Source organism: Duganella rivi (assembly GCF_009857435.1).
Taxonomy (GTDB): Bacteria; Pseudomonadota; Gammaproteobacteria; order Burkholderiales; family Burkholderiaceae_D; genus Rugamonas; species Rugamonas rivi.
The window spans coordinates 56,937-114,607 of sequence record NZ_WWCK01000009.1 but is presented as its reverse complement, the minus strand read 5'-3'; the positions used below and the strand labels follow the sequence as shown (position 1 = coordinate 114,607).

The 57,671-nt window shown below is 63.5% G+C and carries 29 protein-coding genes (2 of these 29 cut by a window edge); 10 read left to right on the top strand and 19 right to left on the bottom strand.

What is annotated here, in order from left to right; all coding sequences use genetic code 11:
- From GTP45_RS26890 to GTP45_RS26865, 6 genes are all read left to right on the top strand, one after another.
- A protein-coding gene (locus tag GTP45_RS26890; RefSeq protein WP_161016905.1) for an SPM autocatalytic domain-containing protein crosses the window boundary here: on the top strand, positions 1 to 1,098 show its final stretch. Its footprint begins 11,982 nt before the window's first position; 1,098 of the gene's 13,080 nt are visible here — the last part of the coding sequence; the start codon falls outside the window, past its left edge; its stop codon occupies positions 1,096 to 1,098.
- 438 nt (positions 1,099 to 1,536) lie between these two features.
- A complete protein-coding gene (locus GTP45_RS26885) occupies positions 1,537 to 10,767 on the top strand; it encodes an SPM autocatalytic domain-containing protein (RefSeq protein WP_161016904.1) in 9,231 nt (3,076 codons plus the stop codon).
- Between the two features lie 234 nt (positions 10,768 to 11,001).
- On the top strand, positions 11,002 to 11,919 hold the full coding sequence (locus tag GTP45_RS26880) for an RpnC/YadD family protein (RefSeq protein WP_161016903.1): 918 nt from the start codon (positions 11,002 to 11,004) through the stop codon (positions 11,917 to 11,919).
- 123 nt (positions 11,920 to 12,042) lie between these two features.
- Complete coding sequence (locus GTP45_RS26875) at positions 12,043 to 14,193, top strand: peptidase domain-containing ABC transporter (protein ID WP_161016902.1); 2,151 nt, start codon at positions 12,043 to 12,045, stop codon at positions 14,191 to 14,193.
- A complete protein-coding gene (locus GTP45_RS26870; RefSeq protein WP_161016901.1) occupies positions 14,166 to 15,536 on the top strand; it encodes an HlyD family type I secretion periplasmic adaptor subunit in 1,371 nt (456 codons plus the stop codon). Before GTP45_RS26875 ends, GTP45_RS26870 begins: the two co-directional genes overlap by 28 nt.
- A gap of 13 nt (positions 15,537 to 15,549) precedes the next feature.
- Positions 15,550 to 16,335, top strand: coding sequence for a glycosyltransferase family 2 protein (locus tag GTP45_RS26865; RefSeq protein WP_161016900.1), 786 nt, complete (start codon positions 15,550 to 15,552; stop codon positions 16,333 to 16,335).
- Between the two features lie 201 nt (positions 16,336 to 16,536).
- Here the strand turns inward: GTP45_RS26865 and GTP45_RS26860 are convergent, their stop codons facing one another.
- From GTP45_RS26860 to GTP45_RS26820, 9 genes are all read right to left on the bottom strand, one after another.
- Entirely contained in the window at positions 16,537 to 17,589 is a 1,053-nt protein-coding gene (locus GTP45_RS26860; protein WP_161016899.1) for a putative sugar O-methyltransferase, read from the bottom strand.
- 28 nt (positions 17,590 to 17,617) lie between these two features.
- On the bottom strand, positions 17,618 to 19,156 hold the full coding sequence (locus GTP45_RS29240) for a glycosyltransferase (RefSeq protein ID WP_161016898.1): 1,539 nt from the start codon (positions 19,154 to 19,156) through the stop codon (positions 17,618 to 17,620).
- 8 nt (positions 19,157 to 19,164) lie between these two features.
- On the bottom strand, positions 19,165 to 20,067 hold the full coding sequence (locus GTP45_RS26850) for a transketolase family protein (RefSeq protein ID WP_161016897.1): 903 nt from the start codon (positions 20,065 to 20,067) through the stop codon (positions 19,165 to 19,167).
- Complete coding sequence (locus GTP45_RS26845) at positions 20,064 to 20,885, bottom strand: transketolase (protein WP_161016896.1); 822 nt, start codon at positions 20,883 to 20,885, stop codon at positions 20,064 to 20,066. Before GTP45_RS26845 ends, GTP45_RS26850 begins: the two co-directional genes overlap by 4 nt.
- Complete coding sequence (locus tag GTP45_RS26840; protein WP_217363400.1) at positions 20,885 to 21,955, bottom strand: NAD-dependent epimerase/dehydratase family protein; 1,071 nt, start codon at positions 21,953 to 21,955, stop codon at positions 20,885 to 20,887. The genes GTP45_RS26845 and GTP45_RS26840 overlap by 1 nt, the downstream gene beginning before the upstream one ends.
- Positions 21,948 to 23,276, bottom strand: a complete 1,329-nt coding sequence (gene rfbH, locus GTP45_RS26835; protein ID WP_161016895.1) for a lipopolysaccharide biosynthesis protein RfbH — start codon at positions 23,274 to 23,276, stop codon at positions 21,948 to 21,950. Before rfbH ends, GTP45_RS26840 begins: the two co-directional genes overlap by 8 nt.
- Positions 23,277 to 23,295: 19 nt before the next feature.
- Entirely contained in the window at positions 23,296 to 24,387 is a 1,092-nt protein-coding gene (rfbG, locus tag GTP45_RS26830) for a CDP-glucose 4,6-dehydratase (RefSeq protein ID WP_217363401.1), read from the bottom strand.
- The gene (rfbF, locus tag GTP45_RS26825) at positions 24,369 to 25,142 is read right to left on the bottom strand and encodes a glucose-1-phosphate cytidylyltransferase (RefSeq protein WP_161016894.1); all 774 of its coding nucleotides are present in this window, start codon (positions 25,140 to 25,142) and stop codon (positions 24,369 to 24,371) included. The genes rfbG and rfbF overlap by 19 nt, the downstream gene beginning before the upstream one ends.
- A gap of 118 nt (positions 25,143 to 25,260) precedes the next feature.
- Complete coding sequence (locus GTP45_RS26820; protein WP_161016893.1) at positions 25,261 to 28,089, bottom strand: O-linked N-acetylglucosamine transferase family protein; 2,829 nt, start codon at positions 28,087 to 28,089, stop codon at positions 25,261 to 25,263.
- Positions 28,090 to 28,153: 64 nt separating this feature from the next.
- Between GTP45_RS26820 and GTP45_RS26815 the strand changes: the two genes are divergently transcribed.
- A complete protein-coding gene (locus tag GTP45_RS26815) occupies positions 28,154 to 28,555 on the top strand; it encodes a CBS domain-containing protein (protein ID WP_161016892.1) in 402 nt (133 codons plus the stop codon).
- 67 nt (positions 28,556 to 28,622) lie between these two features.
- Here GTP45_RS26815 and GTP45_RS26810 read toward each other — a convergent pair whose 3' ends face one another.
- The 10 genes from GTP45_RS26810 to GTP45_RS26765 form a co-directional block, all read right to left on the bottom strand.
- Entirely contained in the window at positions 28,623 to 29,276 is a 654-nt protein-coding gene (locus GTP45_RS26810; RefSeq protein WP_161016891.1) for a hydrolase, read from the bottom strand.
- Positions 29,277 to 29,428: 152 nt separating this feature from the next.
- Positions 29,429 to 30,523, bottom strand: coding sequence for an SGNH/GDSL hydrolase family protein (locus tag GTP45_RS26805; protein ID WP_161016890.1), 1,095 nt, complete (start codon positions 30,521 to 30,523; stop codon positions 29,429 to 29,431).
- A 5-nt stretch (positions 30,524 to 30,528) separates the two neighbouring features.
- Positions 30,529 to 33,660: an O-linked N-acetylglucosamine transferase family protein gene (locus GTP45_RS26800; protein WP_161016889.1), complete on the bottom strand. Its 3,132-nt coding sequence runs from the start codon at positions 33,658 to 33,660 to the stop codon at positions 30,529 to 30,531.
- A 57-nt stretch (positions 33,661 to 33,717) separates the two neighbouring features.
- Positions 33,718 to 34,458, bottom strand: a complete 741-nt coding sequence (locus GTP45_RS26795; protein WP_161016888.1) for an acyl-ACP--UDP-N-acetylglucosamine O-acyltransferase family protein — start codon at positions 34,456 to 34,458, stop codon at positions 33,718 to 33,720.
- Between the two features lie 35 nt (positions 34,459 to 34,493).
- Positions 34,494 to 35,786 (bottom strand): MBL fold metallo-hydrolase, encoded by a 1,293-nt coding sequence (locus tag GTP45_RS26790; RefSeq protein WP_161016887.1) that lies wholly within the window; start codon positions 35,784 to 35,786, stop codon positions 34,494 to 34,496.
- Between the two features lie 16 nt (positions 35,787 to 35,802).
- Positions 35,803 to 36,921 (bottom strand): DegT/DnrJ/EryC1/StrS family aminotransferase, encoded by a 1,119-nt coding sequence (locus GTP45_RS26785; RefSeq protein WP_161016886.1) that lies wholly within the window; start codon positions 36,919 to 36,921, stop codon positions 35,803 to 35,805.
- On the bottom strand, positions 36,918 to 37,343 hold the full coding sequence (locus tag GTP45_RS26780; protein WP_161016885.1) for a sugar 3,4-ketoisomerase: 426 nt from the start codon (positions 37,341 to 37,343) through the stop codon (positions 36,918 to 36,920). Before GTP45_RS26780 ends, GTP45_RS26785 begins: the two co-directional genes overlap by 4 nt.
- Positions 37,344 to 37,355: 12 nt before the next feature.
- Positions 37,356 to 38,231: a glycosyltransferase gene (locus tag GTP45_RS26775; RefSeq protein WP_161016884.1), complete on the bottom strand. Its 876-nt coding sequence runs from the start codon at positions 38,229 to 38,231 to the stop codon at positions 37,356 to 37,358.
- Between the two features lie 22 nt (positions 38,232 to 38,253).
- Positions 38,254 to 41,463, bottom strand: coding sequence for an O-linked N-acetylglucosamine transferase family protein (locus tag GTP45_RS26770; RefSeq protein ID WP_161016883.1), 3,210 nt, complete (start codon positions 41,461 to 41,463; stop codon positions 38,254 to 38,256).
- Between the two features lie 217 nt (positions 41,464 to 41,680).
- Entirely contained in the window at positions 41,681 to 55,504 is a 13,824-nt protein-coding gene (locus tag GTP45_RS26765) for an SPM autocatalytic domain-containing protein (protein WP_161016882.1), read from the bottom strand.
- 209 nt (positions 55,505 to 55,713) lie between these two features.
- On the opposite strand from GTP45_RS26765, the gene nudC reads away from it, so the two are divergent.
- The 3 genes in view from nudC to GTP45_RS26750 are tightly spaced (at most 51 nt apart) and all read left to right on the top strand, a layout consistent with a single transcriptional unit that may run on beyond the window.
- The gene (gene nudC / locus GTP45_RS26760) at positions 55,714 to 56,532 is read left to right on the top strand and encodes an NAD(+) diphosphatase (protein WP_161016881.1); all 819 of its coding nucleotides are present in this window, start codon (positions 55,714 to 55,716) and stop codon (positions 56,530 to 56,532) included.
- A gap of 51 nt (positions 56,533 to 56,583) precedes the next feature.
- Entirely contained in the window at positions 56,584 to 57,144 is a 561-nt protein-coding gene (folE, locus tag GTP45_RS26755; protein ID WP_161016880.1) for a GTP cyclohydrolase I FolE, read from the top strand.
- 5 nt (positions 57,145 to 57,149) lie between these two features.
- Positions 57,150 to 57,671, top strand: the 5' portion of a protein-coding gene (locus GTP45_RS26750; RefSeq protein WP_161016879.1) for a thioredoxin family protein. The gene runs 819 nt beyond the window's last position; the window shows 522 of its 1,341 coding nt (coding positions 1-522); it begins with the start codon at positions 57,150 to 57,152; its stop codon lies beyond the right edge, outside the window.

Genomic DNA, 57,671 nt, shown 5'->3' with positions numbered 1-57,671 from the left:
ACCGCCAACCTGTCGGTACTGAGCTCGGCACAAGGCGTGGCGCTGACCACCGCGCAAGTGGCCAACCTGAGCACCCAGCAAGTGGCGGCGCTGTCGACCACCGCGCTGGCCGCGTTCGAAACGGCTGACCTGGTGGCGATCACCACCAACGGCATCCGCGCGCTGTCGTCGAAACAGATCCGCTCGCTGACCACCCAGGAGATCGTGTCGCTGACCACCAACCAGATCCACGCGCTGACCACCCAGCAGATCCATGCCCTGTCCGCAGACCAGCGTGGTTCGCTGACCGGCGCCCAGATCAGCGCGCTGATCTCGCTGACCCCGATCGCGCTCGACCTGAACGGCGACGGCGTGCAAACCACCGCACTGGGTAACGGCGTGCAGTTCGACCTGGCCGCCAGCGGCAACAAGGTCAACACCGGCTGGCTGGCCGGCGGCGACGGCTTCCTGGCGCTGGACCGCAACGGCGACGGCATCATCAACGACGGTAGCGAACTGTTCGGTTCCGGCACCACGCTGGCCAACGGCAAGCGCGCCGCCGACGGCTACGCCGCCATGGCCGAACTCGACACCAACGGCGACGGCACCATCGACGCCAAGGATGCCAAGTTTGCCGACCTGCGCGTCTGGGTCGACGGCAACGCGGACGGCGTCAGCCAGGCGAGCGAACTGAAATCGCTGGCCGACCTCGGCATCACCAAGCTCAACCTCGACGTGAAAGATGGCGCCACCGGCAACAACGGCAACATCCTCGGCGCCACTTCGACCTACGAGACTGCCGACGGCGCCAGCCACGCGGTAGCCGACGTCTGGTTCTCGGTGTCGGCCGCGCAGCAACCGCTGAGCAACAATGTCAGCGGCCTGTCGCAGGCACTGAACAGCTTCAACACCGCAGCCAGCGCACCGGCCGTGACCAAGCTGGAAGTGCCGGGGCAGGGCGTGGGCGGCAACGTGGCCAACTTGGCCGCCGCGCTGAACCAGTTCGAGGCTGACGGCAAGCCGACCTTGAACGCGGCTTCGGCCAACAGCGAGGAGCTGAAACTGAAAGCGCTGCATGGCGGCGCATCGCAAGGCTTCCTTGCGGTGCCTGGCAAGTAAGCACGGCGATTGAAGTGACGAACGGCAGAGCAAACGCTCTGCCGTTTGTGTCTGGATGGTTGCTTTTGAGAAAACATGGCCCACTTCTTGCGTTGCTTTCCGTTGCCGTGCGTAAATAAAAAAACTTAATGCAGTTGAGAAAAAGGTCGCTTTACACGTTCAGGCCGGACAGCCCCGCAATTTTCCAGCGGTCAATTAACTGAATCTATGTGAAGGTCTGCAACGATTTAAATGTTAACCAGAGGAAAATTCATACCGGCGAAATCCTAAAGTTGCTTCAAAGATTGACGTTAAGAACTAAAGCGTGTGGAGTCCGCACGCACCTGTATCTGCAAGAACTACCGCAACACCCAATTCAAGCTGGAGCTGCCGGGAATTGCCCCGTCGGCTCCATCACCTGTCCGTATAGAACTGTGTAGTGCCCCAAGGAGAATGGAAATGAGCATCATCACGACAATGAAGTCCGAACAGATTGCCGCGCTGTCGACTACCACCATCGCAGCACTCGCGACGGCTGACCTGGTTGCGCTCAATTCCGCCCAAACGCGGGCCTTCACCACCGACCAGATCGGTGTCCTGACCACCACCCATATTGCGGTGCTGACCACCAAACAACTGAGCAACGGCCTGACCACGGACCAGATCGTTGCCCTGACGTCCAACCAGGTGGGCGCGTTCAACTCGGCGCAGATCAATGCCCTGTCGACCACCTCGCTGGCGGCAATTGAAACCGGCGACTTCGCCAACCTGAAAACCTCGGCGATTGCCGGCATGAGCACGGCGCAGCTGTCGGCGCTGACCACTGACCAGGTGGTGGCCCTGACCTCCCAGCAAGCGGCAGCCCTGAGCAGCGCGCAGGTTGTCGGCCTGAGCACCAACGCCATCGTGGCGATTGAAACCGGCGACTTCGCTGCCCTGAAATCGTCCGCCATCGGCGGCCTGGGCACCTCGCAAGTGGCAGCCCTGACCACTGACCAGGTCAGCGTCATGACCGCCGGCCAAGTGGCGGCCCTGAGCACCAACGCCATCGCCAACGGCCTGACCACCGACCAGGTGGTGGCCCTGAGCTCCCTGCAACTGGCCACCTTGAGCAGCGCGCAGTTTGGCGCGCTGTCGACCAACAACGTGGCGGCCATCGAGACCGCCGACCTGGTCGCCTTGAAAACCAACGTCATCGCCTCGCTGAAAACCGCGCAGCTGGCAGCCCTGACCACCGACCAGGTCAGCAGCCTGACCAGTGCTCAGGTCGTGGCGCTGAGCACCGCCAGCATGGCTGCGCTGAGCACCAACCAGGTGGTGGCCCTGACCGCCACCCAGGCTGCTGTACTGAGCTCGGCCCAGGTGGCCGCCCTGAGCACCAACGCGGTGGCCGCGATTGAAACCGCCGACCTGGCCGCGCTGAAAACCAACGTGATTGCCGCCCTGACCACCAATCAGGTCAAGGCGTTGACCACCGACCAGGTAGTGGCCTTGTCGTCGCAACAAGTGGGCGCCCTGAGCAGCCAGCAAGTTGCCGCGTTCGGCACCAGCGCGATTGCCGCGATTGAAACCAACGACATCGGCGCCCTGAAAACCAATGCCATTGCCGCCCTGACCAGCCAGCAAACCGCCGCGCTGACCACCGATCAAGTTGGCAACCTGGGCACCGCGCAAATCGCTTCGCTGACCACCGCCAACCTGGCCAACGGCCTCACCACCGACCAGGTCGTGGCGCTGTCGTCGAGCCAGCTGGGCGCGCTGAGCACTGCGCAGTTCGCCGCGCTGTCGACCACCAACGTGGCCGCCATCGAGACTGCCGACATCGGCGGCCTGAAAACCAACGTCATCGCCGCGCTGAAAACCAACCAGCTGGCCGCCCTGACCACCGACCAGATCGGCGCCCTCGGCACCGCGCAGGTGGTGGCCCTGACCACCGCCAGCATTGGCGCCCTGACCACCGACCAGGTGGTAGCCCTGTCGTCGCAGCAAGTCGGCGCCCTGAGCAGCCAGCAAGTGGCGGCCCTGAGCACCAACGACATCGCCGCGATTGAAACGGCCGACATCGGCGCGCTGAAAACCAACGCCATTGCCGCCCTGACCACCAACCAGACCAAGGCGCTGACCTCCGACCAGGTGGTGGCGCTGTCGTCGCAACAAGTGGGCGCGCTGTCGAGCGCGCAAGTGTCCGCGCTGGGCACCGCCGCCGTCGCCGCGATTGAAACGGCCGACATCGGCGCGCTGAAAACCAACGCTATCGCCGGCCTGAGCACCGCGCAACTGGCTGCCGTCACCACCGACCAGGTGACCGCGCTGAGCACCGCGCAAATCGCCGCGCTGAGCACCAATGCACTGGCCAACGGCCTGACCACTGACCAAGTGGTCGCCATGTCGTCGAACCAGCTGGGCGCGCTGAGCACCGCGCAGTTCGGCGCGCTGTCGACCAACGCCGTTGCCGCCATCGAAACCGCCGACATCGGCGGCCTGAAAACCAGCGTCATCGCCGCGCTGAAGAGCAACCAGCTGGCCGCCCTGACCACCGACCAGATCGGCGCCCTGAGCACCGCCCAGGTGGGCGCGCTGACCACCGCCAGCGTCGGCGGCCTGACCACCGACCAGGTGGTGGCCCTGTCGTCGCTGCAGGTTGGCACCCTGAGCAGCCAGCAAGTGGCAGCCCTGAGCACCAACGCCATCGCTGCGATCGAGACCGCCGATATCGGCGCGCTGAAAACCAACGCCATCGCCGCGCTGACCACCAACCAGACCAAGGCTCTGACCACCGACCAGGTGGTGGCCCTGTCGTCGCAACAAGTTGGCGCGCTGTCGTCGCAACAAGTTGCGGCCCTGAGCACCAGCGCGATTGCCGCGATTGAAACCGCCGACATCGGCGCGTTGAAAACCAATGTGATTGCCGCCCTGACCACTGGCCAGCTGGCTGCCATTACCACCGACCAGGTGACCGTGCTGAGCACCGGTCAAGTGGCCGCGCTGAGCACCAACGCCATCGCCAACGGCCTGACCACCGACCAGGTGGTGGCCCTGTCGTCGAACCAGCTGGGCGCCTTCAGCACCGCGCAATTCGCCGCACTGTCGACCACCGCCGTGGCTGCCATCGAGACCGCCGACATCGGCGGCCTGAAAACCAGCGTCATCGCCGCGCTGAAATCGAACCAGCTGGCGGCCCTGACCACCGACCAGATCGGCGCCCTGAGCACCGCTCAGGTGGGCGCGCTGACCACCGCCAGCGTCGGCGGCCTGACCACCGACCAGGTGGTAGCCCTGTCGTCGCTGCAAGTTGGCACCCTGAGCAGCCAGCAAGTGGCGGCCCTGAGCACCAACGCCATCGCCGCGATTGAAACCGCCGACATCGGCGCGCTGAAAACCAACGCCATCGCCGCGCTGACCACCAACCAGACCAAGGCTCTGACCACCGACCAGGTAGTCGCCCTGTCGTCGCAACAAGTCGGCGCCCTGAGCAGCCAGCAAGTTGCCGCCCTGAGCACCAGCGCGATTGCCGCGATTGAAACGGCCGACATCGGCGCCCTGAAAACCAACGTCATTGCCGCCCTGACCACCGGCCAGCTAGCTGCCATCACCACCGATCAGGTGACCGTGCTGAGCACCGGTCAAGTAGCCGCGCTGAGCACCAACGCCATCGCCAATGGCCTGACCACGGACCAAGTGGTGGCACTGTCGTCGAACCAGCTGGGCGCCTTCAGCACCGCGCAATTTAACGCGCTGTCGACCACCGCGATTGCCGCGATCGAGACCGCTGACATCGGCGGCCTGAAAACCAATATCATCGCCGCGCTGAAGACCAACCAGTTGGCCGCGCTGACCACCGACCAGCTGTCGAACCTGAGCACCAACCAGGTTGTAGCGCTGACCACCGGCAGCATCGCTGCGCTGACCACCGACCAGGTGGTAGCCCTGTCGTCGAACCAGTTCGGCGCACTGAGCAGCGCGCAGATCGCCGCCTTCAGCACCAACGATATCGCTGCGATTGAAACCTCGGACATCGGCGCGCTGAAAACCGCGGCCATCGCTGCCCTGACCACCAACCAGACCAAGGCCCTGACCACGGATCAAGTGGTGGCCCTGTCGTCGCAACAAGTTGGCGCGCTGTCGAGCCAGCAAGTGGCCGCCCTGAGCACCAGCGCAATTGCCGCGATTGAAACGGCCGACATCGGCGCGCTGAAAACCAACGTGATTGCCGCCCTGACCACCGGCCAGCTGGCAGCTATCACCACCGACCAGGTGACCGTGCTGAGCACCGGTCAAGTGGCCGCGCTGAGCACCAACGCTATCGCCAACGGCCTGACCACCGACCAGGTGGTGGCGCTGTCGTCGAACCAGCTGGGCGCCTTCAGCACCGCGCAATTCAACGCCTTGTCGACCACCGCGATTGCCGCGATCGAAACCGCCGACATCGGCGGCCTGAAAACCTCGATCATCGCCGCGCTGAAGACCAACCAGCTGGCTGCCCTGACCACCGACCAGCTGTCGGCCCTGAGCACCAACCAGGTTGCCGCGCTGACCACCGGCAGCATCGCCGCGCTGACCACCGACCAGGTGGTGGCTCTGTCGTCGAACCAGTTCGGCGCCCTGAGCAGCTCGCAGATTTCCGCCTTTAGCACCAACGACATCGCCGCGATTGAAACGGCCGACATCGGCGCGCTGAAAACCAACGCCATCGCCGCGCTGACCACCAACCAGACCAAGGCCCTGACCACGGATCAAGTGGTCGCGCTGTCGTCGCAACAAGTTGGCGCGCTGTCGTCGCAGCAAGTTGCCGCGCTGAGCACCAGCGCCGTGGCTGCGATTGAAACCGCCGACATCGGCGCGCTGAAAACCAACGTGATTGCCGCCCTGACCACTGGTCAACTGGCTGCCATCACCACCGACCAGGTGACCGCGCTGAGCACCGGCCAAGTGGCTGCGCTGAGCACTGCAGCCATCGCCAGCGGCCTGACCACCGACCAGGTGGTTGCGCTGTCGTCGAACCAGCTGGGCGCCTTCAGCACCGCGCAATTCAACGCGCTGTCGACCACCGCGATTGCCGCCATCGAAACCGCCGACATCGGCGGCCTGAAAACCTCGATCATCGCTGCGCTGAAAACCAACCAGCTGGCCGCGCTGACCACTGACCAGCTGACTGCCCTGAGCACCGGCCAGGTTGCCGCGCTGACCACTGGCAGCATCGCTGCGCTGACCACCGACCAGGTGGTGGCCCTGTCGTCGAACCAGTTCGGCGCCCTGAGCAGCACCCAGATCGCCGCCTTCAGCACCAACGATATCGCCGCGATTGAAACGGCCGACATCGGCGCGCTGAAAACCAACGCGATTGCCGCGCTGACCACCAATCAGACCAAGGCACTGACCACGGATCAAGTGGTGGCCCTGTCGTCGCAACAAGTTGGCGCGCTGTCGAGCCAGCAAGTTGCCGCGCTGAGCACCAGTGCCGTGGCCGCGATTGAAACCGGCGACATCGGCGCGCTGAAAACCAATGTGATTGCCGCCCTGACCACTGGCCAGCTGGCAGCCATCACCACCGACCAGGTCACCGCGCTGAGCACCGGCCAAGTGGCTGCGCTGAGCACCAACGCCATCGCCAACGGCCTGACCACCGACCAGGTGGTGGCGCTGTCGTCGAACCAGCTGGGCGCCTTCAGCACCGCGCAGTTCAACGCGCTGTCGACCACCGCGATCGCCGCGATTGAGACCGCCGACATCGGCGGCCTGAAAACCTCGATCATCGCTGCGCTGAAAACCAACCAGCTGGCCGCGCTGACCACTGACCAGCTGACGGCCCTGAGCACCGGCCAGGTTGCCGCGTTGACCACCGGCAGCATCGCCGCGCTGACCACCGATCAGGTGGTGGCCCTGTCGTCGAACCAATTCGGCGCCCTGAGCAGCACCCAGATCGCCGCCTTCAGCACCAACGATATCGCCGCGATTGAAACGGCCGACATCGGCGCGCTAAAAACCAACGCGATTGCCGCGCTGACCACCAACCAGACCAAGGCACTGACCACGGATCAAGTGGTGGCCCTGACCTCGCAACAAGTTGGCGCGCTGTCGAGCCAGCAAGTGGTGGCACTGGGCACGGCCGCGATTGCCGCGATCGAGACCGCCGACATCGGCGCCTTGAAAACCAACGCTGTCGGCGCGCTGAGCACCGCACAACTGGCGGCCATCACCACCGATCAGATCACCGCACTGGGCACTGCCCAAGTTGGCGCGCTGAGCACCGCAGCGCTGGCCAGCGGCCTGACCACCGACCAGGTAGTGGCCTTGTCGTCGAACCAGCTGGGCGCCTTCAGCACCGCGCAATTCGCCGCGCTGTCGACTACCGCTGTGGCCGCGATTGAGACTGCCGACATCGGCGGCCTGAAAACCGCCATCATCGGCACGCTGAAAACCAACCAACTGGCTGCCCTGACCACCGACCAGATCGGCGCGCTGAGCACCGGCCAAGTGGCGGCCCTGACCACCGGCAGCATCGCTGCGCTGACCACCGATCAAGTGGTAGCCCTGTCGTCGAACCAGTTCGGCGCCCTGAGCACCGCCCAGATCGCCGCCTTCAGCACCAACGATATCGCCGCGATTGAAACGGCCGACATCGGCGCGCTGAAATCGTCGGCCATCGCCGCCTTGAGCACCAACCAGGTCAAGGCCCTGACCACCGACCAGGTGGTTGCCCTGAACAGCAGCCAGGTCGGCGCGCTGTCGAGCCAGCAAGTGACCGCACTGGGTACTTCCGCGATTGCCGCGATTGAAACCGCTGACATCGGCGCGTTGAAAACCAACGCTATCGGTGCGCTGAGCACCGCACAACTGGCAGCCATCACCACCGACCAGATCACCGCCTTGGGCACCGCCCAAGTCGGCGCGCTGAGCACCGCAGCACTGGCCAGCGGCCTGACCACCGACCAAGTGGTGGCCTTGTCGTCGAACCAGCTGGGCGCCTTCAGCACCGCGCAATTCGCCGCGCTGTCGACCACTGCGGTGGCCGCGATTGAGACCGCCGATATCGGTGGCCTGAAAACCGCCATCATCGGTTCGCTGAAAACCAACCAGCTGGCCGCACTGACCACCGACCAGATCGGCGCTCTGGGCACCGCGCAAGTGGCCGCTCTGACCACCGGCAGCGTCGGCGCCCTGACCACCGACCAAGTGGTGGCCCTGTCGTCCCTGCAAGTTGGCACCCTGAGCAGCCAGCAAGTGGCGGCCTTCAGCACCAACGCGATTGCCGCGATTGAAACGGCCGACATCGGCGCGCTGAAATCGGCAGCGGTCTCGGCCCTGAGCACCAACCAGGTCAAGGCCTTGACCACCGACCAGATCGTTGCCCTGAGCAGCGGCCAGGTCGGCGCCCTGTCGAGCCAGCAAGTGACCGCGCTGGGTACCGCCGCCATTGCCGCGATTGAAACCGCTGACATCGGCGCATTGAAAACCAACGCGATCGGCGCCCTGAGCACCGCGCAACTGGCCGCCATCACCACCGACCAGGTGACCGCGCTGGGCACCGCCCAAGTGGCCTCGCTGAGCACCGCAGCCCTGGCGAGCGGCCTGACCACCGACCAGGTGGTGGCGCTGTCGTCGAACCAGCTGGGCGCCTTCAGCACCACGCAGTTCAACGCGCTGTCGACCACTGCCGTGGCCGCCATCGAAACCGCTGACGTCGGCAGCCTGAAGACCAGCATCATCGCCACGCTGAAAACCGCGCAAGTGGTGGCGCTGACCACCGACCAGATCGGCGCACTGAGCACCAGCGCAGTGACCGCGTTGGCCTCGGCCAGCATCGGCGTGCTGACCACCGATCAAGTGGTGGCGCTGTCGTCCCTGCAAGTGGGCACCCTGAGCTCGGCACAAGTGGCAGCCTTCGGCACCAACGCGATTGCCGCGATTGAAACGGCTGACATCGGCGCGCTGAAAACCGCCGCCATCGCCGGCCTGACCACCAACCAGGCGAACGCGCTGACCACCGACCAGGTGGTGGCACTGACGTCGCAGCAGATCGGCGCCCTGAGCAGCACCCAGGTTGCTGGCCTGAGCACCTCGGCGACCGCCGCGATTGAAACGGCTGACATCGGCGCGCTGAAAACCGCCGCCATCGCTGCGCTGCGCACCGCCCAGCTGGCAGCGATCACCACCGACCAGGTCACCGCGCTGAACACCGCGCAGATCTCCGCGCTGAGCACCGCCGCCCTGGCTGCGGCGCTGACCACCGACCAAGTGGTGGCACTGTCCTCGCTGCAACTGGGCACGCTGAGCACGGCGCAGATCAACGCGCTGACCACCACCGCGATTGCGGCGATTGAAACCGCTGACATCGGCGCGCTGAAGACCAACGTCATCAGCACGCTGAAAACCGCGCAAGTGGCAGCCCTGACCACCGACCAGATCGTGGCCCTGAGCAGCTCGCAAGTGGGGGCGCTGGCAACCGCCGCGCTGGCCAACTCGCTGACCACCGACCAGGCCGTGGCGCTGACCAGCGCGCAAGTGGGTGCACTGAGCTCGACCCAAGTGGCGGCACTGTCGACCAACGCGGTTGCGGCATTGGGCACCGAAGACATCGGCGCGCTGAAGACCTCGGTCATGGGCGCCCTGCAAACGGCGCAAGTGGCGGCCCTGACCACCGACCAGATCGTGGCCCTGAGCAGCCAGCAAGTAGGCGCGCTGTCGAGCAGCCAAATCAAGGCGCTGTCGACCAACCAGCTGGTGGCGATTGAAACCGCCGACCTGGTGGGCCTGCGCACCTCGGTGATCTCGGCCCTGAGCACGCAGCAGATCATGTCGATGACCACCGACCAGATCCACTCGCTGACCAGCCAGCAAGTCTGCGCCCTGACCAGCGACCAAGGCCAGGCGCTGACCACTGATCAAGTGGCGGCACTGCCTTCGCCACTGGGCACGCCAATCGTGCTGGATCTGAACGGTGACGGCATCACCACCCTGGGCCTGTCGGCTGGTGTGAACTTCGACGTCAACGCCACCGGCACCAAGCGCAACACCGGCTGGGTAGGCGGCGGCGACGGTCTGCTGGCACTGGATCGCAACGGCGACGGCGTGATCAACGACGGTAGCGAGCTGTTCGGTTCGGGCACCACGCTGGCCAACGGTTCGAAAGCGACCCAGGGCTACGCGGCGCTGGCTGAACTCGACACCAACGGCGACGGCACCATCGACGCCAAGGACGGCGCGTTTGCCAACCTGCGCGTCTGGGTGGACGGCAATGCCGACGGCGTCAGCCAGGCGGACGAGCTGAAGTCGCTGGCCGATCTGGGCATCACCAAGCTGAACCTCGATGCCAAGCAGAACGTGTCGCAGAACAACGGCAACTGGGTCGGCATCACCTCGACCTACGAGACCGCTGACGGCGCCAGCCACACCGCGGCCGACGTCTGGTTCGCACAGGGCGCCACGAGCAGCGTCAGCAGCTCGGTCAGCAACCTGTCGAACGCGCTGTCGAGCTTCAACGCCGCTGCCACCGCAGCGACCGAGAACGCGACCAAGCTGGATCTGCCTAGCGCCACCAACGCATCGGTGACGGCACTGGCTAGCGCCATCGGCAACTTCGACAGCACCAAGTTGACGGCAACGTCGAACTCGGCAGCGACCGAGGAAACCCAGCGCCTGAAAGCACTGCTGACCGGCAGCCATAGCAACGGCATCCTCGCTGCCAAGTAAGCACCGCCTCAGCTAGCACCAGGAACGGCAAGACCTACGGGTCTTGCCGTTTTTTTTTTGCTTCCCGAATCGCTAGCAATGGGCCGCATCTTGTCACTCGTCAAAATGGCCAGGCAGGCGGCGGACGTAGACTGGGATATGCCAAATACCAGCCCACCAGCCCGCTACGATATGCCATGGAAAACAGCAATAACGCGCGCTTTCCATGACTTCATGGCGTTCTTTTTTCCCGAGATGAGCCGTCAAATCAATTGGAAGAAGCGGCCGCGCTCCCGCGACAAGGAACTGGTGAGGGTAGGCTTCGGCGATGCCCCGAGCGGCTTGGTGGGCGACAAGCTGTTCGAGGTGTGCCTGCATGACGGTAGCGTGCGATGGGTGCTGATTCACATCGAAGTGCAGGCACAGCGTGATAACTCGCTGGCCTTGCGCGTGCTGGACTACAACTATCGCATTTTTAGAGAGTATGGGCAGCCGGTGGCCAGCTTGGTCGTGCTGGCCGACGATGATCCCTATTGGCGTCCGTGCGCCTTCCACAACGAGTTGTTGGGTACGGTGATGGGTATCTCCTTTGCCACGGCCAAGCTGCTTGATTACGCCGGCCGCAGCGATGCCTTGCTGGCGTCGGATAACCCGTTTGCTTTACTCGCGCTGGCGCATTGGCGCACGCAGCAGGCCGGCCGTGATCCCGATCAGCTTTTTGCATCGAAACTAGAGTCGACCGAGCTACTGTATCAACATGGCTGGAGTAAGCAGCGCATAATGATGATGTTCGATGTGATTAACTGGATGATGGCCCTGCCTGAGCCGCATCAGCTACGCTACTGGCAAGCGATTGTTCAGATGGAGGAGGAACGCAAAATGAAGTGGATCAGTCCATTAGAGCAGTCGTTCATCGACAAAGGCATTCAGAGGGGCCTGGAGCAAGGGCTAGAACAAGGCCTGGAACAAGGCCTGGAACAAGGCCTGGAACAAGGCCTGGAACAAGGCCGTAAGGAAGGTGCTGCTTTCGTGCTGGAGCGTTTGCTCACGCAGCGCTTCGGCCCCCTGCCCAAGGCCGTAAGGCACAAGCTGGCCAAGGCTACTATGACGCAGATCGGTGAGTGGAGCGATACGCTACCGCAGGCGCAATCGCTGAAGCAAGTGTTTAGCTGAAATAGGACGGTAATTAGGCCTGTGTTTCTGCAACAGAAAAGGCGCCGGGAACCGTTGTGCTGGGTTAGAATCCCAAGGCTGGCACAATAGTGCGCTACTGCAAGCTTTTACCTTTTCGGGCCTATGCAAGATAAATTCCCCCATACCGCGATTCAGTGTCTGACTGCCATCGCGCAGCATCATGGTCTGCAAATCAATCCTGAGCACATCATCGACGAAAACGCGTTGCGTGCGGAGGAGCCGACCACCGGTGCACTGCTGCGGATCGCCTCGGATATCGGCTTGAAAGCCAAGGCCGACAAGCTGACCTGGTCGCGCTTGATGGCGCAAGGCGGCGTGTTCCCGCTGATGGCCAAGCTGGACAACGGCAACATGATCATCGTGGTGGGCGTCAAGGTCGGCGAGAACGGCGCCGAAGACCAGGCCGCCGTGCTCAACCCGGCCGCCGCCAATGCGCAAGTGGTGCTGGTGGCGCGCAGCGAATTTGAAAAGCACTGGTTTGGCGATGTGATCTTCGTCAAACGTCAGCACAAGCTCACCGATCCGAATCAGCCGTTCGGCCTGCGCTGGTTTATCCCGGAAATCCTGAAACAAAAAGCCGCGTTCCGCGACATCTTCATCGCCGCGATTGCCATGCAGCTGCTGGCACTGGCCTCGCCGATCTTCTTCCAGTTGGTGATCGACAAGGTGCTGACGCACCAAAGCGTGACTACCCTGCAAGTGCTGGGCGTCGGTATCGTGATGGCGCTGATCTTCGACTCCACCTTCGGCTTCCTGCGCCAGACGCTGACGCTGGCCGCCTCCAACAAGATCGACATGCGCCTGACGCGGCGCGTGTTCGCGCACCTGCTGTCGCTGCCGATCGACTTCTTTGAAACCACCAGCGCCGGCGTGGTCACGCGCCACATGCAGCAGCTGGAAAAAATCCGCAGCTTCCTGACCGGCCGCCTGTTCATGACCGGCCTCGACCTGATCGCGCTGGTGGTGTTCATTCCTATCCTGTTCAGCTACTCGTTCAAGCTGACCCTGATCGTGCTGCTGTTTGCGGCGATGATCGGCGGCATCGTGATGGCCATGGTGCCGGCCTTCCAGCGCCGCCTCAACGCGCTGTACGCGGCCGAAGGCCAGCGCCAGGGCATGCTGGTGGAAGTGATCCACGGCATGCGCACGGTGAAAGCGCTGGCGATCGAGCCGACCCAGCGCCGCGTGTGGGATCAGCGTTCGGCCGAGGCGATTACCATGCACTTCCGCGTCGGCCAGATTTCCATGGCCGGCAACTCGGTGACCGACTTCCTCGGCAAGCTGCTGCCGGTGGTGATCATCATCGTCGGTGCGGCCGAGGTGTTTGACAGCACCTTGTCGGTCGGCGCGCTGATCGGCTTCCAGATGCTGTCCGGCCGCGTGACCCAGCCGTTGATTTCCATCGTCGGCCTGGTCAACGACTACCAGGAAACCGCGCTGTCGGTGAAGATGCTGGGCGAGGTGATGAACCGCGCGCCGGAAGGCCGTCCCGGCGGCAATGGCCTGCGCCCGGTGCTGCAAGGCGAAATCAAATTCGACAACGTGGTGTTCCGCTATCCGGGCGCGCAGAACCTGGCGCTGAACAAGGCTTCGTTCACGATCCAGGAAGGCACGGTGGTCGGCATCGTTGGCCGTTCCGGTTCCGGCAAGACCACGCTGACCAAGCTGATCCAGGGCCTGTATCCGTTGCAGGAAGGCCTGGTGCGCTTTGACGGCATCGATGCGCGCGAGATCGAACTGTCGCACCTGCGCCGCCAGATCGGCGTGGTGCTGCAAGAGAATTTCCTGTTCCGCGGCACGGTGCGCGAGAACCTGTCCGTCACCAAGCCGGACGCCACCTTTGAAGAACTGGTGGCCGCCGCGCAAGCGGCCGGCGCCGACGAATTCATCGAGCGCCTGCCGCAAGGCTACGACACGGTGCTGGAAGAAAACGCCACCAACTTGTCCGGCGGCCAGAAGCAGCGCCTGTCGATCGCGCGTACCCTGGTGTCGCGTCCACGCATTCTGATTCTGGACGAAGCCGCTTCGGCGCTGGACCCGGAATCGGAAGCCATCTTCATCAACAACCTGTCCAAGATTGCCGTGGGGCGCACGGTGGTGATGATTTCGCACCGCCTGTCCACGCTGGTCGACGCCGACCGCATCATGGTTATGCACCAGGGCTCGCTGGTTGACTCCGGCCGCCACGAAGAACTGCTCACCCGTAGCGAAACTTACCAGCACTTATGGAACCAGCAAACAAGTCACCTTTAAAACTCCTCAAGCGCGGCAAGAAGGACGAGACTGAGATCGACTTCCTGCCGGACGCCGACGCCATCGAGCGCGGCCCGCTGCCGAGAGCGGTGCGCCTGACGCTGCACACGATGCTGCTGGCCTTTGTGTGCTTTATCATCTGGGCCTGCGTGTCGCCGGTGGAGAAGATCGTGATTGCCCACGGCAAGCTGGTCAATCCGTTGCCGAATATCGTGGTGCAGCCGCTCGATACCTCCATCATCCAGAGCATCGACGTGCGCGTCGGCCAGATCGTCAAGAAAGGGCAGGTACTGGCGACGCTGGATCCGACCTTTACCGCGGCCGATGAAACCCAGCTGCGCGTGCGCCTCGACTCGCTCGACACGCAGGCGGCCGGCCTGCGCGCGGAACTGTCGGGTAAAGCTGGCGCCGTTACCGGCAAAGCTTCGAGCGATGACGCCGTGCTGCAAGCCCAGCTGTCGAGCGAGCGCAAGGCCAATTACGAAGCGCAAAAGAACAAGATGGATCAAAACATCGCGCGCCTGAAAGCTGGCCTCGAGACCAACAAGCACGACCAATCGATCCTGGCCCAGCGCGTGAAATCGCTGCGCGAAGTGGAAGCCATGCAAGAGCAACTGATGGCCGAGCAGTTCGGCGCCAAGATGCACTTGCTGGAAGCGCGCGATCGCCGCCTGGAAGTCGAGCGCGACATGGACTTGCAGCGCAATAAATCGATCGAGATGTCGCGCGAGCTGGCCTCGGCCGAATCCGAGCGCGCCGCGTTCGAGAAAAGCTGGCGTCAAAAGTCGATGGAAGACCTGCTGAACGCCACGCGCGAGCGCGACGGCATCAACGAGCAGCTGACCAAGGCCGACAAGCGCCACAAGGCGGTGCAAATGGTGGCGCCGGCTGACGGCGTGGTGCTGGAGATCGGCAAGCTGTCGGTCGGCTCGATCGTGCGCGAAGCCGAGCCGCTGTTTACCATCGTGCCGCTGGGCGCGGAACTGGAAGCGGAAGTGCAGATTGATTCCATGGATGTCGGCTTCATCAAGCCGGGTGCGGCGGTGCACCTGAAAGTGGACGCCTTCAACTTCCAGGAACACGGCATGCTGGATGGTAAAGTGCGCTTCATCAGCCAAGACTCCTTCAAGCGCGACAGTGCCGACAAGGGCGGCGGCGGTCTGGATCAGTACTACCTGAGCCGCATCCCTTACACCGGCAAGCTGCGCAAGCTGACCAAGGGCGCCCAGCTGATGCCGGGCATGACCGTGACGGCGGAAGTGGTGGTCGGCCATCGCACCGTGATGTCCTACTTGCTGTTCCCGCTGACGCGCGCGCTGGACGAATCGATCCGCGAACCATAAACGAGGAAGCTCCGTGTTCACCATCATCATCCCGACCCACGAGCGGCCGCTGCTGCTGAAGCGCACGCTCGATTCGCTGATCGCGCAGACCTGCCAGGATTTCAAGGTGGTGATCGTCTCGGACTCACCGGGCTACCTGCCGCCGTACCAGGAGCTGACCCAGCTCGACAAGCGCTTCGACTACGTGCTGCGGGCCACCGGCGTGCCGGGCCCGGCGGCGAGCCGCAACCTCGGGCTGGCGATTGCCGATTCGGAATACATCTTGTTCCTGGACGATGACGACACCTACCGCCCGGATCACCTCGCCAAGTTGAAAGCGCGGCTGCTGAAAGACAAGCCGGAGATGCTGTTCTGCGATTTCCAGATCCAGAACGAAGACCGCACCGTGTACCCGCCGACGCCGCTGCCGGGCGGCCAGAGCGTGTCGATCGCCGACGTAACCTTCGACAGCGTGTACGTGCGCAACCGCATCCCGAACAGCTGCATCGCCTACCGTAGCGACGTGCTGCAAGGCGTGCGCAACGAGACCGACCTGATCATCTACGAAGACTGGGACTTCCTGCTGGCGGCCATGCACGGCCGCTCGCTGGTGCACTACGCCACTGACGGCGTGGTCATCCACAAAAGCGCCGCGACCGCGCCGGAGAATATGCGCCGCGGCAATTCACGCGACGACAAGATTGTCGAGGTGATGCTGCAACTGTACCGCAAGCATCCCGCGCCCAACATGCAGACCCGGCTCACCCGCCAATCGCTGATGGCAAGCGCCGGCATCGTCCTCGGCCTCGAGTATTTCTAATCCCCAATTCAGGGTCAGCTCTGTCATTTGGACACGCGTGAACCTTGTTTGAGAAATATCAATATCTTCCGAAATGTTCGTGGAGTCTAAGTTCGGCGGGGGATTTGTTCGCCCCGAAAATCGAGTGTGAAATTAGCGCGAGCGTATTGATATTTCTCAAATATCGCTCGCGCGTGTCCAAATGACAGAGCTGACCCCGAATCAGGCGTAGCTGAGGTCTTTGGCCTTGTAGATGTACTCGAACTCGTCCATCTCTTTGTTGCGGCCCATGTTCCACATGGCGGGCGCGCGCGACACCAGTTCGAACTTGCTGTAGTCGATCGGGAATTCATCAGCCTTCACCGGCGGGATACGGGTGTGGTTGATGTGGTAGATGTACTTGGTCGCCAAACGGTTGAAGTGGGCGATGTAGTTGTCCACCGTATCGAGCGACATTTCCGCCAGGCTGTAGGAGTTGAAGCACAGGTCTACCGTGCCGGACGGCAGTTCGGCTATCGCGAAGTTCGGCAGCACGATGGCGTCGTACTGGCTCAGGTCGGCCGTTTTCAAATCCACTTCACCGTACAGCGCGATTTTTTTATCCGGGCAAGCGTTCAGCAGGTAGTAGGCGGTCAGCGCCATGTTTTCCGGCAGGTCGACGTCGATGTAAGTCAGATCCGGGTTGTCGCGCAGCAGGAAGTAGCCGAGGCCGCCGAAACCGCCGCCCAGTTCCAGCACGGTACGGTGCGATTTGCTACGGGTCAGGCGGCTGATCGCGGTGGCGTAGTAGTGCTGGTAGTCGACGCCGTGGCGGTAGAACTTGCCGTCGATGTAGAAGCCGTAAGGATTGCCCACTACCGGCGTTTCCAGCACGTCCAGCGGCAAGGCCTTGCCCATCGAGCTCAGCCAGATGTTGAAGCGGTGCATGATGTCTTCGACGTACTTGCCTTTGCTCTCATCGCTGATCACCGGCACGTTGAAGAAGTTGGCCGCCATGTCGATCGGCAGGCCGTGGATGCCCACGCTGCAGCTCTCGCGGAAGAAGTTGGCGTAGATGCGGCCCAGCGCCTCGGCATCGCGGCGCGCCATGACGTCCATCACTTCGCCCATGTAGCCGCTGTAGATCGGCAGCCACATGTGGCTTACCTGGTAGACCTCGGCGGCGCCTTGCTGGACTTCCTTGGATCGCTGGTACGCCTTCATCACGCGCTCGATGATGGCCGGATCGGCAGTTACGCGACGGTCGTCAAATCCGCCTTCTATCGACAAATGCATGGTACGTCCTTTCTGGTATGGATGGGACTTAACCGAACAGCTTGGCCAAGATGGCGTCGGCGTTCTCGGCAGTGAGCTCTTGGTACAAAATCTCGCGGTTGCGCAGGATGGCGTCGTCGCTCAGGCGCGAGTAGTCCACCTTGCACAGTTTGTCGATCACTTCCTGCGGGAAGCGCTGTTTGATCACGCGCGCCGGGTTGCCGCCGGCGATGCTGTATGGCGGAATATCGCGCGTCACCACGCTGCCGGCTGCAATGACGGCACCGCGGCCGATGGTCACGCCCGACAGCACCAGCGTGTCGTAGCCGATCCAGACGTCGTCTTCCAGCACGATCGGGCCCTTGGTCACCGACTCCAGCTGCACGCCGAAGTAGTGCACCAGGAAGGGGAAGCTGGAGAAGCCTTTGTACGGGTGATTCCCACCCAGCATGAATTTCACCGAGCCGGCAATCGAGCAGAAGCTGCCGATGGTCAGGCCTTCAGCCTCGCGGCCGTAGCCGATCACGTGCAGGTCGCCGTAGGTGCGGCGGCCGCAGGTCACCTTGGCCAGGTTGACCGGGCCGGCCGCCGTCATGCTGGTGCTGTTGTGCGGGTTGATGTTGCGCCAGTACTGGGCGATTTGTTCTTGCGGCGTTGGCGCAGGAGCCGGTGCCGCAGCGGCAGCCGCGGCTTTCGGCGGATGGGCGATCAGGTTTTCCACCGCGTGGTGGAAGTAATCGTCGTACAGGTAATCCTGCAGGTACGGGAAGAAGCCGGTGCGGTGGAAGTCGTTGTTATCGTCGAAGTAGCACGGGATGATGTGGCGCAGCAGGATGGCTTTCTTCTCGGCCTCGTAGACGTCCTTGTCCAGCATGCCGGTCAGCAGGTGGGCCTTGAGGATGTACAGGTAGTTCTGGCCGAATACCTCGGCAATGTTGTAGCCACCCTTGCGGCCCACGCCTTGGATCGCGAAGTACGGCTGGTACAGCACGATGGCGCGGCGGCCTTGTGCCAGGAGGCGCAGCACCACGTCGGTCTGCACCAGCTTGAGCTTGGCGTAGCGGGCGAAGTCGGGCATGGCCTCGAACTGCTCGCGCCAGATGCCGAAGCCGCCGATCCAGGTCGAGATGAAGGACACGCGGCGCACGAAGTCGTTCATGCTGGCCAGCGCTTCAATCGGATTGCCGGCGTTCATGGTGCCGTTGGTGACGAAGATGACCGGCTTCTCGGCCTCGGTCACGCGCACTACCTTGAGCAGCTCGCCCAGCGCGCCGTTCATCAGCATCAGGTTGTCGTTATGCAGCTTCATGAAGGCGCCACGGCCCATCTTCAGCACCGCTTCGAAATTAGAATCGGCCCAGATCGGCTCCGGGTGGCGGTGGTAGATTACCTTGCCCGGATAGGCTTGCACGAACGGCGCGACCAGCGCCTCGGTGTCGTCGGTAGAGCAGTTATCGGAGATCACCACCTCGGCCTCGCCCTCGGCGAACTCGGCCTGGGTGACGATGCTTTCCAGCGTGTTGCGCAGCAAGGCGCCGCGATTGAAAGTAGGGATGCAGATCGACAGCAGGATGCGCGGGTTGTCCATGCGGGGCCTTAAGCGGAGAGGGTCAGGCCCATGGCTTGGCGCAGGTAATCCTGGCTGCCGGCCACGCTGACAAAAGTATTTGGAATGGCGATGCGGCGCACGGTAGGCAGCTTATCGAGCTTGCCGGCCGAGTGCAGGTCGTGCAGGCCTTCCAGAATGGCCGAGCCGAAGCCGCCATTGGCCTGGTGTTCTTCCAGCGTGGTCAGGCGCGGATAGGCTGCGGCGATAGTGCGCAGCTGTTCAGCGTCGATCGGGCTGACGAAGGGGAAGCTGTACAGATCGCAATCGAGCTGCTGCTGCTCGATCTGGCGCGCGGCGGCACCGACCATATCGCCAGTCGCCAGCACGGCGTGCTTGGCGCCGTCGCGGCGCAGCACCGGCACGTTGCCGCCAAGAGTCAATGCCGGAGGCTCGGCGTGCAGGCGCGGTTCGCCGGCCTTGTTGAGGCGCATGTAGCACGGGCCTTTGTGATTGGCGATGAAGGCAGTCATGCTCTCCACTTCCGACGGATCGCCCGGCGCGGTCACCACCATGCCCGGAATCGTGCGCAGCATGCCCAGTTCTTCCGTGGTGTGGTGCGAGGTGCTCAGCGGGCCGTAGGCATAGCCGCCGCCGACTGCGATCACTTTCACGTTGGCATCGTGGTAAGCGACGTCGTAGCGGATTTGCTCCATGCAGCGCAGGGTCGGGAAGTTGCCGATCGAGTAGGTGAAGACGGTGTAGCCTTCCATGCTCAGGCCGGCAGCCAGGCCCATCATGTTTTGCTCGGCGATGCCGACGTTGAGGAAGCGATCCGGGAATTCCTGCGCGAACGGTTCCAGCACGGAGTAGCCGAGGTCGCCGCACAGCAGGAAGATCGAGCTATCCTTGCGCGCCAGTTGCAGCAGGGTGTTGATGAAGGTGGTTCTCATGCTTGCACCTGTAGTTGGGCCATGGCTTGTTCGTATTGATCTTTGTTAGGCGACTTGTAGTGCCACGCCAGTTGGCCTTCCATGAAGTCCACGCCCTTGCCCTTGATGGTGTGGGCGATGACGGCGCGCGGCTTGTTGGCGGTGCGGCCTTGCTTGCTCAGCGCGGCAGCCAGCGCCGCGTGGTCGTGGCCGTCCACTTCCACGGTGTCCCAGCCGAAGGCCTTGAACTTGTCGGCCAGCGGGTCGAGGTTCAGCACTTCGGCAGTGCTGCCGAAGCTCTGGATCTTGTTGTAGTCCACCACCAGGGTCAGGTTGTCGAGGCCGTGGTGCGGCGCGAACAGGATGGCTTCCCAGTTGGAGCCCTCGTCCAGTTCGCCGTCGCTGACGATGACGTAGCTGTGCCAGCTGCTGGCCTTGCGCTTGCCTGCCAGTGCAACGCCGCAAGCGACCGACAATGCGTGGCCGAGGCTGCCGGTAGACAGTTCTACGCCGGCCACCTTGTGGTTGACGTGCGAGGTCAGCAGGCTGCCGTTATCGGTGAAGGTGTCGAGATCTTCGCGCGGGAAGTAGCCGCGTTCAGCCAGCACGGCGTACAGCGCGGTGCAGGCGTGGCCTTTGCTGTAGTACAGGCGGTCACGCTCGGCCCAGCGCGGCTCGGACGGGCGCGAAGCCATCACGTCGTGGTACAGCACGGCCAGCATGTCGGCGGCCGAGAAAGCACCGCCCAGGTGCGAGGCCTTCTTGTTGTAGCACATGGTCAGCGCGGTCTGGCGAATGCGCAGGGCCAGCGCCTGGCTGGTTTCGGGAATGTTGGACATCAGAGAACTCCGGTGTGTGGTGCGGCCCAGCCGGCGGTGCGGGTGATCGCATCGGCCAGGCTGGTGTACGGGCGCAGGCCCAGTTCGCGGGCGCGCTGCACGGCAGGGACATAGTAGCTCGGCGGCGCACCGGACGGCGCGCGGGCGATCTCGACGGTCGCACGGTCGCCCAGTGCGGCGTTAACCTTGTGCGCCAGCTCGGCAATGCTGATTTCTTCATCCGAGCCGACGTTGTACGGTTTGTGGTCGCCCTGCACAAGCAAGGTCAGCAGCCAGACTGCGAGGTCGGCCGCATACAAATAGGTGCGGTATGGCGTGCCGTCGCCGCCGATGCGGATGGTGCCGCCATTGCGTGCATCACGGATGAAATTACCGATGGCGAATTGCGCATCCAACGCCATGTAAGGGCCGACGAAGGCGAAGCAGCGGGCGATGCGGGTTTGCAATTCCGGCTGGCGTTGACGCTGGCACGCGACCAGCCACTCGGCCACGCGCTTGCCTTGGCCGTAGGCGCTGTTGGGCGCGGACGGATCGGGTGCGCCGGTGTAGCTTTCGTCAACGTGGGTCAGGCCGACTGGCTGCGCGCCGTAGACCGCGCCGGAGCTGGTCAGCAGGTAGCGCTTGGCGCCGCTGCGTTCGGCCAGCTTCAGCGTTTGCGACGTGCCGTTGACGATATCGTTGTAGACCGCCAAAGGGTCGGCCGAAGGGCTGACCACGTCGGTGGCGGCGTGCAGCACGATGTCGTATTGACCTTGTACTGAAGACAGGTCGGAACTATCGCCCGCCAGCAAAGTGACGGCAGGGTGGTTGGCCAGATGCGGGGCCTTGGCGCGGAACGCGTCAGGACGGCGGCTCAGCACGGTGAGGTGCAAGCCGAGGCCCAGCTGCTCGTGGCCCCACAGCAGCGCTTCCAGCAGCCAGCAGCCGATGAAGCCGGTGCCGCCGGTGATGAACAGACGCTGGCCGCGCAGGGCTTCCCACACGGCCGGCGGCGTTTGTTCCAGCATCAGTGCTGCATCAGCAGCATCAACGCCGGGACGGTAAGCGGACGACATAGCAGCCTTAGTCAAAGTTGACGCCGAAGAACTGCTCCAGTTTGAGCACGGTGAAGTCCAGCATCTCGCGGGTCAGGCCTGGGAACACGCCGATCCAGAAGGTGTCGTTCATCACGCGGTCGGTGTTGGTCAGATCGCCGGATACGCGGTAGTTGCGGCCCTGCATATACGGCTGGCGGGTCAGGTTACCGGCGAACAGCAGGCGGGTGCCGATTTTGTGTTGATCCAGATAGGTCAGCAAGTCCACGCGCGAGACGTTGGCTTCCGGCTTCAAGGTCATCGGGAAGCCGAACCACGATGGGTCGGAATTCTCGGTGGCTTCCGGCAAGATCAGGAATTCCTCGCACGATTGCAGACGGTCTTTCAGGTAAGCGAAGTTGTCCTTACGGGCTTGAATGAAATCCGGTGCGCGGTCGATCTGCGCCAGGCCGCAAGCAGCTTGCATGTCGGTGATCTTCAGGTTGTAGCCCAGGTGGCTGTAGGTGTACTTGTGATCGTAGCCGGCCGGCAGCGTGCCGAAGCACTGGCAGAAGCGCTTGCCGCAGGTATTGTCCTTGCCCGGTGGGCAGTAGCAGTCGCGGCCCCAGTCGCGGAACGACTCGGCGATCATTTTCAGCTCGGCATTGTTGGTGAACACCGCGCCGCCTTCGCCCATGGTGATGTGGTGCGCAGGATAGAAGGACATGGTGCCGATGTCGCCAAAGGTGCCGACCATCTTGCCGTTGTAGGTAGAACCGAGCGCGTCGCAGCAGTCTTCCACCAGCCACAGATTGTATTTCTTGCAGATGGCGGTGATGACTTCCAGGTTGTACGGGTTGCCCAGGGTGTGGGCCAGCATGATGGCCTTGGTCTTCGGCGAGATCGCCGCTTCCAGCTTGGTGACGTCGATGTTGTAGGTGCCCAGTTCCACGTCCACGAATACCGGAATCGCGCCGAACTGGATGATCGGGTTGACGGTGGTTGGGAAACCGGCGGCAACGCCGATCACTTCGTCGCCCGGCTGGATCGCGCGCGGGCCCAGCTTAGGCGAGGTCAGGGCGCTGAAGGCCACCAGGTTGGCGGACGAGCCCGAGTTCACGGTGATCAGGTAATCCACGCCGATCAGCTTGGCCAGCTTGGCTTCGAACTGGTCGTTGAAGCGGCCGGTGGTCAGCCATGCATCCAGCGAAGCGTGGACCATCAATTCCATTTCCGGCGCGCCGACCACTTTGCCGGCCGGCGGAATCACGGTGACGCCCGGCTCGAAGGCTTTCGGCACGCTAGCCAGTGCGCCGTATTCGGCCACCAGCTTGATGATCTGTTCGCGGAGTTGTTCCTTGCTTTGTGCTTCACTCATGATTGCTGCCTTAGATGTCTTAGAGGTACTGGGTGTTTTGATAGGTATTAATTTGGGCCAGCGTCAGCGCGCGCATATCGTCGCCCGCCATCTGTGCCTTGTGCCATGCAACGATCATGTCGATGGTATGGCCGAGGTGCCAGCGCGGCTGCCAGTGCAGGCGGGCGCGGGCCTTGGAACAGTCGAGCTTGAGATAGTGTGCCTCATGTGGCTGCGGCGCGGAGTCCAATTCCCACGCAGCGCCGTCGCCCCAGCTTTGGCACAGGCGCTCGATGATCCATTCGACCGGGCGGGCGTCGATGTCGTGCGGGCCGAAGTTGAAGCCTTCAGCAAACGCCGGGCCGTGCTGGTACAGGTGTTCGGCCAAGGTCAGGTATCCCGACAGCGGTTCCAGCACGTGCTGCCACGGGCGGATCGCGTGCGGGCTGCGGATGCGCACCGGCTTGCCGGCGGCAATCGCGCGCACCATGTCGGGGATCAGGCGGTCTTCGGCCCAATCGCCGCCACCGATTACATTGCCGGCGCGGCCAGAGGCCAGCGCCACACCGTGCTCGGCATGTTTTTCAGGATTGAAGAAGGACGAGCGGTAGCCGGCCGTCACCAGCTCGGCGCAGGCCTTGCTGTTGCTGTATGGGTCGTAGCCGCCGAAAGGCTCGTTCTCGCGGTAGCCCCAGGCCCATTCCTTGTTCTCGTAGCACTTGTCGCTGGTGACGTTGACCACCGCCTTGATGCCGGGCGTGTTGCGCACCGCTTCAAAGAAGTTGACCAGGCCCATGACGTTGGTGGCATACGTTTCAACCGGGTTGGCGTAGGAGTAGCGCACCAGCGCTTGCGCCGCCATGTGGATGACGATCTCCGGCTTGGCGACCTGCATGGCCTTTTGCAAGGCCGCGCCGTCGCGGATGTCGCCGATGATGGAGGTCATGCCGCTGCCGACTTGCGCCACGTCGAACAAGCTCGGTTTGCTCGGCGCTTCCAGCGCGAAACCAGTGACGTGCGCGCCCAGTTGCTGCAACCACAGACTGAGCCAGCTGCCTTTGAAACCTGTATGGCCGGTCAGGAAAACCCGCTTGCCTTGCCAGAACGAAGGCGTCATGGCCAGCGTTTCCATGGCGCTTGGCCAGCGTCCCACAGGCCTTCGAGCAAGACCTTGTCGCGCAGCGTGTCCATCGGCTGCCAGAAGCCGTGGTGGTGGAAGGCGTGCATTTCGCCTTGCTGGGCCAGCGCTTCCATCGGGCCCTTTTCCCAGACGGTGCTGTCGTCGTCGATCAGGTCGATGACTTTTGGCGACAGCACGAAGTAGCCGCCGTTGACCCAGTTGCCGTCGCCTTGCGGTTTTTCCTTGAAGCTCAGGATCTTGCTGCCGTCCATATCGACCGCGCCGAAGCGGCCCGGCGGCTGCACCGCAGTCATGGTGGCCAGCTTGCCGTGCTGCTTGTGGAAGGCGATGGAAGCGCCGATGTCGATGTCGGAGACGCCGTCGCCGTAGGTGAAGCAGAACGCTTCATCCTTGGCCACGTGTTCGCGCACGCGCTTGAGGCGGCCGCCGGTCATGGTGTCAGCGCCGGTATCGATCAGGGTGACGCGCCATGGTTCGGCGTGGCGTTCGTGGACTTCCATGCTGTTCTTTTGCAAGTCGAACGTGACGTCCGACGTGTGCAGGAAGTAGTTGGCGAAAAATTCCTTGATAACGTAACCGCGATAGCCGCAGCAGATCACGAAATCGTTGATGCCGTGGCAGGAATAGCTTTTCAGGATGTGCCAGAGGATGGGCTTACCGCCGACCTCAACCATTGGCTTCGGCTTGACCGTGGTCTCTTCGCTGAGCCGTGTGCCCAGACCACCTGCCAATATGACTGCTTTCATGGGTTCCCCGTTGTGTGTGATGCGTAGGCGCAGGGCTATTATCCGCGATGCCGCAGGTATTTTAAACGAAAAGTAGAGGCTATTTAGGGGCCTTCGCCCCTTGTTTAGGGGCGTGGATTCAGAATGGCGAGAGCAGTAATTGGTAGCCTTGCTTGAGCGCTTGCTGGACGGCCTCGTTTTGTTGCGCGTCTCCTGCTGCCAGTTGGGCATGATGGCGGTGCAGCAGCGCCGATAGCGCCTCCAGCCGCGTCACCAGCAGGGCTTTGAAGCGGGTGCTGTCGGTGAGGAAGTGCTGGCGGGTGTGGGCTTCATACAACAGATACAGGCGTTCGAGCGCTGGGGCGAGCTGGTCATCCAGCGTGACCGCATCATGCCCGGTGGTCGCCGGGGCCGGATGGTATTGCGACAGCGGGTCGGACAGGTAGGCGCATTCGTGGCCGGCCAGCGCCGCCAGTGCGGTGGCGATGCCGCCCAGATGCCGGTAGCGCTTGCCTTGGTAGTGGCCGAAACTGGCGCCCAGTTGGGCGCGTCGCAGCAGCAGACCGGCCGGCTGGCACAGAGCGTCGCCGGCGGTTTCGTGGGCCAGCAGCACGTTGGCCAGCGATGCGCCGCCTACTGCGGCTTGCGGCAGCAGCGGCGCGCCGGGCAGCGGCGTGCCGTCGGCAGCCAGCGGCTGACGCCAGCAGGCCACCAGGCCGATGCCGGGGAAGTGCTGGTAGAAGTGCATCATGCGGCTGATTTTGTCAGCGTGCAGCAGGTCGCCGGCTGGAGCGACTGCGATGTATTCGCCGAGTGCCAGCGCGAGGCAGTGGTCGAGATTGTCCTCGGCATTCAGTGTCGGCGCGCGGTTGTAGCGCAGCTGCGGATGCTTGGCCAGCAGTTTGGCGAGGCGGCGCTGGCGGGTGTCGCCGCTGCCGCTGTCGCTGACGATGATTTCGCAGCGGCCGTAATGCTGGGCGAGCGCGCTGCGCACGGTTTGCTCCAGCAGCTCGGCGCTGTCGCCGTCGCCGGTGGGGATCAGGATGCTGACCAGCGGCAGGGTGGTGTCGGCGGTGTGCTCGTTGGTTGGGTCGCTTTGCAGCGTGCCGCGCGCGACTTGCAGGTACAGCTGTTCGAGGTGGCGCACCAGCGTTGGCGTGTCGAACAATGGCGTCTTGTCGCGGTTCTTGGCGAGGCGGCGGCGCAGGCGCGCCAGTTCTTGCGGCTTGGCGGCCAGGCGTACGGCCTTGTCTTCGTAAGTGCGGGCGCTGCGCATCACCAGCTCCGGCAGCCCGATGGCGTGCAGCAGGCTGCCGCCGAGACGCGCCGCGTAGCTGTTGCCGGCCAGCGTCAGCATCGGCACACCGGCCCACAGGGCGTCCGCTGCTGCTGCGCCGCCGCTGAACGGCAGCGTGTCGAGGCAGAGGTCGGCCAGTTGCAGGCGCGCAAGGTAGTCGGCTTGCACCAGGCGCGGCGCGAATACAAGGCGTTCGCTGGCGATGCCGTGACGTAGCGCGGCGATGCGCAGGTTGTCGCGCACCGGTTCGCTGTCGGCTGCCAGCCACAGCACGCTATCCGGCACGCGTTTGAGGATGCGCATCCACGATGCGAATTGCGACGGCGTCAGCTTGCGGCTGCTGTTGAAGCTGCAAAACACGAAAGCCTGCTCCGGCAGGCCGCAGCTGGCGCGGCTCGGCGCCGGGCCGATGGCGCGGCGGCGGTCGTGGATTTGTACGCAGTCCGGCAAATAAAGCGGCCGCTCGGTAAATGAGGCGTGCAGTTGCGGCGGCAGCACGAAAGCGTCGGCCAGCACGTAGTCGACGGTAGGCATGGCGCTGCTGCCGGGATGGCCGAGCCAGCTGATCTGCACCGGCGCGGCGCGCTGGGCCAGGATGCCGGGACGGCCGTCGGCGCCGAGGCCGTGCAGGTCGACCAGGATGTCGATCTCATGGGCGCGGATGGTTTGCGCCGCTTGCAGGTCGCTCATCACGGTGAGGCGGATGTGGTGATCCATCTGCGGCGCGATGCGGGTGCGCAAGCCGCTGCGGTCTTCCTCGTTCCAGCTGAAGCCGTAGATTTCAAACTGATCGCGCTGGTGCAGGCCGTACAGCTCGGCCGTTAGGCGGGCTGCGGCGTGGCTGCTGAAGTCGGAACACAGATAGCCGATGCGCAGCTTGCGGTGCAAATAGCCTTGTTCATCTGCCAGCGGCGTTGGCGCGGCGGCGCGGTTGACCGGGTGGCGCTGGGCGGCGGCCAGTTGTTCGGCTGGATCGTCGCTGATGCACAGGGTAGAAGCGGCCGAAGCGCTGTGGCCCAGATCGGCCTCAGCCAAGCCGGGCAAGGGCGCGCACACCGGCCAAGCGCATTGCTGCTGGCGCAGATTGATCCATTGGGCGGCGATGTCGGGCTGCTTGGGATCGAGCAGCAGGCTGCGCGCGCAGGCGTCCTCGGCTTCCGGGTAATGCTTGCGCAGGGCTGCCACGCGGGCCACGCTGTTGAGTGCCTGGATTTGCTGCGGGCGGCTGGCTGGATGGTCGGGATCGATCTGGGCGAGGGCGGCGCGCCATGTGGCGAGGGCGGCCTCGTGCTGGCGCAGGCGTTCTTGCAGCGTGCCGAGCGTCATGCGGGCGTCGATGAAATCGGGCTTGATGGCGAGGGCGGCGCGCAGCGACTGCTCGGCTTCTTGCTGCTCGTTGGCCTGGATTTGCAGCACGCCGAGGTTGTACCACGCGGCAAACAGCAGCGGCGATTCGGTGCAGCGCAGCCACAGGTGATACAACTCGGCGGCGCGCTCAGCCTGACCGGCGTGGCCCATTAGTCCGGCGAGGCCAATCAACTGCATGATGGGCAGGGTGCCGCGCTTTGCCAGCACAAACGCGACCTTGGCCGCTTGCGTCAGTTCGTTGGCGGCAAGGGCCCGGTTCAATTCCTGCAGTTGCGATTCATCGCTGGGGAGGCTGGCAGTCATGCTGGTATTGTCGGCTGAATCCGTCTAGGATTCAATCTTCAGAGCACGATCAGAGTAAAAAATTATGCTGGTAAAAGACATCATGAGCCGCAACGTGGTCACGGTGGGCCTGGACGACACGCTTGCCTTGGTCAAAGAGATCTTCGATCACAGCAAGTTCCACCACCTGCTGGCGATGGAGAAGGGTGAGCTGCTGGGCGTGGTCTCGGATCGCGACCTGTTCAAAGCCTTGAGCCCAAACATCGGCACCAACATCGAGACCTACAAAGATACGGCCACGCTGAACAAGCGCGTGCACCAAGTCATGTCGCGCAAGCCGAAGATCCTGCGCGAGGATGCGACGGTGGATGCAGCGATCGACCTGTTCAACGAACACGCCATCTCCTGCATCCCCATCCTGAGCGCCGACGACCGCCTGGTCGGCATCCTCAGCTGGCGCGACATCCTGCGCAGCTTGCGTAGCTGAAATTCGGGGTCAGTTCTGCCATTGGTACATGAGCTCGTGTGCGATTGGCAGAACTGACCCCGACTTTTTAGTGGCCTTCGCTGGCGTTGAACATGGTTTTGGCGTAGATCAGGCCGAGACCGTAGCCGCCGCCGTGGGCGATGGAGGTGGCGACGGTTTCGTCGTAGGTTTCGCCACGGGCCCAGTCGCGTTGCAGTTCGAGCAGGTATTGCAGCGAGGTCATCGGACGGGCGCCGGCCTGGATCATGCGCTGCACGGCGCGCTCGTGGGCTTCGTCGGAGACGTCACCGCTGGCGTCGGTGATGACGTAGACTTCAAAGCCTTGGTCCAGGGCCGACAGTGCTGGGCCTACGATGCACACCGAAGTCCACAGGCCGGCCAGCACGATTTTCTCTTTGCCGATGGCATTCACGCGCTCGGCGATGCGTGGGTCTTCCCAGGTGTTCATGGTGGTGCGGTCGATTGCCACTTCGTTCGGGAACACTTCCTTGATTTCATTGAAGATCGGGCCGGAGAACGATTTTTCTGCCACGGTGGTCAGGATGGTCGGCACCTTGAATTCTTTCGCGGATTTCGACACCAGCGCCACGTTGTTGCGCAGCTGGACCGGGTCAATCGACTTGGTAGCAAACGCCATCTGCGATTGGTGGTCGATCAGGATCAGGGCGTGGTTGCTTGGGCTCAGCAGGTTTTGGGCTGGTTTGGCGATTGCGGTAGGCATAGTGATTCTCCTTAATATTCAATAATTTCGATTTGGTGTTTGACGCTGTTTCCGTTGTTGCTGCGTCGATGGAATGAAGTATGCGCGTCCAAACCAAAAACAAAAAGCGGAAAAATTTCCGCTTTATTGTCGAAATTTTCGAATATTGAGAATTACTGCTGCACCAGCATCAGCAGGCCGACGAAGTCGAGATGGCGGCCGGCTGCACCGGGCAGGCCGGGGGCGTAGCAGTCGAAGCCGGTTTGGCCGCCGCCGGCTTCCAGCGGCACGGAGACGCCTAGCTTGCTGGCGCCGTAGTGCATCAGCAGGGAATGGCTCCACAGCAGCGGCAGCGGGATGCTCGAATAGATGAACGGCAGCGTCTCGGTGTCCGCGTGGCGCGTGACGACCCGCGTGTTGATCGACAGGCCTTCCGGCGTTTCCAGCTCCAGTTGCAGCGCGTCGTGCTGCGGGTCGGATTTGAGGAAGATCGCCAGCGGGAACATCTCGCTATGCAAATCCAGACGGCTGCCCGGCAGCATACGCAAGTAATCCAGCTGCATCAGGCGATTGCCGATGTGGCCCGGCTCCACCGGCCCGCTGGCGAACTGGCGCAGGTTCAGCGCCGGGATATACATCGCTTCGGTCTTCGCAAACGGTGACAGCGGCAGCAGGCGCGCCAGCGTCGCCGATAAAGGTTCGGCGTTGTGCGCTTTCAAGGTCAGCAGGCGTTGCGCCACCAGCGCGCCGATGATGGAGGTGGCGTGCGGCGTGTCGTAGTGGGCTGCATCGCGGTACATCCATTCTGGCGCGCGGCCGAGGAATAGCGCCGACATCCACGCGCGGATATCGATCACCGGCAGTGCCAGTTCCTGGTAGGCGCGGATCTGCGCATCGTAGATCGGGTTCGACGCCATCATCGAGAAGTGCTGGTGCTGCGCCAGCACCAGCGGCACAAACACCGCCGATGGATACAAGCGCGCTGCCGTTTTCACCAGCAGGTGGAAGCACATCAGCCACGATTCCGCACCACCGGGGCGCGGCGCAAAGTGGCCTGCATCGTTGATGCCGTATTCGTACAAGATCACATCGGCCGGCTGGCCGTTGAAGGTTTCGTGCAGGCGGCCGATGGCCGACAGCGAGGTGGTGGCGCCAACCGAAATCTGCACGATCTCCGCTTCCACATAGCCTTGCAGCGCTTGCGCAAGGCCTTGCACATAGCCGCCCTTGAGCAGCGAGTTGGAACCGCCGATGATGAGGATGCGCATATGCGTTAGGCCGGTACGGCGGTGATGATGTAGCGTTGCGCCAGCGCGTCCTGCACCGACAATTCTGGATCGCTGCCGCTCGCCACGGCCAGTTGACGCAGGATAGGCAGGAACACTTCGCGGCCCGCTTCTTCGCGGATCACCGGTGCGCCGCCAGTCAGGCGGAAGCCGGTTTGCGCCAGCAGTTCCAGCAGCGAGCCGCGCGTGAATTGACGCAGTTCGTCCTGTTGCAGCACGCCGTCGGCGCGGTAGCGGAAGTCGCCCATGTTCAAGCGCACTTGCGCGCTCCAGTGCTGGATGTTGCGCACCGAGAGCACCAGTGTGCCGTCAGCCGCCATGCTGCTGCGGATTTTTTGCAGCACCGCCCACGGATCGCGCACGCGTTCCAGCGCGCCATCCAGCACCCAGCAATTGGCCTGCGCCAGTTGGCGGTCGCGTTGCTCATCGGCCGCTTCAAAGTCCTGGCTGTAGACGAAATCGCAGTGCGCGCGCGCTTGTTCGGCGACGATGGCGTCGCGCTCGATGCCGGTGTAGTTGCAGACCGCGTTGAGCTGCTTGTAGGCCTTGGCAAACGCACCATCGCCGCAGCCCAGCTGCACCACTTTGATCGCGTCCTTCGGCACAAAGGCCAGCAGCTCGGTGTTGATCTGCGTGGCGCTCGGCTTGTCGTAGTGGTAGCCGCCGGTGCGGCGCACCGTGCCTTGCCAGTCGTGGCGGATGAAGATGCGCTGCGCCGGATTTTCGGCGAAGTCGTTGTTCACCCAAGTGACGTTGCCGAGTAAATCGCTCTTGCCGGCTTTCGCCAGCGCGATCATCGGCGGCAGCATTGGCGCACCGTGCTTGATCGGCAGCGGCCAAGCGCGCACCACGTCGATATTGGTCAGCATGCAGGCCGGGTGCAGGTAAGGCATGCTGTTCGGGCCATGCGGCTGGCCGTTTTCGTCCACCGGGCTAACGTTGCCAACGCCGTACATGCCCGGCTTCAGGTGTTCGTCCAGCGATTCCAGGAAGCCGCGCTTGAGGATTTCAACGTCGGAGTCGAGGAACAGCACGCGGCCCGACAGCGGAAGGTTTTCAATCGCCCACGCCATGCCCGGGCCGTGGTGAATGTTGTAGCCGAACGGCTTGAAGGTCACGCCCGCGTACTGCGCGCAGATCGGCGCGATTTGCGCGGCAATCTCCGGTGCCGAGCCGTCAATGATGGTGACCGGGTTGTGCGGGTAGTGCTGGCGGAAGGTCGACAGCAGTGAGGCAATCAGGTCGGGTGCGTTGTACGACACCGCGATCATCGGGATCTGGTCGATAGGATTCATATTGGCTAGGCTCACAGTAGGGGCGGAGACGCGCTTCATGGCCGCTTCCAGGTTGCGCACGAGGCGCGGGGTGTCGAACAGCGCGCAGCTCATGCGATTGGCGTTGAGCTGCTGCTTCATGGCGGCGATGCGTACCGGGTCGTTGGCCAGCGCCACGGCCTTCTCTTCGTATTCGCTAAAGCTGGTGGTGATCAGTTCCGGCAGATCAACCGCGCGCAGCAAGCTGCCTGCCATGCGCGAGGCGAAGGTCGGGCCGGAGCAAGTCAGCACCGGCAGGCCGGCCCACAGCGCATCGCTGGCGGTGGTGCCGCCGTTGAACGGGTAAGTGTCGAGGAAGAGATCGGCGATTCGGTAGCGCGCCAGATAATCGGCAGGCAGCGCGCGGGTGGCGAAGATCAGGCGTTCAGGATCGATGCCAGCTTCCCGCGCGTGCTGCTTCAGGTTGTCGCCCACCAGCGGCGTGTCGGCCACCAGCCACAAGACCGAATTCGGCACGCGGCGCAGGATGTTCATCCAGTGCGCGAACAGCTCCGGCTTGTACTTGTAGCTGTTGCTGAAGGAGCAGAACACAAACGCATCTTCCGGCAGACTGACCGAGGCGCGCGTCGGCGTATTGCCGACCAGGCGCTGGCGGTCGTTGATCTGGAAGGTGTCCGGCAGGCGCAGTGGCTTTTCGGTGAAGTCCTTCTCCATCTCGGGCGTGATCAGGAAGTCGTCGGCGATCACGTAGTCGATGCCCGGCAAGCCGGTGGTGCCGGGGAAGCCCAGCCACGTCATCTGCACGGTGGCGGGACGGTAGGCCAGGATTTGCGGACGCGCACCGGAGGTCAGGCCGTGCAGGTCGACCAGGATGTCGATTTCGTGCGAGCGGATCAGCTGCGCCGCCTGCTCATCGCTCAGCGTGTGGATCGGGATGTAGTGATCCATGCCGGCTACCACGCGCTTGCGCAGCGGCGAGCCGTCGTCGCGGCTCCAGCTGAAGGCATAGACTTCGAACTGGCTGCGGTCGTGCAGGCCATACAGTTCGGCGGTCAGGATCGATACCGCGTGCGAGCACAGGTCAGACGACAAGTAGCCGACGCGCAGGCGTGAATGGCCGTAGCCTTTGCCGTCGGTCATAGGCGGCACGTTGGCCGTCATCTTGTCACGCACGAAGCGCTGGGCGGCGGCCATTTGCAGGTCTGGATTATCGGTGAGGCTGAGCATCGCCAGTGCCGACGCGCCGTCTTCCATTTGCTGGCGGCTGATGTGATCGAGGCCGGCCCACGTCGGCCAGTGGCACTGCTTCTGGCGCAGGTGTACCCAGTGCGTCATCACGTTCACTTGCGACGGATCGACGCGCAGGCTTTGCGCCAGCATCTCTTCCGCTTCCGGGTACTGCTTCTGGATTTCCAGCAGGCGTCCGAGATTGTTCAAGGTTTGCAGATACAAGCCGCGCTGCGTGACCTTGTCGATTTTGACGGCGGGGCTGAGGATGGTGCGCCACATATCAAGCGCTTCTTGCGGCTTGCCCTGGCGCTCCAGCAGCGTGCCCAGATTCAACCGGCCTTCGATGAAGCGCGCTTGCAGCGCGATGCACTTGCGGTAGGCCGCCTCGGCGCCCGCATCGTCGTTGACGGCGGCCAGCAGCGCGCCTAGGTTGAACCATGCGGCGTAAGCCAGCGGCGAGCGCTTGGTGTGTTCAATCCAGTGGCGATACAGCTCGATGGCCTGTTGCGACTGGCCCTGTTGCGTCAGGGCGGCGGCGGCATCGAACAATTCCGGGATCGTCATGTTGCCGCGTGCGGCTTGTTTCAGCCATTGGGCGTGGGAGGAGGCGGTCATTGAGGCGGGTGGTCAGTGGTTCAGGGCGGCCGCCGCAGCGGCCGGATACGCTAGTATTTATTCCGCCGGCGCGTCCCAGCCGGCCGTTACCGAGTCTGGATAGCCGCGGCGGAAGTGGGTAGTCCACGGGTAGGCTGGACGGTCGGTGCCGTCTTTTAATTTGATCTTGACGGTGTCGCACAGGTACTTGGCCGGTGCGCCGCCGACCACGGTCGATGGCGCCACGTCCTTGCCGACCATGCTGTGCGCCGCCACCAGCGAGTGCGCGCCGACTTTCACGCCCGGCAGCACCACGGTCATGGTGGCCACGGCGGCAAAGTCGCCGATCTCGCAGCCCTGCAGCACCGAGCTAGGCGGATGCGGGTCGTTGGTCAGCACCACATACGGGAAGATCCAGACGAAGTTGCCGACCTTGGACATCTTGCCGATGTGGACGTTGGAGTGGAAACGCACGTAGTCGCCGATGGTGCAATCGCCCTGCAGGTCGCACAGCGTGCCCAGTTGCAGGTTGACGCCGGCCACAGTGCCTTCGCGCACGGTGACGCGGTGGCCGGTCATCAGGCGCTCGCCAAAGGTGGAGCCGGCGTAGAAGATCGAGTGCGAACGGATCAGCGTGTTGGCGCCGATCACCAGCGGGCGGTCGCCGGCCAGCGCGCTCGGATAGCCGATCTCGCAGTGGCTCTCGATCACGGTGTTGTCGCCGATGTCGACGTTGTCATGCACGATGCTGAACGGGCCGATCTTGACGTTGGCGCCCAGCTTGGCTTTCGGGGATACGATGGCGCTAGGATGGATCATGGTGTCTCCTTGTTGTTATGCTTATCTTGTGTGCATCAGATAACGGTGCTCAGCAGGCGCAGCAGATCCGGCAGGTACAGATTCGGCACGCGCTTGAGGGTGAAGCGGCGCGAGCCGATCACTTCTTCAAAGCGCTTGCCGCTCAGCCATTCGGCGGAGGCCACCGGGTCTACCTTGAAGTGGTGGTAAGGACGGCCCGGCGTGAACTCGGTGACCAGTTGCGCGCGGTAGGTCATCAGATCGATTTCCACCAGTATCTTGTCGCCGCGATAGCTGAGTTCCATGCGCAGCATATTGTCGATCGGCGCGTTGCAGCCGGCGATGCGGTCGTTCAGGTCGGCGATGAAGCGTCCCAGGTCGGCCGGTGCGCCATCGGCCGGCGGCGCTTTTTGCGGGCGCGCTGCAAGGAAGGCTTGGGCGACGTCGCGGTACTCTTCGATCTCGTAGTTGGCCGCCTGCGTCATTTCCAGCTCGCCGTTGGCGCCGACGCCGACGTAGTCGCCGGCCAGCATCGGCTGCACCACGTTGCCGAGGTCGGGGCGGGTGCGGCGCGCGTAGTCGGCAAACTCCACCGGCGTGCGCACGGCGAGATTGATCTCGGAGCGCATATTGCCGTCGTCGATCAACAGGTTGGCGCCGAACGGCACGGTGATCTTCGGCTGCAGGATTTCGGTGCTGTTCAGGCAGTCATCCAGGTAGACATTGACGAGGCGCGCGCTTTCGGCGGCCTTGGCGTCCAGCTCGTGCGGCTCGTATTCCATCAGGAATGGATACCAGTGGATGTAAGCGTACGGGATGCAGGCCACGTCGATCTTCGGATTGATCTCGCGGAACTTGCGCATCGAGGCCGGCTGCAAGTAGTTGTCGTTGCCGTGGTACAGGCAGAACTTGTCGTTGAAGACGATGGCCGAGGAATCGATGCCGTTGGTTTCGTGATTGACCGCGTAGAACTTCACGCCCGGCAGGATCTCGTGCACTTTTTCCGGTTCCAGCACGGTGATCTCGCGGCCGGCGCGCTGGATGTCTTCTTCAAAGCTCGGGCGGTTGCCGGAGATGATGACTTTCACGTGCGGCGGCAGCGCGCGCAGGAAGGGCAGGTCGTAGTGATCCTGGTGGATGTGCGACACCACCACCGCATCGACTTCATACCAGCGCGGATCGACGATCTGCGGCGGGTAGAACACCCATGCATCGGCATACGGCTGCGACAGCACAATCGGGTCGAACAGGATTTTTTTCCCGTCCAGTACGGCCAGCGCGGAGGCGTGGCCGAGGTAGTACATGCCGTTGGTGTAGCGGTCGTAGAAATTGCTTAGCGAAGGGATCATGGTGCGTACTCGGTGATTATTGGTTCAGGCCAGCCAGAGCGGTGCGCAGGGCGGCCACCACTTGGGCGGCTTGTTCCAGCGTCATGGTCGGGCCCATTGGCAGGCTCAGCACCTCGCGGTGGATGGCTTCGGCAATCGGGAAGTCGCCTTGCTTGTAGCCCAGTTCGGCATACGCCGGTTGCAGATGCGGCGGCACCGGGTAGTGCACGATGGTGCCGACGCCGGCCGCTGCCAGCGCTTTCGCCAGCGCGTCGCGCTGTGGGTGACGGATCACATACAAGTGCCAGACCGGATCGGCCCATTCAGGTACGACCGGCAGCACGATACCGCCCGGGCGGTCGGCCAGCTGCTCGCTGTAGAAAGCGGCGATGGCCTTGCGCTGGGTGTTGCCGGCGTCCAGCGACGGCAGCTTGACCGACAGCAGTGCTGCTTGCAGTTCGTCGAGGCGCGAGTTGTAGCCGGCGACGTCGTTGTAGTACTTCACGCGCGAACCGTAGTTGCCCAGCGTGCGGATGGCTTGCGCCAGCGTCGCATCGTTGGTGGTGACGGCGCCGCCGTCGCCCAGCGCGCCGAGGTTTTTACCTGGATAGAAGCTGAAGGCGGCGGCGTCGCCGAGCTGGCCGGCCAACTGGCCGTGGCAGCGCGCGCCGTGCGCCTGCGCCGAGTCCTCGATCACCTTGAGGCCGTGCTGGCGCGCGATGGCCATGATCGGCTGCATGTCGGCCGGCTGTCCGTACAGGTGCACCGGCATGATGGCCTTGGTGCGCGGCGTGATGGCGGCGGCAATCTTGGCCGGATCGAGGTTGTAAGTGGCTTCCACCGGCTCTACCGGGATCGGCGTGGCGCCGCAGTGGCTCACTGCCAGCCAGGTGGCGATGAAGGTGTTGCTCGGCACGATGACTTCGTCGCCGGGGCCGATGCCGTAGGCTTTCAAAATCATGAAGATGGCGTCGAGGCCGTTGGCTACGCCAATCGCGTGCTCAGCGTTGCAGTAAGCGGCAAAGCTGCGCTCGAACTGCGCCACTTCCTGCCCTTGAATGAACCAGCCCGAGTTGAGCACGCGCTTGAACGCGGCTTCCATCTCGTCGGCATGCGCGAGGTTGATGGCTTTCAGGTCGAGGAAAGGAATGCTCATGGTTTCGCCTTCTTATTTTGCTTGTGAACTGCGTCGACGAAGCCGTCGTATTCGCGGTAGTAATCGTCAGGGTCGTACAGGGTGGAGGCCAACACCAGGCACACGCCGCCCGAGGAGAAGTTTTCCACTTCGCGCCACATCATGCCCGGCACGTACAGGCCGTAGTAGGAGCGGTTCAGGTGGATGCGTTTGCGCTCGTAACCGTCATCGACAATCACGTCAAAGCTGCCGGACATGGCGATGAACAGCTGCTGCAACTCGATGTGGCCGTGACCGGCACGCGAGGAGCCGCCCGGCACGTCGTACAGGTAATAGACGCGCTTGATGTCGAACGGCACGTGGATGCCGCCTTCGATCACGGACAGGTTGCCGCGCGGGTCATGGTGTTTCGGCAGGTCGATCAGTTTGCATTGATCTATCATGGCAATATGTCCTTAGTTTTGGCTGGCCAGCACAGCGTGGTAGCGCTGCTGGGAGGTGAGCACCATCGGGAACACCTGGCCCAGGCGGGCGGCAACATCGTCCACCGTCGGCAGCATCACGAACAGTTCCTCGCGCGCGACCACGCCGGCGTCGACCGATTCGATCAGCAGGTCGATGTAGTCGGAGAAGCAGTAGCCGAAGTTGGGATTGCTGTTCGGGTTGGAGTTGGAATTCAGGCGCTGGTCGTGGCGGAAGTAGGACAGCTCTTCGTCGATGTAGAACACCTGCGCGTCACGCACGAGGTTGAAGTAGGCGGCCACGTCGGCCAGACCCAGCGCGCAGTCGTGGGTGCCGTAGCTGAACAGCTTGGTGCCAACTTGCCACAGGCGTTCGCGGCGGAACATGATGGAGCTGAATTCGCCGACGAAGTTGCGCATGCCCAGCACCATCGAGCGCTGCATGTCGCGGCCACTCATGGCGCCGCTGGCTTCGTACGGGCGGCGGGTCTCGGTGCGCTCGTTGTCGGTGTTGATCACTTGCGAGGCCGAGAACACCAGCTGCGTTTCCGGGTTCATATTCATGGCTGCCACCATGCGCTCGACGCAGAACGGGTGCAGGATATCGTCGTCGAACAGCGGCTTGATCAGGTGGCCCTTGGCGCTAAAGAAAGCGGTCAGCACGTTCTGCTCGCGCACCGCGGTGTTGCGCTGGTAGATCACGTTCTGGCTGTAGCGCTTGCAGATTTCCTTGATTTCCTCGGTCGGGCAGTTGTCGCTGACCAGGATCTCAATGTTTGGATAGGTCTGGCCGATGGCCGAACGCAGGCAAGCCTCGAAGTGCGCGGTCTTGTACGACGGGATGATGATGCTGACTAATGGCAAACTCATGAAATGTAAGACTCCTGAAGGCTTAGGCCGCAACGGCGGTCATTATGTACTGCCACGGCAGCGCGTCCTCGACTGCCACCACCGGGTCAACGCCGCTGGCGCCGGCCATCATGCGGATCGCCGGCAGGTATTTTTCGCGCGCCGGCTCGTCCACGATGCGGGCGCTGCCGCCGCTGATCTGGAAGCCGGTCTGTTGCAGCATCTCCAGCATCACGCCGCGCGTGAAGATGCGCTTGCGGGATTTTTCGATGCCGCCCGGGCCGTAGCGAAGGTCGCCGGCGTTGAGGCGCGCTTGCATGCTCCAGTGCTGGAAGTTGCGCAGCGCGATGACGATCTTGCCGCCCGGTGCGATGTTGGTACGGATCTTTTGCAGCAGGCTCCACGGATCGTCGAGCTTTTCCAGGGCTTCGTCCAGCACCCAGCAATCGGCGCCGCGTACGTGATCCCAAAGGTCGGCGCCGGCTTGTTCGATGTGGGCGTTGAAGACGAAATCACAGTGCGGACGCGCGGCCTGGGCCGGTGCAGGATCGGCTTCGATGCCGGTGTAGTGGGCCAGCGGATTGCGCGCGCGGTAGGCTTTGGCGAAAGCGCCGTCGCGGCAGCCCAGCTCTACTACTTTGCGGGCGTTGGTTGGTACCAGGTTGAGCAGGTCGGCGTTGAATTCGCCGCCGCTGCTCGGCAGGTCATAGTGGTAGCCACCGGTGCGGATGACCGTGCCTTGCCAGTCGTGCTTGATGAACTGGCGGCTAGGCTCGCGGCTGAAATCGTCACGTACCCAGTCGACGCCGTACAGCAGGTTGGACGCGCCTGCTTGATGCAGGGCGATCATGGCCGGAATCAGCGGCGCGCCGTGCTTGATCGGCAGCGGCCACTGGCGCATCACTTCGATGTTGACCAGCATGCAGGCCGGGTGCAGGTATGGGATGGCATCTGGCGCGGACGCATCGCGGCTGTGGCCGGATTCGTTGACCCACTGCAGATTGCCGACGCCGTACATCTCCGGTTTCAAATAGCTGTGCAGCGATTCGAGGAAGCCCGGCTTGAGGATTTCTACGTCGGAATCGAGGAACAGCACTTCGCCCGACAAGCCAAGGTGGCCCATGGCCCACGCCATGCCGGGGCCATGGTGGATGTTGTAGCCGAACGGGATGAACTCGACGTTCTCGTAGCCATCGGTGATGGCGCGGATTTGTTCGGCCACGTCAGGGTTGGAGCCGTCGATAATGTAGACGCGGTTGGTGTAGAACTGGCGCAGCGTGCGCAGCAGCGCTTCAATCAAATCCGGCGCGTTGTACGAGACGGCCACGATAGGGATCTGGTCAATGCGCACTGGTGCGGCAGGCGTTTCGTCCGATGGATGCACGGCGTGCGCCGGTGCTGCCAGACGCGGTGCGGCTGGCTTGGCAACTTTCAGCAGCGCGGTTTCCATATTGCGCACGAAGCGCGGGCTGTCGAATAGCGCGCAAGTCAGGCGGTTGGCTTGCAGTTGGCGCTTCATCGAAGCGATGCGCTGCGGGTTGTTGGCCAGTTCGACGGCTTTCTCTTCGTAGTCTTCGAAACTGTGGGTAATCAGCTGCGGCAGATCGACTGCGCGCAGCAGGCTACCGGCCATGCGCGAGGAGAAGGTCTGGCCGGCGCACGTCAGCAGCGGCAGGCCGGCCCACAGTGCATCGCTGGCGGTGGTGCCGGCGTTGAACGGGAAGGTGTCGAGGAACAGGTCGGCCAACTGGTAGCGCGCCAGATATTCGGCGGGCACAGCGCGGGTGTTGAAGATGATGCGGCTGCGGTCGATGCCGGCTTGCTCGGCGTAGCGGAACAGGTTCTCGCGTACTTCCGGGTAATCGGCCACCAGCCACAGCACCGAGTTCGGCACGCGGCGCAGGATGTTCATCCACACCTCGAACAGGTCGGGCGTGAACTTGAAATTGTTGTTGAACGAGCAGAAGACAAACGCGTCTTCCGGCAGGTTGACCGAGGCGCGGGTCGGCTTGGCGGCGATGGCGCGCTGGCGGTCGTTGATCTGGAAGCAGTCCGGCAGGTACAGCGGCTTCTCGGTGAAGTGCTCGGTCATTTCCGGCGTGATCAGGAACTCGTCGGCAATCACGTAATCAACGCCGGGCAGGCCGGTGCTGCCTGGGAAGCCGAGGTAGGTCAGCTGCACCGGCGCTGGACGGTAGGCCAGGATTTGCGGGCGGGCGCCGAGGGTCAGGCCATGCAGGTCGACCAGGATGTCGATTTCGTGGGCACGGATGGTGCGCGCGGCTTGCTCGTCGCTCAGCTTGTCGATGCGGATGTAGTGATCCATGGCCTTGACCACGCGGGCGCGGATCGGCGAACCGTCCTCGCGGCTCCAGCTGAAGGCGTAGACCTCGAACTTGTTGCGGTCGTGCAGTTCGTACAGCTCGGCGGTCAGGATGGACACCGCGTGCGAGCAAAAGTCCGACGACAGGTAGCCGATGCGCAGGCGGTTGTGGCCGTAGCCATGGGCGCCGGTCAGCGGCGCGACGGCGGCGTTGATCTTCTCGTTGACGAAACGCTTGGCGGCGGCCAGCTGCATGGCTGGATCGGCGGAGGCGCTGAGCATGGCCAGTGCCGAGGTGCCTTCCATCATGGTGGCGACCGAGATGTGTTCGAGGCCGGCGTACACCGGCCACTCGCACTGCTTCTGGCGCAGGTGCACCCAGTGCGTCATCACATTGGCTTGCTGCGGATCGACGCCGAGGCTGACGGCCAGCATGGCTTCTGCTTCCGGGTAGCGCTTCTGGATTTCCAGCAGGCGGCCGAGATTGTTGAGCGTTTGGATGTAGAGCGTGGTGTTGGTCTTGATGTCCGGTTCGATCGGATCGGACAGGATGGACTTCCACATGGCCAGCGCGTCGTTCGGGCGGCCGGTGCGTTCCAGCAGGGTGCCGAGATTCAGGCGTGCTTCAACGAAGTTCGGGTTTTGCGCGATGGCGCGGCGCAGCACCAGTTCGGCGCCGGGATCGTCGCCTGCATTGGACAGCACCACGGCCAGATTGAAGCAGGCTGCGTAGGCCAGCGGCGACGGCGTGTGGTCGATCCAGGTGCGGTACAGGGCGATGGCGGCCGGCAATTGGCCGCTTTCTTGCAGGACTGCCGCCGCGCCAAACAGGTCACCGATGGAGAGGACGCCTTGGGCGGCCATGCCCATGACAGTGCCCAGAGGGCTGGTATCGACAGGGGCTGGTGCTGCAGGTGCTTGTACGGTCATAGCTGAGCTTCGGATTGAACCACAAAAGTAAGCCCTATCATACCTTTTTGTAGCTAGGTAAGGGGCAACTTTTGGCTCTGGAGCAAGACTGTAAAACGCCCGCTGCTCAAGCCTTAGGCAACTCCGGGGTCAGTTCTGCCAATCGGACACGAGCCCTGCTGTAGCGGGCGCTACAGCAGGGCTCGTGTCCGATTGGCAGAACTGACCCCGACTTTAATTACCGGTTAGGGACGGTGAACCAGCTGGTGGTGTGCTCCTGCACCGGCGATTTGCCGTTGATGGCGGCGGCAAAGCCTTGCAGGCCTTGGGCGGCGCTGTATTGCTTGAGGGCGTCGCTCAGTGCTTGGGCGCTACTATCGGCCAGGGCCGCATCGGCTGCCGGTTTCAGCACATCCAGCTGTTGCGTTTGCGCCGCAGGCGCCGCGCCCGCTGCCGCGTAGCCGCCGATTGCATTGCTCAAGCCGCTCACTTGCTGTTGCAGGCTGGCAGTGGATGTTGCTGCCTGTTTCTGCGCTAGGAACCATGCGTCGGCACTTTCGTGAGTGCTGCCGTCGGTGCTGGTGTAGCTCGAGGTCAGGCCGATGATGTTGCCGTTTTGCTGGACCAAGGTGCTGTTGGCCTTGGTGCTGATCGCGGCAATGTTCAGCTGCGCCAGCGTTTTCAGCTCATCGGCCTGGCTGACGCCGTCCGAGTTGCTGTCCACCCACACGCGCAGGGCCGCGTAGGCGCTGTCGGCGCTGGTGAGCTGGCCGTCGCCGTTGCTGTCCAGCGCTTGCAGGGCGGCGTAGCCGTCGCCGGCTTTGCTGCCGTTGGCCAAGGTGGTGCCGCTGCCGAACAGTTCGCCGCCGTCGTTGATGATGCCGTCGCCATTGCGATCGAGAGCCAGCAGGCCGTCGTGGGCGTCCACCCAGCCGGTTTGCACGGCTTTGCCTTCACCACGGATGTCGAACTGCACGCCCGCCGCGATGCTCAGGGTTTGCACGCCGTTGCCGTCCAGGTCGAGGATCAGCGGCGTGGCGTAGTTGACCGAGCCCGATGGCAGCGCCATGGTCTGGGTGACCGACATGGCCGCCACTTGGGCGCCGGTGAAGGCGTCCGCCTGCGACACGGTCAGCGAGGTCAGGCCCGCCGTTGCCAGCGCCGGCACTTGCGTGGCGGTGAAGGCTTGCAGCTGGGCGTTGGTGAAGACGATCAGCTGGCTGGTCTTGATGCCGGCCACTTGCGCGGTCGTCAAACCGGCAATCTGGTCGGTGGACAGGTAGCCGATCTGCGCATTGGTCAGCGCGCCCAGCTGCACGGTAGTCCATGCACCGAGCTGGTCGGTGCTGAAGCCGTTGATCTGGGCTGCGTCGAGGGCGCTGATCTGCGCCACTTTCAGCGCCGCCATTTGCGTGGTGGTCAGTGCGCCGGACTGGCTGCTGCTCAGCGCGTTTAGCTGGCTGGCCGACAGGGCCTGGATTTGCGCCGTGCCGAAGGCTTGCAGCTGGTCGGTCAGCAGCACGCCCATCTGGTCGACGGTCAGGGCAATGATCTGGCTCAGCTTGATCGAGGCGATTTGGTCGGTGGTCAGCGCCTGCACCTGGGTGTTGGACAGCGCGCCCAGCTGGATGGTGCTCAGGTAGCCGATCTGCGCGGTACGCAGCGCTGCGATCTGGCCGGTGCTGAAGGCGACCAGCTGGTCTACCGTCATCGCGCCTAGCTGCGCGCTGGTCAGCGCCTGGATCTGGGCGGTGTTCAGGCCGACCAGCTTGGCGGTGTCGATGCTGGAGATCGGCAGCGTGCCCAGCGCGGCGATGTCGGCCGTGGTCAGCACGTTCAGCTGCGCGGTGGACAGGCCGGTGACGGCGTCCACGCTCAATGCGGCCGCTTGCTGCGTGCTCAGCGCTTGCAGCTGGTCGCTGGTGAACACACCGATCTGGCTGGCGCCAATGGCGTTGATTTGCAGGGTTTTCAGGCCGCGAATCTGCGCCGTGGTCAGCGCCACGGTTTGGTCGCTGCTCAGGCCGGTGAACTGGCCGGCGCTCAGGGCTGCCATGTCTTGCGTGTCGATGGCGGCAATTTGCGCGGTGCTGAAGGCGGCGATCTGGTCGGCGCTCAGCGCCTGCATTTGCGCGGTGTTGAGACCGGTCATCTGGCTGGCGCTCAGCGCTACCAGCTGGTCGGTGTTGAGGCCGGCGGTTTGTACCGTGGTCAGGCCGGCAATCTGTGCCGTGCGCAGCGACTGGATCTGGTCGCTGGTCAGCGCGTTCAGGTTGTCGATGCTGAAGCCGTAGGCCAGTTGCTGCGTGCTCAGCGCAACAATGTGCGCGGTGTCCAGCGCCACCACTTGCTCGCTGGCGAGGCCGTTGATCAACTGGCTGGTGGTGAAGGCCACCAGTTGCGTGGTGCTCAGGGCGTTCAGCTGGTCGCTGGTCAGCACCGCTACTTGCGTTGCTTGCAGCGAAGTGATCTGGCGCGTGGCAAGGGCGTTCAGGTCGACGGTTTCCAGTGCGATCACCTGGTCGTTGGTCAGCGAGGCGATTTGCTGGGTAGTCAGGGTCGACGCCTGCGACGTGGTCAGCGCGATGATCTGGTCGGTGGTCAGGGTTGCCACTTGCGCCGTGGTCAGGGTGGCCGATTGCGCGGTGCGCAGGGCAACAATCTGATCGGTGGTCAAGGCGGCAATCGAGGCCACGCCAACGCCGTAGGCCAGCTGGTTGGTGGTCAAGGCGCTGATGTGGGCGCTGTCCAGCGTCACCAATTGGTCGGTGGTCAAGCCGTAGCCGATCTGGTTGGTGGTCAGCGCGGCCAGCTCGGTGGTGGTCAGGCTGTTCAGCTGGTCGCTGCGCAGGGCGGCAACCTGGTCAGTGTTCAGGGCTACCATCTGGCGGGTGGTGAACGAGGACAGGTCTTGCGTTTCCAGCGCCACGATCTGGTCGGTAGTCAGCGAGGTGACTTGCTGCGTGGTCAGGGTCGTGGCCTGCGCGGTGCTCAAGGCAACGATTTGATCCGTGGTCAGCGCTGCTACCTGGCCGGTGGTCAGGGTGGCGCTTTGCGCGGTGCGCAAGGCGGCCAGCTGGTCGGTGGTCAAGGTGGCGATGGCGTCGGTGCTGATGCCGTAAGCCAGCTGATTGGTGGTCAGCGCCGTGATGTGGGCGGTGTCCAGCGCGGTCAGCTGGTCGGTGGTGAGACCGTTGATCAGTTGCAGGGTGGTCAGCGCGGTCAGCTCGGCCGTGGTCAGGCCGTTCAGCTGGTCGCTGCTCAGCACGGTGATCTGGTCGCTGGTCAGCGCCACCATTTGACGGGTGGTGAACGAGGATAGGTCTTGCGTTTCCAGCGCCACGATCTGGTCGGTGGTCAGCGCAGCAACTTGCTTGGTAGCCAAGGTCGATGCTTGCAGCGTGGTCAACGCGACGATTTGCGCGGTGCTGAGGCCGGCGCTGATCTGGTCGGTGGTCAAGGTGCTGACTTGCGCCGTCGACAGCGTAGCGAACTGGTCGGTCAGCAGCGCTTGCAGCTGGTCGGTGTTGAGCAGGTTGAACTGCGTCGTGCTCAGCGCCGCGAGGTCGCGCGTTTCCAGCGCGGCCACCTGGTCGGTGGTCAGGCCGGCCAGTTGCATGCTGTTCAGGGCACGCACTTGCTGGGTCACCAGTGCCACGATCTGGTCGGTGGTCAGGGCGCCGAACTGGTCGGATTGCAGTACGCGCACGGCGTTGGTGCTCAGCACGGCAAACTGGTCGGTGGTCAGTGCGCTCAGCTGGTCGGTATTCAGCGACACAGCCTGGCTGGTGGTCAGCGCGCCGACTTGTGCGGTGCTCAGCTGGCTGAACTGGCTGGCCGTCAGCGAGCTCAACATGGCCGTGGTCAGCGCGGTGAAGGCGCTGGTGGACAGGGCGTTCAACTGGTCGCTGGTCAGCGCCGCGAACTGCGCGGTGTTGAAGGCAGCCAGCTGGGCGCTGCGCAGAGCGACGAAGTCCTCGGTGCTGAGGGCGCTCACCTGGTCGGTGGTCATGGCGCCGATTTGCGCCGAGTTCAGCGTGGTGATCTGCGCGGTGGTCAGCGCGACGATCTGGTCGGTCTTCAGTGCGGCCACTTGGTCGCTGCCGAGGCCGGCCACTTGCGCGGTGGTCAGGACGCTGACGATGTCGGTGGTCAGCGCCGCCACGTTGGCGGTGGTGATGGCGGCGATCTGCGCGGTTTTCAGTAGCACGAAGTCGCGGGTTTCCAGCGCATCCAATTGGTTGCTGCTGAGGGCGGCGACTTGGGCGGTGGTCAGGGCCACCGCTTGTTCGCTGGTCAGCGCCACCATTTGATCGGTGGTAATCGCACCGAACTGGGCCGCATTCAGCGCGCCGATCTGGCTGCTGGACAAGGTGGTGAAGTTGTCGGTGCTGATGGCGGCAATCTGGTTGCTGGTCAGCGCGTTCAACTGGCGCGTGCCGAGGTTGTCGATTTGGGTCGAAGTCAATGCGGCGATCTGGTCGGTGGTCAGCGACGATGCTTGGGCCGAGGTCAGGGCGTCGATCTGGTCGGTGGTCAGGTTTTGCAACTGATCTTGCGTCAGCGTGATCAGCTGGTTGGTGGTCAGCGCGGCGATCTGCGAGGTCTTCAGCGCGATCACGGCGTCAGTGGTCAGCGCCTGGAACTGGCTGGTCGACAGCGCCACCAGCTGCGCCGTGCCCAAGGCGACGGCTTGCGCGGTGGTCAATGCGCCGACGTGGGCCAGGTCAAGCTGGCTGATCTGCTGGGTGGTCAGGGCGGCGATCTGGTTGCTGACCAGTGCGGCCAAATCTTCCAGTTCCATGGCGGCCAGTTGATCCGAACCCAGTGCGACGATTTGCGCGCTGGACAACTGGCTTGCTTGCGCGGTGCTCAGGAAGATGATCTGGTCGCTGCCCAGCGCGTGGAATTGCGCCGAGGTCAGCGCGTTCAGCTGGGCGCTGCCGAGGCCTTGCACTTGGTCGTAAATCAGGGCGTTCAGCTGCTGGCTGCTCAGCGCTTGCAGCTGGTTCGATTTCAGCGCGGCCAGGTCGTCAGTTTCCAGCGCTTGCACTTGCTGGGTAGTCAGTACGGCCAGCTGGTTGGTGCCCAGCGCTTGCGCTTGCTGGGTGGTCAGGGCGGCGATGCGATCGACGGTCAGCGACTGGATCTGGTCGCTGCTCAAGGCGAGGATTTGCGAGGTCTTCAGCGTGGCCACGTCTTCCAGCTCGATGGCGCCGAGCTGGGCAGTAGTCAGCAGGGCGATTTGCGCCGTGCTCAGCAGGCCGTATTGGGCGGTGGTCAACTGGATGATCTGGTCGCTGCCCAGCGCTTGCAGTTGCGCGCTGGTCAGTGCGCCCAGTTGCACCAGGCCGAGGCTTTGCAGCTGGTAGTCGAGTAGGCTGTTGAGCTGGTTGGTGTTGAGCGCGGCCACTTGCTGCGATTTCAGCGCGAACAGGTCGGTCGTGCTCAAGGCCTGGATCTGTGCCGAGTTCAGGGCTTGCAGCTGGGCGCTGTTCAGCGCTTGCGCTTGGGCCGAGTTCATCACGGCGATGCGGTCCGGCGCCAGCGCCTGGATCTGGGCGGTGCTCAGCACCGACACTTGCAGCGTCTTCAGCGCGGCAAAGTCGTCCTGCTCGATGATGCTCAGTTGCTTGGTGCTCAGGGCCGCCACTTGCGCGGTGCCCAGCAGCGCGAACTGCTGCGTGGTCAGTGCAACGATCTGGTCGGTGTTGAGCGACTGTACCTGGGCGCTGCTGAAGGTGTTCAGCTGGGTGCCGGTCAGCGCTTGCACCTGGGTGTTGGACAGCACGCCGATCTGATCGCTGTTCAGCACGCTTACTTGCGCGGTTTTCAGTGCGGTGATGTCGTCAGCCGACAGCGCTTGCACCTGGGCGGTGCCAAGCGCGGCCACTTGCTGCGTCAGCATATTGCCGAATTGCAGGGTGGTCAGGGCGGCGATCTGGTCGGTGGACAGCAGGACCACTTGCGCGGTTTTCAGCGCGTTGATCTGCGAGGTCTTCATTGCGGCCAAGTCTTCCAGTTCCAGCGCTTTCAACTGGTCGCTGCTGAGGACGCCGACGCCGTCGGTGCTGAGGGCGCCGATCTGGTTGGTTTTCAGGGCAACGATCTGGTTGGTTTTCAGCGCGGCGATCTGGGCTGTGCTGAGGCCGGCGATTTGCTGGGTGGTCAGCGCCTGGATTTGGTCGCTGCTGAGGTTGGCCAGCGAGCCGAGTGCGGCCAGCTGCGCCGCGCTCAGGGCGGCAAAGTCTTCGGTGCCGAAAGCGCCGATCTGGTCGGAGCTCATCGAGGCCAGTTGGGCCGTGGTCAGCGCGGCAACCTGGTTGCTGGTCAGTGCAAATACCTGATCGGTGCTCAGCGAGACCACTTGCGCGGTCAGCAGGGAAGCCACTTGCGCCGATTTCAGCGCCACCATTTCATCGGTGCTCAGTGCGGCCAGTTGGCCGGTGCTCATGCTGGCGATCTGGCCGGTGGCGAGGCCGCCGACTTGTTGCGTGGTCAGCGCGGCAATTTGCGACGTCAGCAGGGTCTGGAATTGCGCCGTGGTCAGCGCGGCCAGCTGGGCGGTGCCCATGGCTTGCAGCTGGGTGGTGGTGATGGCGTCCAGCTGGTTGCTGCTCAACACTTGCAGTTGCGCCGATTTCAGCGCGGCGAGGTCTTGCGTTTCCAGCGCCTGTACCTGGGCGGTGCCCAGTGCGGCCACTTGTTGCGTGGCCAGGGTCGATACTTGCAGCGTGCTCAGGCCGGCGATCTGGTCGCTGTTCAGCAGCGCGATCTGGCTGGTCTTGAGGGCGTTGACTTGCGCGGTTTTCAGCGCGGCCAAGTCTTCGGTTTCCAAGGCCGCTACCTGGCTGGCGCTCAGTGCTTGCAGCTGGGCGCTGGACAGGTTGGATGCTTGCAGCGTGGTCAGCGCAACGATTTGCTCGCTGGCCAGCGACTGGAATTGCGCGGTGCTCAGCGCGTTGATCTGTGCGGTGCTCAGGGCGCGGAACTGGTCGCTCAACAGTGCGTCCAGCTGGCCGGTGGTCAATGCCGCGACTTGCGAGGTCTTCAGCGCGACGATGTCGGCGGTGGAGAACGCTTGCAACTGCGCGCTGCCCAGTGCCACCAGTTGCGAGGTGGAGAGGCTGCTGATTTGCAGCGTGTTCAACGCAGCCGCTTGCTCGGTGCTCAGGCCGGCGATCTGATTGGTGGTCAGCGCAGCGATCTGTTGGGTGCGCAGCACGTTCAGGTCTTGTGTTTCCAGCGCGTTGATCTGGTCGGAACCGAGCGCAGCCACTTGCTGGGTGCCGAGATTGCTCACTTGTAGCGTGCTCAGGGCAACGATCTGCGCGCTGTTCAGGCTGGCGATCTGGCTGGTTTTCAGTGCCGCGATCTGCTGGGTTTTCAGCACGGACAGGGTGTCGGTGCCGAGCGCGACCAGCTGGTCGCTGCTCAGCAGTTGCACCTGGCCGGTGCTGAGTGAACTCGCTTGCGCGGTACTCAGCAGCGCCACTTGCGCGGTCGCCAGCGCTTGCAGTTGCGCGCTGGTCAGCGCGTTCAGCTGTACCGTGGTCAGGGCGTGCACTTGGTCGCTGGTCAGGATGTTGAGATTTTCCGTGCCGAGGCCGGTGATCTGGCTGCTGGTGAGGGCGGCCAGATCGCGTGTTTCAATCGCCACTACTTGATTGGTTTCCAGCGCGCCCAGCTGGCGCGTGCTCAGGCTGGCGATTTGCTGCGTGGTCAGCGCTACGATCTGGTCGCTGGTCAGCAGGTTGATCTGACTGGTAGACAAAGCTGCCAGCTGCGCGGTTTTCAGCGCGGCAAAGTCGGCGGTTTCCAGTGCTTGCAATTGCGCGCTGGTCAGGGCGGCCACTTGCTGGGTGCCCAGGGTCGACGCTTGCAGCGTGCTCAGGGCGACGATTTGTGCGGTGTCCAACGAGCGCAGCTGGTTGCTGCTCAGGGCGTTGATCTGGGCCGTGCCCAGAGCTTGCACTTGGGCCGTGGTCAGTGCGCCCAGACTGTCGGTGCTGAGGCCGGCGACTTGCTGGGTGGTCAGCGCGATCAGGTCGCGGGTTTCCAGCGCGGCGATCTGGTCGCTGGTCAGCGCGTTCAACTGGCGGCTGCTCAGGGCGGCCACTTGCTGCGAATTCAGCGCGACGATTTGATCGGTGCTGAGCAGGCTGACTTGCGCCGTGCCCAGTGCGGCGATCTGCGCGGTTTTCAGGGCGTTGAGGTCGGCCGTTTCCAGCGCTTGCAGCTGGTCGCTGGTCAGCGCGGCAATGTGGGTGGTGCTCAGGCTGGACGCTTGCAGCGTGCTCAGGGCGACGATCTGTGCCGTGTCCAGTGCGCGCAGCTGGTTGGTGCTCAAGGCGCCAAGCTGGGCGGTGCCCAGGGCTTGCACTTGGGCAGTGGTCAGTGCGTTCAGGTTGTCGGTGCTGAGGCCGCTCATTTGCGCGGTGGTCAGCGCGATCAGGTCGCGGGTTTCGATGGCGACAATCTGATCGGTGGCCAGCGCGTTCAGCTGGCGGCTGCTCAAGGCGGCCACTTGCTGCGAGTTCAGCGCCACGATCTGGTCGGTGCCCAGCAGGTTGATCTGGGCGGTGCCGAGTGCTGCCACTTGCTGGGTTTTCAGCGCGGCCACGTCATGCGTGCCGAAGGCGGCCAACTGGTCGCTGCTGAGGGCGGCGATCTGCTGGGTCAGCAAGTTGCTGATTTGCAGAGTGCTCAGGGCAACGATCTGGTCGGTGGACAGGCTGCGTACCTGGTTGGTGTTCAGGGCAGCCAACTGGGCTGTGCTCAGTGCGCCTACCTGGCTGCTGGTCAGCGCGTTCAATGCGTCGGTGCCAAGGCCGGCCACTTGCGCGGTTTGCAGGGCGATCAGGTCGCGCGTTTCAATCGCGGCAATCTGGGCGCTGTCGAGCGCGGACAGCTGGCGCGTGGTCAGTGCCGCCACTTGCTGCGAGTTCAGCGCCACCACTTGCGCGGTGGTCAGGTAGCCGATTTGATCGCTGCTGAGGGCGACGATTTGCGCGCTCTTCAGCGCGTTGAGGTCGGCGGTTTCCAGCGCCTGCACCTGGTCGCTGGTGAGGGCAGCCACTTGCTGCGTGGTCAGGGTCGACGCTTGCAGCGTGCTCAGGCCAGCGATCTGAGCCGTGCCCAGCGCTTGCAGTTGTTGCGTGGTCAGCGACGCGGTCTGCTGGGTTTTCAGCGCGGCAAGTTGCGTCAGTTCCAGTGCAGCAACTGCGGTGGTGGTCAGGGCGGCGATTTGTACCGAGGTCAACGCGCCCAGATCCAGCGTTTCCATGGCGTTCAGCTGGTCGGTCGACAGCGCGGCCACTTGGCGGGTGGCCAGTGCCGCCGCTTGCTGCGAGGTCAGCGCGACGATTTGGTCGGTGGTGACGGCGGCGATCTGATTCGTGCTCAGCGCGTTGAGCTGGCTGGTCTTCAGCGCGGCCCAGTCGGCGGTGGTCAGCACGGCCACCTGGCTGGTCAGCAGGTAGCCGATCTGCGCGGTGGTGAAGGCGGTGATTTGCAGCGTGGTCAGCGCGCCCAGCTGGGCGCTGCTCAGGATCTGGACTTGATCCGAGCTCAGTTGCACGATCTGGTCGGTCTTCAGCGCGGCGATTTGGGCCGGCGTCAGCGTCGAGATGCCCTTGGTGCCCAGGCCCAGCAACTGGCTGGTCTTCAGTGCGGCAAAGTCTTGCGTTTCCATCGCGGCCAGTTGCTCGGTGGACAGCGCGTTCAGCTGGGTCGAGGTCAGAGCGGCGGCTTGGGCGGTGGTCAGGGCCACGATCAGGGCGGTGTTCAGCGAACCGATCTGATCCGAAGTCAGGGCCACGATCTGGCTGGTTTTCAGAACCGCGAAGTCGCGCGTTTCCAGCGCGTTGATCTGGTCGGTCGACAGGGCGGCCAGGTCGGCGGTGCTGAGCACGCCGATCTGCACGGTGTTCAAAGCGACGATCTGGTCGGTGGTCAGGGCGGTGGCTTGCGCGGTGGTCAGCGCGGCCAGCACGGTCGAGGTCAGCGCAGATACTTGGTCGGTGGTCAGCGCGGCCACGGCAGCGGTGCCGATGGCGCCCACTTGCTTCGATTGCAGCGCGGCGAGGTCGGCGCTGGACATGACGACGATCTGGTCGCTGCTCAAGGCGGCAATTTGTTGCGAGCTCAGCGCGGCCACGTGCTGCGAGGTCAGCGCGGCGGCTTGAGCGCTATCGAGCGCGGCGATATGGGCCGTGGTCAGGGCGGCGATCTGCTGGGTTTTCAGCGCGGCCACGTCTTGCGTTTCCAGCGCGGCCAGTTGCGCGGTCGACAGCGCAGCAATTTGACGTGTGGTCAGCACGGCGCTTTGGGCGGTGGTCAGGGCCACGATCTGGTCGCTGGTCAGCGCGGCGATCTGGGCGGTGTTGAAGGCGGCCAGCACGGTCGAAGTCAGGGCCGCAACTTGGGCCGTGGTCAGTGCGGCCACCGCGTTGCTGCTCAAGGCCAGCGCTTGCTGCGATTGCAGGGCGGCCAGGTCTTGGGTTTCCAGCGCGGCCACCTGGTCGGTGCCGAGCTTGGCCACTTGCGCGGTACTCAGCGCGGCGACTTGCTGCGAGCGCAGGCCGGCGATTTGCGCGGTGTTGAGCGCGATGATCTGGTTGCTGTTCAGCGCGACGATCTGGGCCGTGGTGAAGGCAGCCACGTCTTGCGTTTCCAGCGCGTTGATCTGATCGGTGGTCAGCGAGGTGACTTGACGCGTGGTCAAGGCGCCCGCTTGCAGCGTGGTCAGGGCGATGATTTGATCGGTGCTCAGCAGCGCGATCTGGCCGGTGGTGAACGAGCTCAGCACGGCGGTGCTCAGTGCGGCGATCTGCGTGGTGGTCAGTGCGGCCACGGAATTGCTGCTCAGAGCGGCGACTTGCTGCGATTGCAGCGCGGCCAGCGCCGACGATTGCATGGCGTTGATCTGGTCGGTCGACAGCGCCGCCACCTGGCGCGTGGTCAGTACCGATACTTGCTGCGAGGTCAGGCCGATGATTTGTTCGGTGCCGAGCGCCACCAGCTGCGCGGTGGTGAGGGCGGCGATCTGCGCGGTCTTCAGCGCGGCCAGATCTTGGGTTTCCAGCGCGGCGACTTGGGCGGTGCTGAGGGCGGCAATTTGCTGCGTGGTCAGCGAGGTGGCCTGGGCCGTGGTCAGGCTGACGATCTGGTCGCTGTCGAGCGCGGCCATTTGCCTGGTGCTCAGCGACGCGATTTGCGCAGTGGTCAGCGCCGCTACTTGCCTGGTGCTGAGGGCGGCAATGCCGCCGGTGGTCAGGCCGTTCAACTGGCTGGTGCGCAGGGCCGCGAGGTCGGCGGTTTCCAGTGCTGCGAGCTGATCGGTGGTCAGCGCGGCCAATTGCTGCGAGCCCAGCGCATTGGCTTGGGCAGTGTTCAGGGCGACGATCTGGTCGGTGCTCAGGGCGGCAACCGCGCCAGTGCTGAAGGCGGCAATCTGCTGCGATTTCAGGCTGGACAGGGTGCTGGTGCTCAATGCCGCGGCTTGCTGCGTCGACAGCGCAGCGATTTGCTGGGTGCCGAGGCCGGTGGCTTGGGTGGTGCCCAGCACGGCGACCTGGTCGGTGCTCAGGGCGGCCAGCTGTTTGGTTTGCAGGGCGCTGATTTGCGCCGAGGTCAGCGCGCTTACTTGATCGGTGCCAAGCGCCGCAATGCCGGCGGTGCTGATGGACGCCACTTGCTGGCTGCGCAGGGCGGCCAAATCTTGCGTTTCAACAGCGGCCAGTTGCGCAGTGCTCAGCGCGGCGATTTGCTGGGTGCCGAGGTTGGATGCTTGGGCTGTGGTCAGTGCAGCGATCTGGTCGGTACCGAGTGCGCCCAGTTGCGCAGTGCTCAGCACGGCCAGTTGCGCAGTCTTCATGGCGGCAATATCGCGCGTTTCGATGACGGCGATCTGGGTGCTGCTCAAGGCCGCCACTTGCGCGCTGGTCAGCGCGGCGATTTGCATGGTGTTGAGGGCGACGATCTGATCCGTGCTCAGCGCGCGCACTTGCGCGGTCGGCATGGCGACGATCTGCGCGGTGCTCAGGGCGGCCAGCTGGTCGGTGCTCAGTACGGCGGTGGTGGCGGTGCTCAGCGCTGCCACTTGCTGGCTCTTGAGCGCGGCGAAGTCTTGCGTTTCCATCGCGGCCAGCTGGGTGCTGCTCATCTGGCTCAGTTGCTGGGTGGTCAGCGCCACCACTTGCTGCGTGCTCAGGGCAACGATCTGGTCGGTGCTCAGGGTGGCGAACTGGCGCGTGGTCAGTGCGGCGATTTGCTGCGTGCTGAGGCCGATGATCTGGTCGGTGCCCAGCGCGGCAATCTGCGCCGTGGTCAGGGCGATGATTTGCGAGGTCTTCAGCGCGCGCAGGTCGCGGGTTTCCATGGCGGCGATTTGCGCGCTGCTCAGGACGGCGATTTGCTGGCTGGTCAGCGCGCTGGCTTGAGCGGTGCTGAGGCCGATGATCTGGTCGCTGCTCAGGGCCGACAACTGGCCGCTGCTCAAGGTCGACACTTGCGCCGTGGTCAGCGCCGCCACTTGCTCGGTGGCCAGCGCGGCGATGTTGGCGGTGCTCAGGCCGGCCAACTGGCTGGTGCGGATGGCGGCCAGGTCTTGCGTTTCCAGCGCGCGCACTTGTTCGCTGTCGAGAGCGGCCAATTGTTGCGAGCTCAGCGCATTGGTTTGCGCAGTCTTCAGGGCAACGATTTGATCGGTAGTCAGCGCGCCGACGCCGGCGGTAGTGAGGGCGGCAACTTGCTGGGTTTTCAGCGCGGCCAAATCCTGCGTTTCCAGCGCGGCAATTTGCGCCGTGCTCAAGGCAGCGATCTGCTGGGTGGCGAGGCTGCTCGCTTGCGCGGTGGTCAATGCAGCGATCTGGTCGCTGTTGAGGGCGTTCAGCTGGGCGCTGGCCAGTGCGTTCAGCTGCGCGGTTTTCATGGCGGCCACGTCGGCCGTTTCAATCGCTGCCACTTGGGCGTTGCTCAGGGCTTGCACTTGCGCGCTGGTCAGCGCGGCGGTTTGGGCCGTGGTCAGGGCGACGACTTGGTTGGTGCTGAGGCTGCGCACCTGGGCGCTGGTCAGGCTCGCCACCTGGGCGGTGGTCAGCGAAGCCAGCTGGTCGGTGTCGAGCGCGGCAATGGCGGTGGTACTAAGTGCGCCCAGTTGCACGCTCTTGAGGGCGACCAGGTCTTGCGTTTCCATCGCGGCCAATTGAGCGCTGGACATCTGGCTCAGTTGCAGCGTGGTCAGCGCCGCCGATTGCGCGGCGCTCAGGGAAATGATCTGGTCGCTGGTCAGCGCGGCGAATTGTTTGGTGCTGAGCGCGGCGATTTGCTGCGTCTTCAAGGTCGACAGGCCATCGGTGCCGATGGCCGCCAGTTGCGCGGTGCTGAGGGCGTTGATCAGCGCGGTGGACAGATTAGCGGTTTGCTTGGTGCCGAGCGCAGCCATCTGGCTGGTGCTCAAGGCGCCGAGCTGGCTCACGGCCAGCGCGTTCAGCTGCTTGGTGCCCAGGGCGCTGATGTCGTCGGTTTCAATGGCAGCCACTTGCTGCGTCGTCAGCGAAGCGATCTGGCTGGTTTGCAGCGCCACCAGCTGATCCGAGCTCAGCGCGACGATCTGATTGCTCACCAGCGTGCGCAGCAGGGCGGTGTTGATGGCCGCCACTTGCTGGGTGCGCAGGGCGGCGATGTCATCGGTGGCGATAATGGCGAACTGGGCTGCCGTCAGGGAGTTCAGTTGCGCGGTGGTCAGGGCGGCGTATTGATCGCTGAGCAGGCCGACCAGCTGGTTGGTGCTCAGGTTCGCCATCTGCGTGCTGCTCAGGGCCTGGATTTGGCGCGTGCTCAGCCCGTAGCCGAGCTGGTCGGTGCTGAGGGCTTGCAAGTTCTGGATCGAGAGCGCCCGCAGCTGGCTGGTGCCAAGATAACCCAGTTGTTCCGTGCTGAATGCAGTCATTTGCAAGGTCGAAAAGAAACCCATGTCAGCAGTCGTCAAAGAGGCGATCTGCTTGCTTTGCAGGCTGGCGATATCGGCAGTGGATAAACCGGGGATGATAGATGGCATGTTTAATATTCTCCTGACGGAAATATATAGTACCGCCAAACAGGTTCATCCAGAGAGAAAAGCCCCAAAAATACTCTAAATCTTGGTCTGAAAACAATGACTTAGCGTTGATTTCAATATGACGGTTTAATGACATTTTTGCGCCGAAAATAAGTAATCTGGAAACACTGTAAGATGCTGATTCGTGCTCATCCTTTATTTCTCCGGCTATGCTGCAAACTCCTGCCACATTTACCCCGTTGATTCGTCCGCAACAGCATGACAATCCGCTCACATTTGTCTTCCATCGCGGAGAGTTGCTTTTGCGCAACAGTGTTTTGGGCCTGTTGGACGCGGCCGAGCTGGCGGCGCTGAATTTGGCGCCCGAGCGCATCCATCCGCTGGGGCTGTGGGAGGGGCGCTACTACCAGGCGGCGTGGCTGGATGAGGCGGTGTCGCCGGGCCCGGACTTCGGTTTTCACGGCCTGCGCTCGCTGTTTGGCGTGCTGGACGACAGCTTCCTCGGGCTGGCCGGGCGGGCTTACCAGCTGACCGAATGGTCGCGCACTCATCGCTTTTGCGGCGCTTGCGCCACGCCCTTGCAATTGATCGAGGGTGAGCGCTGCTACAAGTGCCCTAATTGCGGGCACAGCGCCTATCCGCGCATCTCGCCGGCCATGATGGTGCTGGTGCGCAAGGGCGATCAGGTCTTGCTGGCCATGCACACCAACTCGCCGTACAAGCGCTATACGGCGCTGGCCGGTTTCCTGGAGGCCGGCGAATCGGTGGAGGAGGCCATCCACCGCGAGGTGTTTGAGGAGGTCGGCCTGCGCGTGCACAACCTGCAGTATTTCGGTAGCCAGTCGTGGCCGTTCCCGCATTCGCTGATGATTGCCTACACGGCCGACTACCTGGACGGCGAAATCCGCATCGACCAGAGCGAAATTGCCGATGCGCGCTGGTTTGGCGCGGATGATGAATGGCCCGATTTGCCGATCAAGGTGTCGATCGCGGCGCGGCTGGTGGACGCCCACCGGCCCAAGCGATAGGGGCGCTTGTCCGATATACTGTCGGGCAAATTTAAAAAAAGGTGTTTCATCATGTCTCAAGAATTTACGGAAAACGACTGGCGCCGACTGATCGCCAGCATCGGCGAAGACCCAGACCGTCCCGGCCTGCTGGAAACCCCGGCCCGCGTGGCCAAGGCGTGGAAGCACTGGACTTCGGGCTACGAGCAGAATCCGGCCGAGCTGCTGAAGGCGTTTGAAGACGGCGCCGAGCAGTACAACGAATTCATCATCGTGCGCAATATTCCGGTGTACAGCCACTGCGAGCATCACCTCGCGCCGTTCTTCGGCAAGGCCACCATCGGCTACATCCCGAATGGCAAAATCGTCGGCCTGTCCAAGCTCACCCGCCTGGTCGATTGCTTCTCCAAGCGCCTGCAAGTGCAGGAACGCATGACCATGCAAATCGCCAACGCACTGATGGAAGTGCTGGAGCCAAAGGCGGTCGGCGTGGTGGTCAAGTGCCGCCACCTGTGCATGGAAAGCCGCGGCATCCGCACGCCGGGCGAAGAGACGGTGACCTCGGCCATGCTGGGCGGGCTACAGACTAATCTGGCCACGCGCACCGAGTTCCTGGCGCTGGCCAAGGACTAATCCACATGGCGGCAATCGAATGGCTGGGCGGTAGTCTCGCAGAGGCGCAGGCTTTGGCGCGGGCGCAGCAGCGTCCGCTGTTCCTGTACTGGGGCGCCGTGTGGTGCCCGCCGTGCAATCGCGTGAAGTCGGAGATTTTTGCGCGCGACGAGTTCGTGGCGCGGACTTCGGCAGTGCTGTGCTATCACCTCGATGGCGACAGCGCCGGCGCGCAAACCCTGGCGGCGCAGTACCAGCTGCGCAGCTATCCAACGCTGGTGCTGTTCGCGCCCGATGGCGCTGAAATCACGCGCCTGCCGTGCGAGCTCGACGGCGAGCTGTTCCTTGCTGCGTTTGATGGCGCGCTGGCGGTGCACAAGGCCGGTTCCTCGGCTGCCGCTGCGCTGGATGCGGCCCTGTCCGGTTCGCGTGCCTTGAGTGCCGACGAGTGGTCGCTGCTCAGCCATTATTCCTGGGATACCGACGAAGGCAAGCTGCTGGGCGCGCGCCCATCGGCGGCAACCTTGTCGGCGCTGGCTGCGGCTAGC

Coding starts and splice junctions, on each gene's coding strand:
- GTP45_RS26785 (WP_161016886.1), bottom strand. CDS start 36,921: ATGAGCATTCCTTTCCTCGACCTGAAAGCCATCAACCTCGCGCATGCC.
- GTP45_RS26775 (WP_161016884.1), bottom strand. CDS start 38,231: ATGAGTTTGCCATTAGTCAGCATCATCATCCCGTCGTACAAGACCGCG.
- GTP45_RS26880 (WP_161016903.1), top strand. CDS start 11,002: ATGAGCCGTCAAATCAATTGGAAGAAGCGGCCGCGCTCCCGCGACAAG.
- rfbG (WP_217363401.1), bottom strand. CDS start 24,387: ATGGAAACGCTGGCCATGACGCCTTCGTTCTGGCAAGGCAAGCGGGTT.
- GTP45_RS26795 (WP_161016888.1), bottom strand. CDS start 34,458: ATGATCCATCCTAGCGCCATCGTATCCCCGAAAGCCAAGCTGGGCGCC.
- GTP45_RS26870 (WP_161016901.1), top strand. CDS start 14,166: ATGGAACCAGCAAACAAGTCACCTTTAAAACTCCTCAAGCGCGGCAAG.
- rfbH (WP_161016895.1), bottom strand. CDS start 23,276: ATGAGTGAAGCACAAAGCAAGGAACAACTCCGCGAACAGATCATCAAG.
- GTP45_RS26810 (WP_161016891.1), bottom strand. CDS start 29,276: ATGCCTACCGCAATCGCCAAACCAGCCCAAAACCTGCTGAGCCCAAGC.
- folE (WP_161016880.1), top strand. CDS start 56,584: ATGTCTCAAGAATTTACGGAAAACGACTGGCGCCGACTGATCGCCAGC.
- GTP45_RS26850 (WP_161016897.1), bottom strand. CDS start 20,067: ATGAGAACCACCTTCATCAACACCCTGCTGCAACTGGCGCGCAAGGAT.
- GTP45_RS26770 (WP_161016883.1), bottom strand. CDS start 41,463: ATGACCGTACAAGCACCTGCAGCACCAGCCCCTGTCGATACCAGCCCT.
- rfbF (WP_161016894.1), bottom strand. CDS start 25,142: ATGAAAGCAGTCATATTGGCAGGTGGTCTGGGCACACGGCTCAGCGAA.
- GTP45_RS26790 (WP_161016887.1), bottom strand. CDS start 35,786: ATGATCCCTTCGCTAAGCAATTTCTACGACCGCTACACCAACGGCATG.
- GTP45_RS26820 (WP_161016893.1), bottom strand. CDS start 28,089: ATGACTGCCAGCCTCCCCAGCGATGAATCGCAACTGCAGGAATTGAAC.
- GTP45_RS26885 (WP_161016904.1), top strand. CDS start 1,537: ATGAGCATCATCACGACAATGAAGTCCGAACAGATTGCCGCGCTGTCG.
- GTP45_RS26875 (WP_161016902.1), top strand. CDS start 12,043: ATGCAAGATAAATTCCCCCATACCGCGATTCAGTGTCTGACTGCCATC.
- GTP45_RS26805 (WP_161016890.1), bottom strand. CDS start 30,523: ATGCGCATCCTCATCATCGGCGGTTCCAACTCGCTGCTCAAGGGCGGC.
- GTP45_RS26815 (WP_161016892.1), top strand. CDS start 28,154: ATGCTGGTAAAAGACATCATGAGCCGCAACGTGGTCACGGTGGGCCTG.
- nudC (WP_161016881.1), top strand. CDS start 55,714: ATGCTGCAAACTCCTGCCACATTTACCCCGTTGATTCGTCCGCAACAG.
- GTP45_RS26860 (WP_161016899.1), bottom strand. CDS start 17,589: ATGCATTTGTCGATAGAAGGCGGATTTGACGACCGTCGCGTAACTGCC.
- GTP45_RS26800 (WP_161016889.1), bottom strand. CDS start 33,660: ATGACCGCCTCCTCCCACGCCCAATGGCTGAAACAAGCCGCACGCGGC.
- GTP45_RS26765 (WP_161016882.1), bottom strand. CDS start 55,504: ATGCCATCTATCATCCCCGGTTTATCCACTGCCGATATCGCCAGCCTG.
- GTP45_RS26780 (WP_161016885.1), bottom strand. CDS start 37,343: ATGATAGATCAATGCAAACTGATCGACCTGCCGAAACACCATGACCCG.
- GTP45_RS29240 (WP_161016898.1), bottom strand. CDS start 19,156: ATGGACAACCCGCGCATCCTGCTGTCGATCTGCATCCCTACTTTCAAT.
- GTP45_RS26845 (WP_161016896.1), bottom strand. CDS start 20,885: ATGTCCAACATTCCCGAAACCAGCCAGGCGCTGGCCCTGCGCATTCGC.